This window comes from Paenibacillus sp. ATY16 (assembly GCF_003399985.2).
GTDB classification, from domain to species: Bacteria; Bacillota; Bacilli; order Paenibacillales; family Paenibacillaceae; genus Pristimantibacillus; species Pristimantibacillus glycanilyticus.
The window spans coordinates 230,687-288,357 of the sequence record NZ_NMOK02000023.1; the positions used below are offsets into that span (position 1 = coordinate 230,687).

At 51.9% G+C, this 57,671-nt stretch carries 53 protein-coding genes (2 of these 53 running past the window's edge); 13 read left to right on the plus strand and 40 right to left on the minus strand.

Going from position 1 to position 57,671, the window contains the following annotated elements:
• Both priA and coaBC read right to left on the minus strand, forming a co-directional pair.
• Nucleotides 1–1,637, minus strand: the 5' portion of a protein-coding gene (priA, locus tag CFI03_RS13920; RefSeq protein ID WP_248757686.1) for a primosomal protein N'. 865 nt of this gene lie to the left of the window's left edge; 1,637 of the gene's 2,502 nt are visible here — the first part of the coding sequence; its start codon is at nucleotides 1,635–1,637; its stop codon lies beyond the left edge, outside the window.
• Entirely contained in the window at nucleotides 1,634–2,869 is a 1,236-nt protein-coding gene (gene coaBC / locus CFI03_RS13925) for a bifunctional phosphopantothenoylcysteine decarboxylase/phosphopantothenate--cysteine ligase CoaBC (RefSeq protein ID WP_248757687.1), read from the minus strand. Before coaBC ends, priA begins: the two co-directional genes overlap by 4 nt.
• Nucleotides 2,870–3,075: 206 nt before the next feature.
• Between coaBC and CFI03_RS13930 the strand changes: the two genes are divergently transcribed.
• Nucleotides 3,076–3,984, plus strand: a complete 909-nt coding sequence (locus CFI03_RS13930; RefSeq protein ID WP_248757688.1) for a DnaJ domain-containing protein — start codon at nucleotides 3,076–3,078, stop codon at nucleotides 3,982–3,984.
• Between the two features lie 44 nt (nucleotides 3,985–4,028).
• Here CFI03_RS13930 and CFI03_RS13935 read toward each other — a convergent pair whose 3' ends face one another.
• The 11 genes from CFI03_RS13935 to CFI03_RS13985 form a co-directional block, all read right to left on the minus strand.
• A complete protein-coding gene (locus CFI03_RS13935; RefSeq protein ID WP_248757689.1) occupies nucleotides 4,029–4,613 on the minus strand; it encodes an HAD family hydrolase in 585 nt (194 codons plus the stop codon).
• A gap of 494 nt (nucleotides 4,614–5,107) precedes the next feature.
• A complete protein-coding gene (locus tag CFI03_RS13940) occupies nucleotides 5,108–5,848 on the minus strand; it encodes a LutC/YkgG family protein (RefSeq protein WP_248757690.1) in 741 nt (246 codons plus the stop codon).
• Nucleotides 5,841–7,355 carry a LutB/LldF family L-lactate oxidation iron-sulfur protein gene (locus tag CFI03_RS13945; RefSeq protein ID WP_248757691.1) on the minus strand — a complete coding sequence of 505 codons (1,515 nt, stop codon included), beginning with the start codon at nucleotides 7,353–7,355 and terminating at the stop codon, nucleotides 5,841–5,843. Before CFI03_RS13945 ends, CFI03_RS13940 begins: the two co-directional genes overlap by 8 nt.
• A complete protein-coding gene (locus CFI03_RS13950) occupies nucleotides 7,352–8,080 on the minus strand; it encodes a (Fe-S)-binding protein (protein WP_201001149.1) in 729 nt (242 codons plus the stop codon). The genes CFI03_RS13945 and CFI03_RS13950 overlap by 4 nt, the downstream gene beginning before the upstream one ends.
• A 28-nt stretch (nucleotides 8,081–8,108) precedes the next feature.
• Complete coding sequence (locus CFI03_RS13955) at nucleotides 8,109–8,867, minus strand: DeoR/GlpR family DNA-binding transcription regulator (RefSeq protein WP_127493446.1); 759 nt, start codon at nucleotides 8,865–8,867, stop codon at nucleotides 8,109–8,111.
• Between the two features lie 302 nt (nucleotides 8,868–9,169).
• The gene (rpoZ, locus tag CFI03_RS13960) at nucleotides 9,170–9,382 is read right to left on the minus strand and encodes a DNA-directed RNA polymerase subunit omega (protein ID WP_127493448.1); all 213 of its coding nucleotides are present in this window, start codon (nucleotides 9,380–9,382) and stop codon (nucleotides 9,170–9,172) included.
• A 17-nt stretch (nucleotides 9,383–9,399) separates the two neighbouring features.
• Nucleotides 9,400–10,017: a guanylate kinase gene (gene gmk, locus CFI03_RS13965; protein WP_015845336.1), complete on the minus strand. Its 618-nt coding sequence runs from the start codon at nucleotides 10,015–10,017 to the stop codon at nucleotides 9,400–9,402.
• A 13-nt stretch (nucleotides 10,018–10,030) separates the two neighbouring features.
• The gene (remA, locus tag CFI03_RS13970) at nucleotides 10,031–10,291 is read right to left on the minus strand and encodes an extracellular matrix/biofilm regulator RemA (protein WP_005548256.1); all 261 of its coding nucleotides are present in this window, start codon (nucleotides 10,289–10,291) and stop codon (nucleotides 10,031–10,033) included.
• A gap of 314 nt (nucleotides 10,292–10,605) precedes the next feature.
• The gene (locus CFI03_RS13975; RefSeq protein ID WP_248757692.1) at nucleotides 10,606–12,504 is read right to left on the minus strand and encodes a bifunctional homocysteine S-methyltransferase/methylenetetrahydrofolate reductase; all 1,899 of its coding nucleotides are present in this window, start codon (nucleotides 12,502–12,504) and stop codon (nucleotides 10,606–10,608) included.
• A gap of 12 nt (nucleotides 12,505–12,516) precedes the next feature.
• Complete coding sequence (dapF, locus tag CFI03_RS13980; RefSeq protein ID WP_127493598.1) at nucleotides 12,517–13,350, minus strand: diaminopimelate epimerase; 834 nt, start codon at nucleotides 13,348–13,350, stop codon at nucleotides 12,517–12,519.
• A 115-nt stretch (nucleotides 13,351–13,465) separates the two neighbouring features.
• A complete protein-coding gene (locus tag CFI03_RS13985) occupies nucleotides 13,466–16,240 on the minus strand; it encodes a calcium-translocating P-type ATPase, SERCA-type (protein WP_248757693.1) in 2,775 nt (924 codons plus the stop codon).
• Between the two features lie 158 nt (nucleotides 16,241–16,398).
• Between CFI03_RS13985 and CFI03_RS13990 the strand changes: the two genes are divergently transcribed.
• Together CFI03_RS13990 and CFI03_RS13995 are read left to right on the plus strand one after the other, a co-directional pair.
• Entirely contained in the window at nucleotides 16,399–18,138 is a 1,740-nt protein-coding gene (locus CFI03_RS13990) for an Rqc2 family fibronectin-binding protein (RefSeq protein WP_248757694.1), read from the plus strand.
• Nucleotides 18,139–18,575: 437 nt separating this feature from the next.
• Nucleotides 18,576–19,160 carry a C40 family peptidase gene (locus CFI03_RS13995; protein ID WP_248757695.1) on the plus strand — a complete coding sequence of 195 codons (585 nt, stop codon included), beginning with the start codon at nucleotides 18,576–18,578 and terminating at the stop codon, nucleotides 19,158–19,160.
• A 65-nt stretch (nucleotides 19,161–19,225) separates the two neighbouring features.
• Here the strand turns inward: CFI03_RS13995 and CFI03_RS14000 are convergent, their stop codons facing one another.
• The 9 genes from CFI03_RS14000 to CFI03_RS14040 all read right to left on the minus strand — a co-directional run bounded on the left by CFI03_RS14000 (nucleotide 19,226) and on the right by CFI03_RS14040 (nucleotide 27,876).
• Nucleotides 19,226–20,086, minus strand: coding sequence for a PHP domain-containing protein (locus CFI03_RS14000; protein WP_248757696.1), 861 nt, complete (start codon nucleotides 20,084–20,086; stop codon nucleotides 19,226–19,228).
• Complete coding sequence (locus CFI03_RS14005) at nucleotides 20,077–20,988, minus strand: selenium metabolism-associated LysR family transcriptional regulator (protein ID WP_127493461.1); 912 nt, start codon at nucleotides 20,986–20,988, stop codon at nucleotides 20,077–20,079. Before CFI03_RS14005 ends, CFI03_RS14000 begins: the two co-directional genes overlap by 10 nt.
• 100 nt (nucleotides 20,989–21,088) lie before the next feature.
• Nucleotides 21,089–21,526: a hypothetical protein gene (locus tag CFI03_RS14010; protein WP_127493463.1), complete on the minus strand. Its 438-nt coding sequence runs from the start codon at nucleotides 21,524–21,526 to the stop codon at nucleotides 21,089–21,091.
• Nucleotides 21,527–21,789: 263 nt separating this feature from the next.
• Complete coding sequence (locus CFI03_RS14015) at nucleotides 21,790–22,053, minus strand: YlbG family protein (RefSeq protein WP_201002296.1); 264 nt, start codon at nucleotides 22,051–22,053, stop codon at nucleotides 21,790–21,792.
• A 37-nt stretch (nucleotides 22,054–22,090) separates the two neighbouring features.
• Nucleotides 22,091–22,567, minus strand: a complete 477-nt coding sequence (locus CFI03_RS14020; protein ID WP_248757697.1) for a YlbF/YmcA family competence regulator — start codon at nucleotides 22,565–22,567, stop codon at nucleotides 22,091–22,093.
• A gap of 73 nt (nucleotides 22,568–22,640) precedes the next feature.
• A complete protein-coding gene (locus tag CFI03_RS14025) occupies nucleotides 22,641–24,407 on the minus strand; it encodes a helicase-associated domain-containing protein (protein ID WP_248757698.1) in 1,767 nt (588 codons plus the stop codon).
• Nucleotides 24,408–24,421: 14 nt separating this feature from the next.
• Complete coding sequence (locus CFI03_RS14030; RefSeq protein ID WP_248757699.1) at nucleotides 24,422–26,089, minus strand: DNA repair helicase XPB; 1,668 nt, start codon at nucleotides 26,087–26,089, stop codon at nucleotides 24,422–24,424.
• 124 nt (nucleotides 26,090–26,213) lie between these two features.
• Nucleotides 26,214–26,636, minus strand: a complete 423-nt coding sequence (locus CFI03_RS14035; RefSeq protein ID WP_201001170.1) for a CBS domain-containing protein — start codon at nucleotides 26,634–26,636, stop codon at nucleotides 26,214–26,216.
• A gap of 58 nt (nucleotides 26,637–26,694) precedes the next feature.
• Nucleotides 26,695–27,876, minus strand: a complete 1,182-nt coding sequence (locus tag CFI03_RS14040) for a M20 metallopeptidase family protein (RefSeq protein ID WP_248757700.1) — start codon at nucleotides 27,874–27,876, stop codon at nucleotides 26,695–26,697.
• 267 nt (nucleotides 27,877–28,143) lie between these two features.
• On the opposite strand from CFI03_RS14040, the gene CFI03_RS14045 reads away from it, so the two are divergent.
• Complete coding sequence (locus CFI03_RS14045) at nucleotides 28,144–28,488, plus strand: YugN family protein (protein ID WP_201001172.1); 345 nt, start codon at nucleotides 28,144–28,146, stop codon at nucleotides 28,486–28,488.
• Nucleotides 28,489–28,491: 3 nt separating this feature from the next.
• Entirely contained in the window at nucleotides 28,492–29,667 is a 1,176-nt protein-coding gene (gene ftsW, locus CFI03_RS14050) for a putative lipid II flippase FtsW (RefSeq protein WP_248757701.1), read from the plus strand.
• A gap of 62 nt (nucleotides 29,668–29,729) precedes the next feature.
• Here the strand turns inward: ftsW and CFI03_RS14055 are convergent, their stop codons facing one another.
• Entirely contained in the window at nucleotides 29,730–30,113 is a 384-nt protein-coding gene (locus tag CFI03_RS14055; protein WP_015845353.1) for an Asp23/Gls24 family envelope stress response protein, read from the minus strand.
• Nucleotides 30,114–30,297: 184 nt separating this feature from the next.
• Here CFI03_RS14055 and cax point away from each other — a divergent pair, with 184 nt between their 5' ends.
• The gene (gene cax, locus CFI03_RS14060) at nucleotides 30,298–31,356 is read left to right on the plus strand and encodes a calcium/proton exchanger (protein WP_127493478.1); all 1,059 of its coding nucleotides are present in this window, start codon (nucleotides 30,298–30,300) and stop codon (nucleotides 31,354–31,356) included.
• Nucleotides 31,357–31,389: 33 nt separating this feature from the next.
• On the opposite strand, the gene CFI03_RS14065 is transcribed toward cax, so the two are convergent.
• The 5 genes from CFI03_RS14065 to CFI03_RS14085 form a co-directional block, all read right to left on the minus strand.
• Nucleotides 31,390–31,677 (minus strand): Fpa/YlaN family protein, encoded by a 288-nt coding sequence (locus tag CFI03_RS14065; RefSeq protein ID WP_127493480.1) that lies wholly within the window; start codon nucleotides 31,675–31,677, stop codon nucleotides 31,390–31,392.
• A gap of 139 nt (nucleotides 31,678–31,816) precedes the next feature.
• Nucleotides 31,817–32,059: an HPr family phosphocarrier protein gene (locus tag CFI03_RS14070; RefSeq protein WP_127493482.1), complete on the minus strand. Its 243-nt coding sequence runs from the start codon at nucleotides 32,057–32,059 to the stop codon at nucleotides 31,817–31,819.
• 101 nt (nucleotides 32,060–32,160) lie between these two features.
• On the minus strand, nucleotides 32,161–33,276 hold the full coding sequence (locus CFI03_RS14075) for an aminopeptidase (protein WP_127493484.1): 1,116 nt from the start codon (nucleotides 33,274–33,276) through the stop codon (nucleotides 32,161–32,163).
• Nucleotides 33,277–33,352: 76 nt separating this feature from the next.
• Nucleotides 33,353–34,063 carry a hypothetical protein gene (locus tag CFI03_RS14080; protein WP_248757702.1) on the minus strand — a complete coding sequence of 237 codons (711 nt, stop codon included), beginning with the start codon at nucleotides 34,061–34,063 and terminating at the stop codon, nucleotides 33,353–33,355.
• Nucleotides 34,064–34,184: 121 nt separating this feature from the next.
• Nucleotides 34,185–36,137, minus strand: a complete 1,953-nt coding sequence (locus tag CFI03_RS14085; protein ID WP_248757703.1) for a diguanylate cyclase — start codon at nucleotides 36,135–36,137, stop codon at nucleotides 34,185–34,187.
• Between the two features lie 363 nt (nucleotides 36,138–36,500).
• Between CFI03_RS14085 and rpsD the strand changes: the two genes are divergently transcribed.
• A complete protein-coding gene (gene rpsD / locus CFI03_RS14090; protein WP_127493491.1) occupies nucleotides 36,501–37,100 on the plus strand; it encodes a 30S ribosomal protein S4 in 600 nt (199 codons plus the stop codon).
• Between the two features lie 154 nt (nucleotides 37,101–37,254).
• Nucleotides 37,255–38,028, plus strand: coding sequence for a class I SAM-dependent methyltransferase (locus tag CFI03_RS14095; protein ID WP_248757704.1), 774 nt, complete (start codon nucleotides 37,255–37,257; stop codon nucleotides 38,026–38,028).
• 74 nt (nucleotides 38,029–38,102) lie between these two features.
• Here CFI03_RS14095 and CFI03_RS14100 read toward each other — a convergent pair whose 3' ends face one another.
• Nucleotides 38,103–39,638 (minus strand): flotillin family protein, encoded by a 1,536-nt coding sequence (locus tag CFI03_RS14100; RefSeq protein WP_248757705.1) that lies wholly within the window; start codon nucleotides 39,636–39,638, stop codon nucleotides 38,103–38,105.
• Between the two features lie 28 nt (nucleotides 39,639–39,666).
• The gene (locus tag CFI03_RS14105; protein ID WP_201001195.1) at nucleotides 39,667–40,197 is read right to left on the minus strand and encodes an NfeD family membrane protein; all 531 of its coding nucleotides are present in this window, start codon (nucleotides 40,195–40,197) and stop codon (nucleotides 39,667–39,669) included.
• 427 nt (nucleotides 40,198–40,624) lie between these two features.
• Between CFI03_RS14105 and CFI03_RS14110 the strand changes: the two genes are divergently transcribed.
• Entirely contained in the window at nucleotides 40,625–43,720 is a 3,096-nt protein-coding gene (locus CFI03_RS14110) for a penicillin-binding protein 1A (RefSeq protein WP_248757706.1), read from the plus strand.
• 217 nt (nucleotides 43,721–43,937) lie between these two features.
• Here the strand turns inward: CFI03_RS14110 and acsA are convergent, their stop codons facing one another.
• Nucleotides 43,938–45,662 carry an acetate--CoA ligase gene (acsA, locus tag CFI03_RS14115; protein ID WP_248757707.1) on the minus strand — a complete coding sequence of 575 codons (1,725 nt, stop codon included), beginning with the start codon at nucleotides 45,660–45,662 and terminating at the stop codon, nucleotides 43,938–43,940.
• A 237-nt stretch (nucleotides 45,663–45,899) separates the two neighbouring features.
• Here acsA and CFI03_RS14120 point away from each other — a divergent pair, with 237 nt between their 5' ends.
• Both CFI03_RS14120 and CFI03_RS14125 read left to right on the plus strand, forming a co-directional pair.
• Nucleotides 45,900–46,535: a GNAT family N-acetyltransferase gene (locus CFI03_RS14120; RefSeq protein ID WP_248757708.1), complete on the plus strand. Its 636-nt coding sequence runs from the start codon at nucleotides 45,900–45,902 to the stop codon at nucleotides 46,533–46,535.
• A 26-nt stretch (nucleotides 46,536–46,561) separates the two neighbouring features.
• The gene (locus tag CFI03_RS14125) at nucleotides 46,562–47,737 is read left to right on the plus strand and encodes an acetoin utilization protein AcuC (RefSeq protein ID WP_248757709.1); all 1,176 of its coding nucleotides are present in this window, start codon (nucleotides 46,562–46,564) and stop codon (nucleotides 47,735–47,737) included.
• A 60-nt stretch (nucleotides 47,738–47,797) separates the two neighbouring features.
• Here CFI03_RS14125 and CFI03_RS14130 read toward each other — a convergent pair whose 3' ends face one another.
• The 4 genes from CFI03_RS14130 to CFI03_RS14145 all read right to left on the minus strand — a co-directional run bounded on the left by CFI03_RS14130 (nucleotide 47,798) and on the right by CFI03_RS14145 (nucleotide 50,606).
• Nucleotides 47,798–48,496 carry a 5'-methylthioadenosine/adenosylhomocysteine nucleosidase gene (locus tag CFI03_RS14130; RefSeq protein ID WP_248757710.1) on the minus strand — a complete coding sequence of 233 codons (699 nt, stop codon included), beginning with the start codon at nucleotides 48,494–48,496 and terminating at the stop codon, nucleotides 47,798–47,800.
• Nucleotides 48,496–49,506: a catabolite control protein A gene (ccpA, locus tag CFI03_RS14135; protein ID WP_127493511.1), complete on the minus strand. Its 1,011-nt coding sequence runs from the start codon at nucleotides 49,504–49,506 to the stop codon at nucleotides 48,496–48,498. The genes CFI03_RS14130 and ccpA overlap by 1 nt, the downstream gene beginning before the upstream one ends.
• 153 nt (nucleotides 49,507–49,659) lie before the next feature.
• A complete protein-coding gene (locus CFI03_RS14140) occupies nucleotides 49,660–50,073 on the minus strand; it encodes a hypothetical protein (RefSeq protein WP_015845371.1) in 414 nt (137 codons plus the stop codon).
• Between the two features lie 116 nt (nucleotides 50,074–50,189).
• The gene (locus CFI03_RS14145) at nucleotides 50,190–50,606 is read right to left on the minus strand and encodes a VanZ family protein (protein WP_248757711.1); all 417 of its coding nucleotides are present in this window, start codon (nucleotides 50,604–50,606) and stop codon (nucleotides 50,190–50,192) included.
• 55 nt (nucleotides 50,607–50,661) lie between these two features.
• Here CFI03_RS14145 and CFI03_RS14150 point away from each other — a divergent pair, with 55 nt between their 5' ends.
• On the plus strand, nucleotides 50,662–51,189 hold the full coding sequence (locus CFI03_RS14150) for a type 1 glutamine amidotransferase domain-containing protein (RefSeq protein ID WP_127493515.1): 528 nt from the start codon (nucleotides 50,662–50,664) through the stop codon (nucleotides 51,187–51,189).
• A 34-nt stretch (nucleotides 51,190–51,223) separates the two neighbouring features.
• Here CFI03_RS14150 and ptsP read toward each other — a convergent pair whose 3' ends face one another.
• The 5 genes from ptsP to CFI03_RS14175 all read right to left on the minus strand — a co-directional run bounded on the left by ptsP (nucleotide 51,224) and on the right by CFI03_RS14175 (nucleotide 57,322).
• Entirely contained in the window at nucleotides 51,224–52,972 is a 1,749-nt protein-coding gene (gene ptsP / locus CFI03_RS14155) for a phosphoenolpyruvate--protein phosphotransferase (RefSeq protein ID WP_248757712.1), read from the minus strand.
• Complete coding sequence (locus CFI03_RS14160) at nucleotides 52,969–54,855, minus strand: glucose PTS transporter subunit IIA (protein ID WP_127493519.1); 1,887 nt, start codon at nucleotides 54,853–54,855, stop codon at nucleotides 52,969–52,971. The genes ptsP and CFI03_RS14160 overlap by 4 nt, the downstream gene beginning before the upstream one ends.
• 158 nt (nucleotides 54,856–55,013) lie before the next feature.
• Nucleotides 55,014–55,448: a CoA-binding protein gene (locus CFI03_RS14165; protein ID WP_248757713.1), complete on the minus strand. Its 435-nt coding sequence runs from the start codon at nucleotides 55,446–55,448 to the stop codon at nucleotides 55,014–55,016.
• A gap of 30 nt (nucleotides 55,449–55,478) precedes the next feature.
• The gene (gene aroA / locus CFI03_RS14170) at nucleotides 55,479–56,771 is read right to left on the minus strand and encodes a 3-phosphoshikimate 1-carboxyvinyltransferase (RefSeq protein WP_248757714.1); all 1,293 of its coding nucleotides are present in this window, start codon (nucleotides 56,769–56,771) and stop codon (nucleotides 55,479–55,481) included.
• Between the two features lie 35 nt (nucleotides 56,772–56,806).
• Nucleotides 56,807–57,322: a shikimate kinase gene (locus tag CFI03_RS14175; protein ID WP_248757715.1), complete on the minus strand. Its 516-nt coding sequence runs from the start codon at nucleotides 57,320–57,322 to the stop codon at nucleotides 56,807–56,809.
• A gap of 146 nt (nucleotides 57,323–57,468) precedes the next feature.
• On the opposite strand from CFI03_RS14175, the gene CFI03_RS14180 reads away from it, so the two are divergent.
• Nucleotides 57,469–57,671, plus strand: the 5' portion of a protein-coding gene (locus CFI03_RS14180) for a hypothetical protein (RefSeq protein WP_248757716.1). Its footprint extends 94 nt past the window's final position; 203 of the gene's 297 nt are visible here — the first part of the coding sequence; it begins with the start codon at nucleotides 57,469–57,471; its stop codon lies beyond the right edge, outside the window.

Genomic DNA, 57,671 nt, shown 5'->3' on the forward strand with positions numbered 1-57,671 from the left:
TTCTGATGATAAGTGAGCGATATGTCGCAATGCGGGCAAGCAGCCGTATACCCGCAGGAGCGGCACATCACAAATGTGGAGTAGCCCCGCCGGTTAAGCAAAAGCACCGACTGCTCGCCGCGTTCAAGTCTGTCGGCAAGCGCGGCATGCAGCTTCCGGCTGAACATCGACCGGTTGCCGTCCTGCAGCTCGCCGCGCATGTCAATGACTTGCACAGGCGGCATCGGACGGCTGCCGACCCGCTCCGGCATCGGCAGCAGCGCCGATTCCTTGCCGGGCGCAGGCTGCCGACTGGCGGCCGCGAACGATTCCAGCGACGGCGTCGCGGAGCCAAGCACAACCGCTGCACCATGCTGCCGAGCCCGCCTTACCGCGACATCCCGCGCATGGTATTTCGGGCTCTCCTCCTGCTTGTAAGAGGATTCATGCTCTTCATCAATAATAATAAGCCCAATCCGTTCAAAAGGTGCAAAGATCGCCGAGCGCGCCCCGATAGCGACCTGGACGCGGCGGCTCCGGATTTTGCGCCATTCGTCATAACGCTCGCCGTTGGACAGCCGGCTGTGCAGCACGGCTACGGCTTCGCCGAAGCGTCCCTTGAACCGCTCCACCATCTGCGGCGTAAGCGAAATCTCCGGCACCAGCACGATCGCTTGCTTCCCTAACTCCAGACAATGCTGGATCGACTGCATATAGACCTCGGTCTTGCCGCTTCCCGTGACGCCGTGAAGCAGCAACACCTGCGGTTCGCCGCGGCTTACCGTGCCGGCAATCCGCTCATACACGTCCTGCTGGCCCGGCATAAGCGGCAGCGGCTGCGTCCGCTGGAAATCCCGTCCGGCGTACGGATCCCGTTCCTGCTCGACCTCATGAAGGCCAAGCAGGCCTTTATCCGCAAGCGCCCGGACGCTGGCGGGCGAACCGCCTGCTTCCGCCAGCAGCGCCTGCAGCGTCATTGCCTCCCCTCGCTCCAGCATAAAAGCGAGCAGCTCCCGCTGCTTCCCGGCCCGGGCCGGGAAGCTCTCCAGCGCTTCGCGCGCCGCAGCTTCATCATCCGGCGGGAATACGGTCAGTACCTTGCGGATCGCCAGACGGTCGCGAATCGAAGTCTGCTCCTGCAGCAGCCCATCGCGGAGCGCTTCCTTTATCGCCGCCGAGTGCTCCGGATACCGCTGCTGCAGCGTCTCCAGCTTAAGCTGCTTCTGCCTGCCGATCCACGTCAGCATCTCCTCCGGCAGCAGCGCCGTCAGGCCATAGTCGTCCGCCGTATAATCCGGATCATCGTTCAGGCTGATATAGCGTTCCGCTTTCCCTTTCAGCGCGGCCGGAATCATAGCCTGCAGCGCTGTCGTCCAAGAGCAGCAATATTTGTCGCTCATCCATTTGGCCAACTCGATCAGATCGGGCAGCAGCGGCGGAACCGGATCAAGCAGCTCGGATACGGCCTTAAGCTTCATGGGATCCACATCCGCCGTCTCCGCGAGCTCAATGACAAAACCTTGGAGCACCCTGGGGCCAAAAGGAACGCCTACCCGGCTGCCGACCTCAATCCAGTTCTCCATGCCGGGCGGTACTTTATAATCAAACGGCCGGTTCGTCTGGCGGCTCGGCACGTCCACGATCACTTTGGCAATCATTCTTCGCCCCGACCTCCGCCTTGGGCCGCTACCTCCGTAAGGCGCTGTGCCGCAATCGTCAGAATGCGTTGAGCCGTCTCGCGCTTGGACAGCAGCGGCATCGCCTCGATTAATCCGCTTGGACCGTACAGCTGTACGATGTTCGTGTCCCCATTGAAGCCTGCGCCTTCCTGGCTGACGTCGTTGCCCACGATCAGATCGGCATTTTTGCGTTTCAGCTTGTCCATGGCGTATTTCTCCAGATGCTCCGTCTCCGCCGCGAATCCGATCAAAAGCTGATGCGTCTTCCGCTCGCCAAGCGTCTGCAAAATATCCGTCGTTTTCTCCAGCTCAAGCGTTAAGGTTTCCCCGGACTTCTTAATCTTCTGGCCGTGTCTGGTCACCGGACGGTAATCCGCCACGGCTGCGGATTTAACCACGATATCCGATTCTTCGAACCGTTCCAGCACGGTATCAAGCATCTGCTGCGCCGATTCTACCCGAATCACTTTCACGCCAGCCGGCGGATCAACGGATGTTCTGCCCGCGATAACCGTAACCTCGGCCCCCATCACCTTGGCGGCCTCCGCGATGGCAAAGCCCATTTTGCCGGAAGAATCGTTCGTTAAATAACGGACCGGATCAAGGCGCTCCATCGTGCCTCCCGCCGTTACCAGCACGCGCTTGCCCGCAAGCGTTCCGTGCTCCTTCGCTTTCAGCAGGGAATGAACCGCTATGACGATATCCTCCGGCTCCGCAAGACGGCCTTTGGCTACGTAGCCGCAAGCAAGCTGCCCCGTTCCCGGCTCCACAAACATCACGCCGCGGGATGCCAGCAGCTCCAGATTGCGGATAACCGCCGGATGCTCATACATATGCACGTTCATGGCCGGAGCGATCAAAACCGGACTTGTCGCGGCGAGCAGCGTAGTGCTCAGCATATCGTCGGCTAGACCGTTAGCCGCTTTTCCTATAATATTCGCGGTTGCCGGCGCAATTACGACCAGATCGGCACGGTCCGCCAAGTCAATGTGCGTAACGACCGAAGGGTCCTTCTCGTCGAACGTATCGATGTGCACAGGATGGCGGGACAAGGTCTGCAGCGTCAGCGGCGTAATAAACTTGGTAGCCGACTCCGTCATAATGATATGAACCTCGGCCCCCGCCTGCACAAGCTTGCTGCAAAGAGCCGCGCCTTTATAGGCTGCAATGCCGCCAGAAATGCCTAGTATTATCGTTTTCCCTCTCAACATACTGTTTCCCCCGATTTATGCTGTTAATCTATGTATTGACCGTTTAGGTGAGACCCATTCGCGCTTTTTCCTATCATACCATAGGTCATCCCAATTTGTAGCCTGCACCGTTCCCAGATGGAGGAATGGAAATCTTCTATTCAAATCCGTATACTAGAGAGTAGCTATTATTTTTTTCTAATCCTAACAGAGGTGAGAGCAACTCCATGGACGAACTGAAACGAGCTTACGAAACGATGGGTCTTCCTGAAAACGCTTCGAAAGAAGAGGTCGATAAGCGTTACACCACCTTAATGCGACAAGCTCGGGCGAGACAAAGAGAGAACCCGGAAGGAACCGACCAGGCTGACTTTGAAGAAGTCACGCGCGCTTACCGGTATATTCTGGACGAGGACAACCGAAAAGCCAATGAAGCATTCAACCGGCAAGAATACGGCAAGTACAAGAAAATGGCCGGCTCCGCGGAGAAAGTAGACCATTTCTGGCGCTACTACAAGTTCCACGTGTTTGGCGGCATCATTGCCCTCATTCTTGTTATCGTCGGCATTAACAGCTATCTGGATCATCGGGCTGAGCAGGAACGTCTTGCCAAGCTTCCGCCGGTGGACCTGTCCATCATGTTCCTTGGCGAGTATTACATGAGCGACAGCACGGGCAAGCAGACCGAAGAAGCCGATATCGAAGAAGCGCTCATTAAGCAGTTCCCGGAATTCAAGCGTTTTAAAGTCAACTTCACGTATGTACCGCTGGATGCGAAGGATCAAATGGACATTGCCTCCCAGCAAAAAGCCATGGTCGTACTCGCGACGGAACGCCCGGACATCTATATTACGGATACGGCTGCGTTTAACTGGGTTGGCCCGCAAGGCGCGTTTATGAATCTCGATTCGCAGACGGCTATCACCAAGCTGCTTAAGCCGGAGGACAGCTTTAAGCAAAAAACGGAAGAAGATCCAACCGAGCATACGTATGGCGTAAAAATTTCAGGCAGCCCGATCATCGGAAATATTCCGATGCAAGCCAAGGACAATTATATCGCCAGCGTTCGCGAAGGCTCCAAAAATACCGAAAAAGCGCTTCAGTTCATCGAGAAATTCCTCGAGACCAAACAATAGGATATGTAAAAGCAGCAGGTTCCCGGAGTGGGAGCCTGCTGCTTTTATATGGCAAGAAACCGGTTGACCCGATTTACCCAATCCCCTTGCTCGTCGGCGAGAAGAGTCGTCCAGCCGCGCAGCTCGGGTTCCTTGAAGTTTTTCGCTTGATCGTCAACAAACAAGATGGGCGCCTTTGATTCGAAATGCTGCTCAACCCGTTCGTAAATTGGTGCATCCGGCTTACAACAGCCGGCTGCACTGGAGATCGTGATGCTGCGCAAATATGGACGCAGCGGGTCAACGATCGGCTCCAGCCATTCCAAGCGGTGGTTGCTGAGCAGATGGATATTGGCATGCTCGCTCCAGCGCGGAATTTGGTCCGCGGCAGGCAGCGGCGTAATCTGGGACAACAGCTGTATTCTGGCTTCATCCCTGTCGATTGCCGGAAACCGGCTGCAAATCTCGTACCAGAATTGATCTTCGGATATAACGCCCGTCCACAAACTCACGCGAATCTCTTGTTTGAATTGGGCCAGCTTGTCGTAAGGCAGCCCATACTGCCGTACAAGCTCCTGCCAAAACCGCGGTGAAAAATTCGCCGCAATCACGCCTGCCGCGTCTAGTACGAGCTCCGGTTTCAATTTCACAGGCAGCGCCTCCTCCTCACGGATAATCTCATTGCTTTCTCCTACTAATTCAAGCCAGTTCAGTCTTTTCCTGCTCTATAGCCATACTTGAAACGCTTTTCGAGGAACATCGTAAAGCGTTCGCTGCATGAGCCTAATCCGTTGGCCAGGCTTAACGATGTGTCACATCTCCAAGGAGTCTCTAAGGAGGGAAAAAGAGAGACTTAACGATGCGCCGCATCGTTAAGCAATGTAAAAATTAGCCGGAAACGAAAAAAATGGCTGATTGGGCGCTCCTTAACGATAAGGCACATCGCTAAGGACTCTCCAAAGTGTGAAAAGAAGAGGCTTAACGATGCCCCGCATCGTTAAGCCTTGTAAAAATCGCCGGGATCGCCGGGATCGTAGTAATGATTGATTTGGTGTCCCTAAACGAGGTGACTACCGTTGCAAAAAAACCTCAAGCTCTAATCCGGCGCAGAAACGCCAGCCCATGCTTGAGGGCATGCACAAATTCAACCGATCAGCAAAGCATGGACTACGCCGGGTCCGTGCACGCCGATCGTCAGATCATTCTCGATATCGGCCGAACGGCTTGGTCCGGAAATAAAATGAATCCCGGCCGGCAGTTGCTCTCGACCCGCTTCATCGAAACGGATCAGGATCTCGCCTAGCCGCGTCTTCAAACGCTCCAGCGGGATCAGAACAAACAATACGGTCGGCAGCAAGCTCACCGAGCGGCCTTTATCCTTCGAGGATAACACGGTTACGGAGCCGGTATAAGCGGCTGCATAGTCGGCGATTACAATACCGAAGTCCGATTCCGCCGCGCGCGCTCTCCAGTTCTCCTCCACCTCGCTGTTCCATACGCGGACTTCCGCCCCGGACGCGGCAAGCGTCTCCTCGAGGCCAAGCCCGTTTAACTCCGGCTGATTTTGCCGGATGACGTATTTGGCGCTAAGCGCTTCCGCTTTCTCCGCGATAAACCGCTTAGCCGCCTCCATGTCGGCAAGCCGCTCTACATGCCCGCCGGCTGCCTTGAAGTTCGCCTCGAACCGGTCCATGCGTTCCTCAAGCGGCCATTCGAAAGCTTGCCAGAAATCCGGCGCCCCGCGGAACGGATGCTCCGGCGCCGAAGTCACCCGGGGACGTCTCAGCTTCTGGGCGATCCCGTTCATGAACGCCTCCTGCTTCCGCTTCGACTCTTCCGCCAGCTGCTTCAGCCATTCCTCATGGGAATCCGCCTGCTTAGCCATGACCGTTGCCTCCCTTGCTGTCTCTGCCTTTCACAATGGCTTCCATCCGGCTGCGCACGTCGGGAGCAACTTCCTTCAACCCATGTCGCAGCTCCTGCTCAAGCGTCCCCCACTGGTCGCGGAACGATTTCTTCGGCAGGCTTGGCGTTACCCGGTACGTATTCCAGCCTTTAAGCGGGCCTAGCTTCAGACGAATTCCTCCGTCCCTTTCGACAAGCTTTTGCCCCAGCTTGCCCAGCTTCACAAGTCCGGCATAACGCTTCGAGCTGCCCATGACGGCGGCAAAGCCCTTCATCCCGACTGATTCCGCCGCATTGCCATGCCCTTGCTCCTGCTTGCGCCGGCGCAAATAAATCAGCATCTCGTGAAGCGGAATTTTGACCGGACAGGCCTCGTAGCAGGCCCCGCACAAGCTTGAAGCGTTGGCGATATCATCCCACTCCGCTACGTTTTTCTGCAAAGCAGGCGTCAGCACGGCACCGATAGGACCGCTGTAAGTACCGCCGTATGCGTGTCCGCCGATGTGACGGTATACCGGACAAGCGTTTAGACAAGCGCCGCAGCGGATACAGTTCAGGAGCTCCTGGAACTCCGGGTCGCCCAGCTGCAGGGATCGTCCGTTATCGACGATAATAATATGCATTTCATCCGGTCCGTCCGCGTCAACTTCGCGTCTTGGACCGGTAATGCCGGACATGTAAACCGTCAGCTTCTGTCCTGTCGCCGACCGCGGCAGCAGAGTAGCCATAACCTCCAGATCCGCCCAGGACGGAATAATCCGTTCCATCCCCATCAGCGTAATCTGCGTCTTCGGAACGGTTGTGACCATCCGCGCGTTTCCTTCGTTCTCGAAAAGCACCATCGAGCCGGTCTCGGCAATCGCGAAATTGCAGCCGGTCATCCCGATATCCGCCTCCAGAAACTTCTCCCGAAGCTTTTTGCGCACGAAGCCTGCAAGAATGGACGTATCCGGAGCTAGCGTCTCCCCCGCTTCCCGGGACAAAAGATCAGCCACCTGATAACGGTTCTTGTGAATAGCCGGGATAATGATATGGGAAGGTGTCTCGCCGGCCAGCTGAATGATATATTCGCCAAGATCCGTTTCAATGGCCTCAACGCCAATGGACTCAAGCTCATGATTCAAATGCAGCTCTTCCGTAACCATCGATTTCGATTTTACAACCGACTTCGCCTGCTTGCGCTGCGCAATCTCGAGAGACAGCTTTACCGCTTCCGCAGACGTTTCGGCAAAATGCACGTGTACGCCGTTAGCGCGCGCCTGATTCGCAAACATATTCAAGTAGTAATCCAAATGAGCGATCGTATGAAGCCGGATTTGCCGTCCGCGCTCCCGCCAGTCATCCCAATTGCCATGCTCTGCGGAAGCTTGTTTCTTGCCGTTCCGAAGCCGTTCCGTCGTGAACTTGACCGCTTTGCGCAGAAACTCGTCGTTCAGCGCCAGCTCCGCGCGTTCTTTTACCGTTGATGCATTTCCAGCCGTACTCATGCCTGCTTCACCCCTTCATACAAGAGCTCTGCCAAATGCATCACCTTTACCGGCTGATTGCGGTACCGCAGGTTGCCGGCAATATTCATCAGGCAAGCCAGATCGAGTCCTACCAGTACTTCAGCTTCCGTCTCCAGCACATGATCCACCTTTTCTGTTACCATCGCGCCGGAAATATCGGCCATCTTTACCGCAAACGTGCCGCCAAAGCCGCAGCAGTCCTCCGCAAAAGGAAGCGGAACGAGCTCAAGCCCCTGCACATGGCGCATAAGCTCCATCGGCTCCTCTTTAATGCCAAGCAGCCTGCTGCCGTGACAGGAAGGATGGTACGTCACTTTGTGCGGGAACACCGCGCCAACGTCTTTTACGCCAAGCACTTGAACAAGAAATTGCGTGAATTCGTAGGATTTGCGTTGAAGCTTTACTGCCCGCTCATGCATAACCGGATCCGCTTCAAACAGCTTGGGATAGTGATGAACCATGCCCGTGCACGAGCCGGAAGGCGAAATCACGAAGTCCGAATCCTCGAACGCATCCAGAATCGTCTTTGCGCTCTCCCGCGCTTCTTTCCAATAACCGCTGTTGAAGGCGGGTTGGCCGCAGCAGGTTTGCACCGTTGGAAAATGCAGCTGAATTCCGTACTTGGCCAGCAGTCTGACCATCGCCTCGCCCACTCGGGGATATATCGTGTCGCTAAGACAGGTGATAAATAATGAGACCTTCACCTCGTCACCTCACAAACGTATCGATTCGTTAAACCATCGTAACCGGTATTGAACGCTCGGATAGTCCGGCTGCGGCTTCCTGGGAAAGCCGGCGGTCCGTAATAATGGCGTCAACCTCCGCCAGATCGCCTACATGAGTAAACGCCTGAACGCCGAACTTGCTGGAATCCGCAAGCAGGATGACCTGCTCCGCAATGCCGAGCATTTTATGCTTAATGCGTGCCTGGAGCTCATTCGATTCGCTGATGCCGCGCTCCAGATGCACGCCCTTGCAGGATAAAAACAGCTTGTTTACATGATAGGATTCGAGTGAGCGTTCCGCGAGCGGCCCTACATAAGATAAAGAACGCGAAGCCAAAATGCCGCCGGTCGAGATCACTTCAATCTTCTCCTTATTGCTTAGGGCGACGGCAACTTTAATCGAATTGGTCAAAACCGTGAGCGGAATATCCGGCAGGATCGATGCCATATACCATGCCGTGGAACTGGCGTCCAGCAAAATCCGGTCGTTCGGCTTGATCAGCTTGACCGCTTCTTCCGCAATACGTCGTTTCTCGTCTGCATGCATAATTTCCCGTTCCGCTACCGGAGTTTCCGGCTGCGTATCCTTCACGCTGACCGCGCCGCCATGCGAGCGGCGAAGCCGTCCCGCCTGTTCCAGGCGGTCCAGATCGCGGCGGATCGTCTCCTCCGTGACCTGACAAAGCTCGCTCAGCTCCGATACCCGGATGCTGCCCCGCTCATTCACCAATCGAACTATCGTTTCGTACCTTTCCGCAACCAGCATAGCCTGCCTACCTCTTTCTCTTTCTTCTCAATTTTTCCATACCTATCGATATTTTAAGGCCAAGCTATTTATTATACAACGAAGGATCGGAACCAGAAGGACAATATGCCGGGTTAACAGGAATCCCATAACTTGCGAGCCATTTTGTTTTCCCTCCGATTAGATTTGTTTTTGTTTGTTTATATGTTATCATGTTTGTTTATTTTTGAAAACTGTTACTTCAAACAAAAACGGGCATGGCCGGAAACGAAAAAACAAAAAAAGGATGGAGCTGATCAGCTCCATCCTTTTTTCAATCAATCTTATTGTTGTTGTTTGTCCGCTGTTTGTTCGACTTGCACGATGTCGTGGAAAATTTCTTCCAGTGCAACGCCAACAAATTTGCGGGATTTCGGGTTGCGAAGCTCGGATTTTTCACCGTTGCGCAGCATGCGTGCGCGTCTGGAAGCCGCAACTACAAGCGAATATTTGCTGTCTACTTTTTTCACCATTTCATCAATCGATGGATACAACATTGTTCTTCACCTCTCGCTCAGACTTTCTCGATAGCAGCTGACAGCTCTCCCAGATGGGAATAATACCGGTCTCTCCGGCAATGCTCAGCCGTAATAATACTTTGAATACGATGGCACGCGGCGTCGATCTCATCGTTAACAACCGCATAATCATAATGACGGATCAGATTCATTTCTTCTACCGCTACCGTCATCCGGTTATTGATTGTATCCTGGGTTTCCGTTCCCCTGCCCGTAATACGGGACTTCAGCTCATCAAGCGAAGGAGGCAACAGGAAGACAAATACGCCTTCCGGGAACTTCTCTTTCACTTTTAATGCGCCTTGTACTTCAATCTCCAGAATAACATCTTTGCCGCTTGCAAGCGTACTCTCCACGAAATCGCGAGGAGTACCATAGCAATTACCAACATATTCGGCATGCTCGAGGAGTGCGTCTTTTGCAATCATCTCCTTGAACTGCTCTTTCGTCTTGAAGAAATAATTAATGCCATCGATTTCGCCTTGTCTCGGCTTCCGCGTCGTGGCCGATACGGAATAAACAAGCTCAGGCACCTTTTGGCGAAGGACGGAACACACGGTTCCTTTACCTACGCCTGAAGGTCCGGACAATACAATCAACAATCCCTTATCCATATTACTCCCCGTATTATTCGTCGTTATCGTCATCCTTGGTCGACAAGCGATGAGCAACCGTCTCCGGCTGCACCGCCGATAAAATGACATGGTCGCTGTCCGTAATGATAACAGCGCGCGTGCGTCTTCCGTAAGTCGCGTCAATCAGCATGTGTCTGTCGCGTGCTTCTTGAATAATCCGTTTAATTGGTGCCGACTCCGGACTAACAATTGAAATAATGCGATTGGCCGAAACAATATTGCCGAAGCCGATATTAATAAGTTTAATAGCCAAGTCAGGTTCCCCCTCCGGTCTTCCTCGTGCAACTCCCGTATAAATCATATATTAGTATAAATGTATTGGACCCTGATGAATTGCTCCACCCTGCCAAATAACGACAGAACCATTGCACTATTGTTGACGAAAAAAGTCCGGAGCATACGTTCCGCGCCGCGCCTCCATGCCTGTTCCCGCTATTCCGGGGACACTGCCTGTCCCGGGAAAGATGCAGCCGGTCAAAAAGGCAGCCCGATCCATTATTATATAGTTTAAAGGATTTTGGAGAAACGAACAAGAGAAAACAAGAGAAATTGCGAAAACGGACTATTTTATCGTTTTTTCATCCCTGTCTTCGTCCATACATAGTCCGTCAGTTCCACCGCCATCTCGTAGAACATAAACGGCGTCATGAAGTAAATGCCCTTGAAATGACGGATTGCGGTATCCAGCAGCTCTTGGGAGATTCGAACGCCTTCCGCGCGCCCCACCGCACCTTCGAGTCCCGCCATCCGTTTCCGCACTTCATCGGATAATTGGATGCCCGGAACCTCGTTATGCAGGTATTCGGCATTGCGCCCGCTCGCAAGCGGCATAATGCCGAGAAACAACGGAACGGATAAATGCTTTGTCGCATCCGCGATTTTCTCGATCAGAGACGGATCGTAGACCGGCTGGGTCATAATATAATCCGCTCCGGAAGCGATCTTTTTCTCCAGCCGCTGCACCGCCTTGTCCAGATGCTTGACGTTTGGATTAAACGCCGCGCCAACGACAAAGTTGGCCTTCTGCTTCAGCGGCTTGCCGGAGAAGGCGATGCCGTCGTTAAGCTGCTTGGTCATCCGGATCATTTCGAAGGAGGTCAGGTCGTACACCGAACTGGAATCCGGCAAATCGCCGAAACGCGCCGGATCGCCGGTAACCGCCAGCACATGGTCGATTCCGAGTGCGTCCAGCCCCATCAGATGCGACTGCGTTCCGATCAGATTGCGGTCCCTGCAGGCGATATGAACGAGCGGACGCAAGCCGATCCGGTCCTTCACCAGCGCGGCAAGCGCCAGGTTGCTCATACGGGTCACCGCCAGCGAGTTGTCCGCCATCGTAATGGCATCCGCTCCGCAGGCTTTGATGGCAGCTGCGCCGGCCATAAATTTCGTGATATCCAGATCGCGCGGAGGATCCAGCTCAACGATAACCGTATGCCTTACTTTTACGGTGTCCACCAGCGATGGTTCCGAAATAATCGGCGTGTCCGCCCGCTCCCCGGAAGCATTTTTCACCACTTCGGCAGGTTCCGCCCCGATTACGATAACCTCCGCCTCCGGGGAGTCGGCAATCGCAACGGCTGTTGCACCGCTTAGCGGAACATAATCCTTCAATGCTTTCGCCATGGCCGCAATATGCTCCGGCGTTGTTCCGCAGCATCCGCCGATAATCCGCGCGCCGCGGTCCGCGAATTGCAGAGCGGTCTCGGCAAAATACTCCGGTCCGGCCGAATACTTGTATTTACCGTCAACGTAATCTGGAATACCCGCGTTGGGGAAGATGGACAGCGGCAGCTCTACCGGTCCGCTTATCGACTCGACTGCCCGCATGATTCCGTTCGGGCCGCTCCGGCAGTTGAAACCGACGACATCCGCTCCCTCATCCTTCAATAAAGTAAAAGCATCCAGCAAGCCGGTACCGTCCTGCGTGCGTCCGACATCCTGAACGGCAAACTGGCAAATGACAGGCAGCTGGGTTAGCTTGCGGGCAAGTCCCAGTGCCAGGCGCATTTCGTCAAAATCATAAAACGTTTCAAACAGAATTCCGTCCACGCCTTCGGCAAGCAAAGCGTCGAGCTGACGCTCAAACGCTAGGCTGACTTCGAATGTCCGCACATCCTTCAGCTTGCCCGCGCGGATCGAGCCAACAGCGCCAACCACGTAGGCATCCTCGCCTGCTGCTGCTTTAGCAATCCGCACCCCGGCGCGGTTAATCGCTTCCATATCCGGCTCCAGGCCGTATTTGGACAGCTTGACCAGATTGGCCGAGAAGGTATTGGTCTCGATTACGCGCGCCCCTGCCTCATAGTACCGGCGGTGGACGCCTTCAATGACATCCGGGCGGGTCATATTCAATTCTTCGTAAGAAACGCCGACAGGGAACCCCATCTGATACAGATAGGTTCCCATCGCGCCGTCCCCGGTCAAGATACGCTGCTTAAGCTTCGTTCTTAAATCGGGCTTCATATTCATTTCTCCCTATTCCCATTCGCCGCGGTAGACTTCGGCTGCAGGTCCAGTCATATAAACATGGTTATCCGCTTCGTTCCATTCAATCGTCAGGTCGCCGCCTTTGAGCGTTACGACCGCCGTACGGTCCGTTAAGCCGTTCAACACGGAGGAAACGACCGTTGCGCATGCGCCGGTGCCGCAGGCCAGCGTTGGTCCAGCGCCGCGCTCCCAGACGCGCATTTCCGCGTGTTCGCGGGAAGTTACTGTAACGAACTCCACATTGATCTTGCGCGGGAACATCGGATGCGTCTCGAGCTTGGGTCCCCAAGTCGCAAGATCAAAGTTGGCGGCATCGTCCACGTAGATCACGCAATGCGGATTGCCCATCGATACGGCCGTGAACCGGAATTCGCGGCCGTCCACTTCAATCGGATGCTCGATTACGCGTTCTTCGTCAACCGTAGTAGGCACCTGCAGGCCGTTTAGAATCGGCTCTCCCATATCGACGCGAACCTGCTGCACTTTGCCGTCCGCTACTTCCAGCTGAACCGTCTGCGCGCCGGCGCCAAGCGTTTCGATCGTCAATTCCTCTTTATCCGTAAGGCCGTTATCGTAAATGTATTTCGCCGCGCAGCGAATCGCGTTGCCGCATTGCTCGGCCTCCGAGCCGTCGGAGTTGATGATGCGCATGCGGAAATCCGCCACTTCCGAAGGAAGGATGTACACCAGCCCATCAGCGCCGATACCGAAAAACCGGTTGCAGCGGTCTATAGCCAGCTCCGCTACATTGCCCGGCAGCTGCCGCTCGCCGGCGATAACAATAAAATCATTCCCTAAACCATGCATTTTTGTAAACTTCATCATGGTGTTCCCCCTTTACTGCAGCCAATGGATAAAATAAGCTATCATTTTTCCTTAGCATACCGCAAAGCAAAGGGAAACGCTATTCATAATTCCGATCATCATTTGTACTTCGTTACACATTTTTGAATGCCATTTTTGCCGGCTTGCTTTTAGGCTTGCTTGTTCCAAGCACGCTGCCGATACCCATCAGGAAGGTAGGAATGCCGGCGGCTACGAATACCAGGCACCATTCGCGGAAGTTGAGCGGGACCGTCTTGAAAATAGGCTGAAGCATCGGAATGTAGAGCACCCCGATCATCAGGACCAAGGACGATAGAACGGCAAGCACCAGGTAACGGTTCTGGAACAAGTTGCGATGGAAGATGGAACGCGAGCTGCGGCAGTCAAAGACGTGAATGAGCTGAGCTAATACCAACGTGGCAAAAGCGACCGTCTGCGCCTTGGTAAGCTGCTCTGCGGCCGTACCCGGAGCAAGCTTAAGCGTAATCCAGAAGGCGCCTAGCGTACATACCCCGATCAATACGCCGCGGCTGATGATTTTCCAGCCAAGCCGTCTCGCAAATACGCTTTCCTTGGCCGAGCGCGGCTTCTGCTGCATGAGATCCTTCTCCGCCTGGTCAACCCCAAGCGCCATCGCCGGCAGACCGTCCGTCACAAGGTTCACCCACAAAATCTGAATCGGCACGAGCGGAAGCGGAAGACCCGCCATCATCGCCAGGAACATCGTCAGAATCTCGCCGACGTTGGACGCCAGCAGGTAACGGATGAATTTGCGGATATTCTCATAGATGCTCCGGCCTTCTTCGATGGCCGACACGATCGTCGCAAAGTTGTCGTCGCTTAATACAAGCGCGGAAGCTTCCTTCGACACATCCGTACCGGTAATGCCCATGGCAATGCCGATATCGGCTGCTTTGATAGCCGGGGCGTCATTTACGCCGTCGCCGGTCATGGCAACCACATGCCCTTTTCTCTGCAGGGATTTGACGATCCGGAGCTTATGCTCCGGCGATACGCGGGCGTAGACATAGATATTGTCGACATGCTTGTCGAGCTGATCATCCGTCATATTTTCCAGCTGGCTGCCGCTCAGCGCTACGCCGCCGCGCGGCATGATGCCAAGCTGGTGAGCGATCGCTTCCGCGGTCAACTGATGATCGCCCGTAATCATTACCGTCTTGATGCCCGCTCTGCGGCAGGTCGCGATCGCATCGCGCACCTCGCGGCGCGGCGGGTCGATCATGCCGGTCAGGCCGACAAATACAAGCTGGCATTCCACATCGCTTTCCGTCTCCGTCGCTTCGCCGCTGCGGATATCCCGGTAAGCAAGGCCAAGCACGCGCAGCGCGTTTTGCGCCATTTCTTCCGCGGCATCCGCGCATTTTTTCTTGAGCGTGGCGGTAAACGGCACTACCTTGCCGTCCCATAACACGTAGCTGCAATGGTCCATTAGCATGTCGGAAGCGCCTTTCGTATACACAACCTTGCCACCCTGATGCGAGACGAGAACGCTCATCCGCTTCCGTTCGGAATCAAACGGAAATTCCTTTTCCCTCTTATATAAGCCTTCCAGCGATTTGGCGGACATCCCCAGCTTGGCAGCGAGAACGGTAAGGGCTCCTTCCGTCGGATCGCCCTTCAGCACCCATTCCTCTTGCGGCTCCTTGCTTTTCCTTTTCTTCGAATCCTGCTGTTCCGCCTGCGTAACGGTCGCGTTATTGCAAAGCGCCGAAATCTGCAGGAGACGCTTGAGGGCAATATCATGCTTCGCATCCACCATGGAGCCATCCTCGAAAGCAGCTCCAACCGGCTCATAACCTTCGCCCGTCACCTGAAGATGCCGTCCGCCCAGCCAAACGTTCGTAACGGTCATTTTATTTTGCGTAAGCGTGCCGGTCTTGTCGGAGCATATAACCGAAGCGCAGCCTAACGTTTCCACGGAAGGCAGCTTTCGGACAATCGCCTTCCGTTTGATCATCCGCTGTACGCCAAGCGCAAGCGCAATCGTAACGATGGCCGGGAGTCCTTCCGGAATAGCCGCTACCGCAAGGCTGACGCCGGCCAGGAACATGCCGTAGGCAGGCTGTCCATGCAGAATGCCGGCAACAACGACCATAATCGTAAGCCCGATCGCAACGGCGATTAATATTTTGCCTAGCTGCTCCAGTCTGTGCTGAAGCGGCGTTTCCATCGATTCGGTCTGTTGAATGAGTCCCGCGATTTTACCCATTTCCGTTTCCATGCCCGTCCGGACAACAACCCCTTTGGCTGTTCCGCGCGTAAGCATGGTCCCCATAAAGCCCAAATTCCGTTGGTCACCCAGCGGCAGGTCCTCTTCATGAATAGCGGCGGCATGCTTGCCGACCGGCACCGATTCGCCCGTCAGGGCAGATTCCTCGGCATAGCAGCTGTTCGCTTCAATCAGCCGGATATCGGCCGGAATGCGGTCGCCGCTTTCGAGCAGAATAACATCCCCGTTAACCAGCTCTTTGGCTGCAATCATCAACTGTTGTCCGCCCCGAATCACTTTTGCCGTAGGCGCGGACAATTCCTTGAGGGCACTAAGCGACTTCTCCGCACGGAATTCCTGAATGAAGCCGAGTACCGCGTTAATCGCGATAATGGCCACAATCGTCACGGCATCCAGATATTCGCCCAAGAGCCCCGATATGAGAGTAGCGCCCATTAGCACAAGCACCATGAAATCTTTGAATTGATTCAGGAAAAGCACAACCGGGGAAATACGCTCGCCCTCCGCCAGCTCGTTTCGCCCGTTCTTCGACAGCCTGTCTTCTGCTTCCGATGCAGACAGCCCTTGCGCAAGCGAGCTGCCCAGCTTATTCGCCAGTTCGCCCGCTTCCATTTGGTGCCATTTCAATTGTTCCATTGTACGACTCCCTCCCGTATATGCCGAGCGCTCTCGGACAGCCTCTCAAGCCTAAATGTATTCGGACAAACTGCAAAATATCCCACTTAAAGACTTAAGTTTTTGGTTTAACTATGGCATGATAGAGAAAGACATTGATAAAGGAGACTTAAACCCTCATGGCCTTAGACGGCATTGTTATTCACGCAGTAGTTGAAGAGCTTCAGCGCTGCATAGGCGCCCGCATTCATAAAATTCACCAGCCGACGGACAATGATCTCGTATTCAGCATCCGCGGCGCAGGTGCGCAGGGCAAGCTGCTCTTGTCCGCCAATCCGACGTATCCGCGCGTTCACTGGACGAATGCTTCGCACATTAACCCGCTGGAAGCACCGATGTTCTGCATGCTGATGCGCAAATATTGCGAAGGCGCAACGATTGAAGCAGTCAAACAAATCGGACGCGAACGGATTATCCATATCGACGTTCGGCACCGCGATGAGCTTGGCGATGTTTCGCTCAAGACAATCGTTATCGAAATAATGGGACGGCACAGCAACATTATTTTGCTGGATCCCGCAACCGGGACGATTCATGACGGCATCCATCACGTGACGCCTGCCATCAGTACATTCCGGATTGTTATGCCCGGCAGCAAATATACCGCCCCGCCCGATCAAGGAAAGACCGACCCCCTTGCGATTGCAAGCGAACAGGATTTTCTGGCCGCGCTCGGGCAGCATGCGGATGACGGCAATGAAAGCCTGCCGCCCCAGCGGCAGCTTGTTCAGGCGTTTAGCGGACTAAGCCCTCTGCTCGCCAAAGAGATCGTATTCCGCGCGGAGAACGGAAGCAGCAGTCTATGGAACAGCTTCCAGGCGCTTATGAGCGATGTCCAGGCGCATGTCTACGCGCCAACCATAGCGGTGGATGCCAATGGCAAATCTTACTTTTCCATAACTCCGCTGACCCATGTGCAGGGCTCTTCCGAGCTTTTTGCTTCAATCAGCGAATGCCTCGAAGCCTTCTATGGCGATAAAGCGGAACGGGATACGGTCAAGCAGCGGGCTTTGGACCTCATCCGGTTCGTCCAGAACGAGAAGGTCAAGAACGAGAAGAAGATAGAAAAGCTGAAGGAAACGGTCGAGGAAGCACAGGATGCCGATAAATACCGCGTGCTAGGCGAGCTGCTCACTGCCTACATGCATCAGATCAACCGCGGAGACACATCCGTCGAGCTCATCAACTTCTATGACGAAGAGCAGGCAACGGTCACGATTGAGCTGGATCCGCAGCTTACGCCTTCGGACAACGCGCAGCGGTATTTCCGCAAATATACGAAGCAGAAGAACAGCATTGCCGTCGTTGAAGAGCAAATGGCGCTCGCCCAAGGCGAAATATCCTATATGGAAACGCTGCTGCAGCAATTGGATAATGCTTCGCTCGCCGATATCGAAGAGATCAGGGATGAGCTCGTCGAACAAGGTTATCTTCGCAGCAGAGTGAAGCGCGGACCGAAACGGAAAAAGCCGGCGCGTCCGACCTTGATTTGCTATACTTCCTCCGAAGGCGTAAGCATCTATGTCGGCAAGAACAATACGCAGAACGAATACTTAACGAATCGGCTCGCTTCCCCTTCGGATGTATGGCTGCATACGAAGGATATTCCGGGGTCCCATGTGGTCATCCGCGGAGGCGACTTTGGGGATGCCACCCTGGAGGAAGCAGCTATGCTATCCGGGTATTACAGTCAAGCGAGGGAATCCAGCCTGATCCCCGTGGATTATACGTTTATCCGCCATGTCCGCAAGCCAAGCGGCTCGAAACCGGGTTTTGTCATCTATGACCATCAGAAGACCCTGTTTATTACTCCCGATGAGCAGCGGATCAAAGCCATGCCATCGCGCAGCGTGAATTAAGCAAAAAGCGGTCCGTCCTCCATCCGAGGCGGGCTGCTTTTTCGTTTTTTGCTCGATCTATCCTAAATTAGAAAACTTTAACGAGCCTTAAACCCTTCGCTAACCTTCTCTGGAATAATGGCCCAATCCGCTGAATCGGGAAACCTTAAATTACCTAATCACACTTAAATATATAAATACAGATGAATTATGAATGTTTATTAGTGTCTTTCTTTCTATTGTTGCAATTATTATCATACATATTAGAAATTTTTGTATTAAAGGTGAAATAAGGGTTTATAAAAGAATATTTATTTTAGTCCTTTTCAATGGAATTGGTAACTTTTATTAGCTGACTACCCCCTCAAAAAGTCATTAGTATAAAAAGTGCCAAACAAAACTTGTGCTGGCAGACTACACGCTTTCTTGCACAAAAAAACCATTAGGAGGATACATACATGACTAAAAAAACGATTTTCAAAAAAGGGATTATCACTTTGGCGGGCGTTATCGCTTTAACCGGTGCCGTACAAGCCCCCGCGCTTGGAGTAACCACTCCTAAAGCGGCAGCAGCAACCTCTACCCAAAGCACGCAGCTTAGCAAACTAATTACGAAAGGCAAAACCCAGCTTGGCGTGAAATGGCGCAGCGGCGTGCAGAAACCCGGTTACGGTTTTGACTGCTCCAACTTTACTTCCTGGGTATACAGCAGCACGCTCGGAATCAAGTTTTCCAGCTCTTCTCGCTCGCAGCGTTACAGCAACAGCATCGGCAAGCAAGTTATCATTGATTCCAAAAATAAATACAAGAACCTGAAGGTCGGAGACCTGCTGTTCTTTAAAAACTCGGCTGACCGTGGCGACGGATCTTTAAACCGCTCTACAAGCGGCGGCGGCGGCCATGTCGGCATTTATGCGGGAGTGGTTAACGGCAAGCATTACATTCTTCAAGCCGGCGGCGGACGCGCCAAAGTCACTTACGAGCCAATGGAAGGCACATGGTTTGCGTCTTCGCTCGTCTATGCTAAGAGAATCGTTAACTAACGGCAAAAATATAAAAAATAGCGGTGCAGGGATCTCTCCCTTGCACCGCTATTTTTCTTGAAAAGCTATCTATTCTTGCGAAGCTGTTCCAGCACCGCGGCGTCAACGGTTCTGCTGCCGATCTCGCCATGGAACACCTCGCCCTGACGCTCCCCGTGGAAATCCGAGCCGCCGGTTATAATAAGCCCGTGTTTCTTTGCCAGCTCCGCGTAACGCCGTTCTTCCTCCGGTCCATGGTCGGAATGGTACACTTCGATTCCTTGAACGCCCTTCCCGATCAGTTGCTCGACCAGATCATCCCTGCCATACAAGCCAGGATGCGCGATTACGCTTGTCCCTCCCGCTTCGCGTATCCATTCGATTGCTTCAAACGGATGAATACGCGGAGGATTCACGTATGCGGCGCCGTCTTCCCCAAGATACCGGTCAAATGCCTCCGCCATCGTGGCAACCGCACCTTTTCGGATCAAAAGCTCCGCAATATGCGGACGGCCAATCGTTTTCCCTTTGCCTTTATCGCTTCCGGCCAACGCCTGCTCGGCAGCAATTTGCTCGACTTCTCTCATCGTAACCGGAATCCCGAGCTGGACTAACCTCTCTATAATCATCTCGTTCCGCGTGCCGCGCGTTGCCCGAAGCCCGGCAAGCCGCTCCTGCCAGAGAGCATTATGCCAGTCCGGATAATAAGCGAGCATATGAATATCGCGACCGTCGGCAACCGTGCTCAGCTCGACGCCGGGAACGACGGTAATCCCGAGCTTCCGCCCTTCCTCGAGCGCTTCCTCAACTCCTGCCATCGTATCGTGATCGGTGACCGCAACAGCCGCCAGCCCCGCCGCCTTCGCGCGGGCAACAACGGCCGCAGGGGCCATTGTCCCGTCCGAGGCGGTCGTGTGATTGTGCAAGTCCGCTTTTCCTACAACCATTGCTGCAAATCCTTCTCTCTTAAAAAAGTGAGGAACGTAACTGCCGATATCGGCAGAAGAGTCGACTTCAAATATATCGAGTAGAACTGCCGTTTGAACCGGGTGTCCTCAATCGGAACCACATGCAAAAGCCCAAGCGCCACCTCGTGCTTTACCGAAGATTCAGAGACAAAAGAGACGCCGAGACCGGCTTCTACCGCCGACTTCACTGCTCCCGTACTTCCCAGTTCCATCACAATCTTCAGATCGGCCGGATCGATTTTTTTCCGTTTAAGCTGGTCCTCCATGACTAACCGTGTACCGGAGCCTTGCTCACGCACCACAAACGGATAATCGGCCACTTCGTCAAGCAGAACCGTCTGCCGCTTAGACAGCGGATGATCTTTCGGAACGATCAGCTTGAGCTCGTCGCTCATGACGGCCTCCATCTGCATATCCGGGTGATTGACCGGGGCTTCGATCAATCCAAAGGTCAATTGATGATGGATAATCTCTTCAATGATTTGAGCGGTATTCATTACCTTCATGCTGATCGATATTTCCGGGAACGTCTGCCCGAACGGACCAAGCAGGCGCGGCAAAATGTATTCTCCAATCGTCAGGCTGGCGCCAAGCTGAAGCCGTCCCTTGAGCTGCTTGGTAAACGCCGACATCGCTTGATCCGTATCGCGGATCAGCTCGATGCTTCTCCGGGCGTAAGGCATCAGCGCTTTTCCCGCTTCCGTCAAGTCGATTCGCTTGGTAGACCGCTGCAGCAGCTTTGTCCCGAAATAGTCCTCCAGCGACTGCACCTGCATCGTCACGGCCGGCTGAGTCATATGCAGCGACTGGGCGGCAGCAGAGAAGCTGCCCCGTTCCGCTACCGTATAAAAAATGTGCAATTGATGAAAATTAAGCGCCATCTGTCCGACCATCCTCTCTTCTTAGCGGTTATTATACTACAAATGCGCGCAAAAAAGCGCAGCACCCTTCGTTTGGATGCTGCGCCCGGCGTTTCTTCGATTATTTCCTTTTTCGGCTGTTTTTCACCAAGGTCATTCTTCTGGAGTGACGAAGCCATGAATAGTATGATTTCAAATCCCGCAATTCGATCGTCTCCGACATGCGTCCCAAAAAGGTGACTACAATCATCTTGTGAAGCGGGTTGCCAAGCAGATCAATGTCCGTTTCCGATGGGGCAAATTCAGCAACAAACACCAGATCGTCGTCAATCAGGTAAACATCCTCTTCATTCCGGTAATAAGGCTCAACCCGTCCTTGCTTCAGGCATTCCCATAAGAATTCGGCAATATCCTCGTAGCCCGTCTTCTCACTTTCAACCCGATCCACCCACCGGCTCCTGGCATGGTTAGTAATAACGATGTCCGCCACTTTCTTATCGCCCAATTCGATATAAAAAGTCTCATAAGTGCTCCATCTTCTAGTCGTTTTGTCCTTCATCGTTCACCACACCTCCGTCTTAGGAACCAGGTCTTTTTTACCACTTTTATGTATAAGGATATTTTAACCATGATTGTCCGAGATTTCAACAATAAAATAAACTCAGCCCATAAATGTAATTATTTGTAAAACTTAATAAAAGAAAGAAGATCGCCGTACATTGGTCTCTCTGTGTACCAGCGATCTTCCCGCAATTTTATTTAATTATTATTTACTTCCATGCTTGAATTCCATAAATGTTCATAGCTTATGAAATTCTAGTTCTACATGCTGTAGAATCTGGTCTTATCCTCGGCATCTTTTGTATATTCTGTCTTTAATTCGTTGCGGTAAGATCGTTCAACCTTGCGCACGAACGGCAGACGGCTTATTGTTTTTGCCGCTTCCTCCGCGCGCTCTGCGTTCATATAGATCACGACATAATGCATCTTGCGCGACATATAATGAACGGTTCCGTACTTTTCAAGCGTTCTGGCCGCTTTCAGATCGCTCACCCATATGATATAACCTGTCCGTTCCGGTAACAACATCCATTCCCTCCGTCGAGTCGAATCAAGCAAAGGCTTATCCGCAGCCGCCGCTTCCGCAGCTGCAGGATCCGCCGCCACCGCAGCCGCCCGTTTTCCCTTCATTGCTCGGCACCTTAATCGTATCGGATACCGATTCGGCGATCATGCGGGATACGTCATACAGCATCGTATCTACGAGCTGCTCAGCCGTCTTGAACCGTTTCACCGCTTCAATCTGGTCCAGCTCCCGCTCGATTTGCTTCACTTTATCCTTGGCTGCATGATAATCCGGATGGAATCTGCCGAACCGCTCGCATTCCGAGAACAGCTCTTTCGCTTTGGCGAATTGCTTGGTCAGCACCTTCACCTGCTCATCCTTCTGTACAGCTTCTTTCCAATATAGATAATCGGCTACCTCGGCCGATTGGTTAATAAAGTCGCCCAGCTCGTAAGCGCACATCAACAGCGACGCCATATCCAGCGAAGAAACGCCGCTTGCACCATCGTAGGGCAGAACTGTGGTTGTTGGCATTTGTTCACCCTCTTTTCTTTTACACTTGCTTGAAATCTATCATATCATAATCATTCAATGAATAGATACAATTTTACACAAATCCACTCACTCCCGGCGCAACCAGCTTCATCCCTTCCCACATTTCCGGAGACAAGCATACTTCGCGGTGCGTCTCGGCTTCGCGCAGCAAGCCGGTGACGGTCCAATTGCTTCCGCTTCTCTCCAGTCTGGCTGGCACAAAAGCCACAACGCTTTCGTTCATCCTTAATTGGACCGGAGCCTGCCAGCTCAAAGCCCTCTCCAGAATTTCCAGGCGCGTGGAGTGATGATAAGATCTCAACTGCTGCATCCAGTTTATAGGTACCCGTTCAAGCTCGGGAAGAAACCGTTCTATTCTGAAATCCTCATGATTCATAAGCTCGCATCCCGCAAATGCCCGTCCGGAAGAACGGAGCTCAAACCCGCTTTCTTCCGATCGGGGTTCAAGCGGCAATTCGGGATACGCGTCTGACGGCTGCTTAACAACCGCTGCCGTTTGTTTTCCCCAATCCGCCAAGCTGGCTTCGAGCAATGGCGGGATAGGGACTCCGCCTGATGCCGATTGCAAAAAGTTTATAACCGAAGCAAAACTCCGTCCGTGAGTCATTGCCCGTTCTATTGAGCTTCGAGTTAATTGCCATACGGACAGCAGTTCGTCGCTCTTCCTGTCCGCCACAAGCTCCAGCTCCCACCGGACCCTGTAAGAACAGCCCGGAGGAACAAGCAAATCGCCGTTAGGTTCTATCATAATGGGCTCATACTTTGCCTGCGGACGCTGCCCGTAATCGAGGGAGGACGGCATCATCGTCCACCGGAGCATTCTCTGGTCTCCGGCACGCGCGAATTCCATCCATCCGAAGCCGCGCAGCAGATTCAAACAGGCACTTCGGCTCTCTTCCCACTCCATGCCTTTCATATCAAGCAGCGGGAGCTGGGCTGCAATAGCCGCTTCAGAATACCAGGCCCCCGGTTCAAGCCGGGTCAACAACGCCATGATATGCCACATCGCAGGCTTTTTCTTCAGAAGCTCATCCAGGCACCAGTGAAATAATAAAGCCTCCCGCTTAAGCTCCTCCTCCGAGAACCAAGCAGCTAGCGTGTCTTCCTGCCACTTTAGCTGCTTTTCTTCAGCTGCCAACAGGCCTAATTGCCCGGTAAGCTTCAGCACAAAATTTACGGCAGGATTATAAGGATCCGTATCCTCCTGCTGCCAGCCGGCCTGAAGAAGATCCTCATCCGTAATGGAAACGGCCAGCGTAAGTCTCGCTGTTGTTTTCTTCGGCAAAATTCCCTTTGACGTCAAACCTAAACCGCTTCGGGCCAGCTCCGCCCAAACCGCCAGAAGCTGTCTCCCCAGCGGCTTAAGGGCTATTTCCTCCTGCCGCTGCTCCCAGATTTCGCTTGATCTATTCGCTGCGAGCAGTGGAGCAAGCGGAAACAAATAGGGATGCCACTGCATAAAACAGTCGCTTGGCATTGCATACAGCCGCTCCCCCCAGCCTTGACGGAGCGCGAAAATAATTCCCGCATTTTGCAGCTGGATCATTCCGTAACGGAACTCCGCACCCGAGAACCGCTGCCGCAACGAAAAAAGCCGCTCCTCCGAAACGGGACCGGCGCCAAAGCAATTATAAAATGCCCTCAGGACGGTGGCGGTTGCTTCGTCCATCCGGTCCACCGCTTCCTCGATGGAAAGCCGGTCGATTACGGCTTCCTCCCAATGCAACCCGCGCTCCGATGCACCAATCCATAAGGGAGACATCATGAATTGCTGCTTCACGCGGCTTGTCAGTTTCTCCGACCACTGTTGTACAAACATGAAGAATAACCTCCCTACTGGCGTTTTTCAAGCTCGTATTGGTAGCCTTGCTCAAGCAGGAACATCTGACGCCTTGCGGCGTATTCCGTTTCGCTGGTGTCATCGGTCACAATGGTATAGAACCAGGCTTCATTCCGGCCTTCCTTCGGACGCAAAATACGGCCGATCCGCTGCGCCTCCTCCTGCCTTGAGCCGTAGCTCCCCGAAATTTGAATGGCGACGGCCGCATCGGGAAGGTCAACCGCAAAATTCGCAACCTTGGATACCGCTAGAACGGGCACATCTCCCGACTTAAACTGTTCGTACAGCCTGTGGCGTTCATTTTGCGGCAATTCTCCCGTAATGACCGGCACCTCTAACGAATCCGCAATAGAATGAAGCTGATCGAGATACTGCCCGATGATGAGAGTTGGCGTTCCCTCGTGACGCTCCAGGAGCTGACGGACAACCGGTACCTTGCCGGGATTCTCCGCTGCGAGACGCAGCCGCGAGCGCTTCTCGGCCGAATGGTACAGCTCGGATATGCCTTGATCCATCGGCACGCGGATTTCCGTGCATTTAACCGATGCGATATGCCCCTCCGCTTCGACCGTTTTCCATTGCAGCTCGAACTGCTTTGGCCCAATCAGAGAAAATACATCCTCTTCGCAGCCGTCTTCCCGGACCAACGTTGCCGTCAATCCTAGCCTTCTTGTCGCCTGGATATCGGCCGTCATGCGAAATACCGGGGCAGGCAATAAATGCACCTCGTCGTATATAATGAGGCCCCAGTCGCGCTCGGAGAACAGCTTCATGTGACGGAACGAATCTCTCTTCGACTTCCGGTGGGTCAGAATTTGATACGTTGCAATCGTTACGGGACGGACCTCCTTCGAGGCGCCCGTATATTCTCCGACTTCCGCCGGTTGAAGGGTTGTCTTGTCCAGCAGCTCTTCCTTCCATTGCTGTACGCTGGTTGCGTTGGAAGTAAGAATAAGCGTAGCGCTGTTCAACCTTGCCAATGCCGCGATCCCGACGATCGTTTTGCCCGCTCCGCACGGCAGAACGATAACGCCGCTTCCCCCTTGAATCGTCCCTTCTTTATAAAAAAGATCAACCGCCTGCCGCTGATAGTCCCTAAGCTCGAAGGATCTGCCCCTCAGCGTTAACGGTCTAAGCGATACGGATAAAGCTTCACCCGTATGGTAGCCGGCCAAATCGATTACGGGGAACCCAAGCCGGATTAATTCCTGTTTAAGCTGGCCCCTGTACTCCGGATTTACTTCCCAGGAACCGCCGGTCCCGCGTTCCATCAAGCATTCCAGAATGATCGGATGCCCCGCGATCTCATCCAGCAAAGAATCGTCCCCGTATAACACGAGACAGTGCCCGCTTAATTCCAGCCGAAGCTTGCCGTACCGCTCCATTAGTGTGCGGATATTCGTCTCCAATACTCCGGGTAGGCCGTATCTGGCATATTTTCTTAGCGATTCGATAACCGTTGCCGCTTCCATGCCGGTAGAAGCCGCATTCCACAAGGATAAAGAGGACATTTTATACGTATGCCAATTTCCCGGACGTTTAACGAGCTCCGCGAACAAGATCAGCATCCTGCGCGCTTCCTCCGATAAAGGATGCTCGTAATCGAGCAGCACCGTCATATCCGACTGAATAATTAACGGTCCATCCTGACGTTCCAACATAAGATCTCCCCCATTGTTCATAGCGGTAAGCATTCACCTCACAGTATGCAAAATTATCCAGAATTTTATACGAAAAACGGGATTCCTCAAAGGCGTTCGCCCCGGAAGAATCCCGTTATTTCATCTAATGCACATGCTCCGATATTTCGTTAAGGGCCGCGCCTGCCTCGTGAATGAAGGCATCCCGGACAGCCAGATCGCCAATTGCGACAACTCCAACCAATTCACCGTTTTCTACGACGGGAAGACGGCGTATTTTATGCTTGGCCATCAGATCTGCCGCTTCATCCATGGTTGTGTCCGGCGCAATGGTCAGCAAATCGGTTGTCATTACTTTCTCGACGGCTGTGGAGCCGGAATGCTTATCCGCATAACCGCGTACGACAAGATCCCGGTCCGTTACGGCGCCAATCAGCTTTGAGCCTTCTACTATAGGTATAAATCCGATATCATGCTTCTTCATTAAGACGGCAAGCTCATATACGTTATCCTGTAATGTTGCTGTAATACACGGCGACGACATAACCTCTTTGATCGTTTTATGCAAGGCGGACAAACCTCCTGTTCGGAATATCTTCCTTTAGGGTATCCAGCCAAAAGCGTTGTCATTCCGCCGCAAAATCTTCCGCCATTTGAATAAGCAGCTGGGCGGAATGCACCATGGCACGCTCATCGATATCAAAACGCGGATGGTGATGGGCGTATACGACTCCCGTCTCCTCGTTCCCCGCCCCGACAAACATAAAGCATCCCGGTACCTTCTCCAGATAATACGAGAAATCCTCCGCGACCATCATCGCTTCCGAACGAAGGGTATTCTCGGCGCCAAACAGTTCGCCTGACACCCGGAAGAAACGTCCCGCTTCCTCCTCGTCGTTGACGACGGGCGGATACCCGATACGCATATGATAGTCGTATTTCGCTCCGTACATGCTGCAGGTATGGTTAATCAATTGCTCAAGCCTTTCATGCGTAAGCTTTCGGGATTCCTCGTCGAATGTGCGGACCGTCCCTTTCATCGCGCAGCGCTCGGCAATGACGTTATTGGTTGTTCCGGCCTGGAAGGAGCCGATTGTGACGACCGCAGGCTTCAAAGGATCAACGTTGCGGCCAACTATGGATTGAACCGCCTGCACGAGAGCCGAACCGATTACGATGGTATCGATCGTCTTGTGAGGCATGCCGCCATGTCCGCCTAGGCCTACAATCTCTAAAGTGAACTCGTCTGCCGCTGCCATAAAAGGACCCGGCTTGGTTGCGGTCTGTCCATACGGAATCGGCGACCACAAGTGCACCCCGTATATGGCGTCTACGCCGTCCAAGGCCCCGTCTTCAATCATGCGGATCGCGCCGCCCGGCGTCTGCTCCTCGGCAGGCTGGAAAATCAACCGGCGCTCGCCGGCCAGCTCCGCCTTATGCTGCTGGTAGTAATTCGCTACGGCAAGCAATGCCGACGTATGCCCATCATGCCCGCAGGCATGCATCACGCCGGGAACCTTGGACCGGTATTCGCATTCCTTCTCATCCTGAATCGGAAGCGCGTCAATATCGGCGCGCAGCGCGATAACCGGACCGGGCAGCTCCCCTTTTATCGTAACCAGCAGGCCGTGCCCGCCAACGCCTTCGCGCACCTCGCAGCCAAAGGCTTTTAATTGCTCTGCAATCCACCGGGATGTATGTACCTCTTGAAAAGACAGCTCCGGATTCTGATGGAGATGTCTGCGCCACCGGACCATTTCCGGATAAAGACGCTGCAGCTGCTCTTTTATATAGCTACTAGTCTTCATTGGATACACCTCCTAAACGTTTGTTGAATGTAAACGCAATAGCCGTTCACACGCGTTATGAAGCAAAACTTATTTCCATCTATTCTAACAGAACGGCGCGATGCGGCAAAGAGAAAGCATGGCTATAGCGGAGAGTAAGTCTTGCGCTGACTGGGGAAACATACTATCATGGGAAAAGATGTACAAATAAAGTTTTGCGCATTGTGCAAAATGGGCTTTGCCAGCATAAACCTTACATTCCACAAGCAACTATAGGAGGAAATAACGATGATAATTGAAAACTCGGGTCTTAACGGCCTTCAAAGCGATCTGGCTCATCTGGACGAGTCTGCAGAGCAGCTTGGCTTTGTACGTTGGCAGTGGGAATACTATCGCGCTACATACGATCTGAAGCTTGAAGATCAAGCGACAAATTCGGAATACTTCCTGCGCGTCAACACTCGCGCCGTTGAAGGCAAGCTCGAAAATCCTAATGCCGTGCTTGCAATTGAACATGTATATATCGGAAAAGCTACATTCCCTCATGGTCTTGAATACGAATCTCCGGTTCCGCAGCCGATCATGACGATTGCGAATCAACGCCTCGAAAAGCTGAAGCAGCTGCTTGCCTAATCTATGAAGAAGACACAGCAGAATGGCAGTCGTGGCAGACCGGACTTTCTGCTCCTTATTTTAACGCTGCTGCTGGTTGGATTCGGCCTTGTCATGGTGTTCAGCGCAAGCTCGAACATTGCACTTACAAATCCGAAATTCCACAATGATGCGTTATATTTTACTAAGCGGCAGCTCATTTGGGCGGTTCTAGGCATCTTTTCCATGCTTTTCCTGATGAATCTCCCTTACCAGATTTTTAAAAAGGGATTTATCTTCCTATTCATTCCGGTCATAGTCATGCTGATGATTGTACCAACCATTGGCTCGCTGAACGGTGCGAGCAGCTGGTTCCGAATCGGAACTATGGGAATCCAGCCGACGGAAATAGCCAAGCTTGCCATGATCCTCTATATAGGGGCTCTGATTACCAAGAAGGGCGAAAAGTTCCGGGACTTTAAAAAAGGCCTGCTTCCGGTACTAATCATCGTAGGATTTATTTGCTTCCTTATTATGATGCAGCCGGATTTGGGTTCCTGTCTCGTTCTTGCTTCGTGTGCGGGGATTATGATCATTGCAGGAGGCGCCAATCTCAAGCAGGTTGCCGTTTCAGGCGGCGTAATCGGTATCTTCGCCATCCTTTTAGCGGCAATCGGCATGGCTACCAATCCAGATGGTTGGGCTTACCGGGTTGCCCGGTTTACGGCCTATTCCGATCCGCTGGCGGATCAGCAGGGCTCGGGGTTCCAACTGGTATCCTCCTTGCAGGCGCTTGGACACGGCGGCTTTACAGGTGCGGGATTCGGGGAAAGCGTGCAGAAGCTGCATTACTTGGACTACCCTTATAATGACTTTATCTTTTCCGTCATTGCCGAGGAGCTGGGATTTATCGGTGCAAGCCTGTTCCTCTTGTTTTACTTGCTCTTTCTCTGGCGGGCGCTTATCGTTGCTCTTCGCTGCCCCGATCATTACGGAACTATTGTTGGAGTAGGAGTCGTTGGCTTGTTCGGCATTCAGGCCTTCGTTAATGTAGGCGGCGTAACCGGCGCAATTCCGCTGACCGGCGTCACGCTCCCCTTCGTCAGCTACGGGGGTTCCTCCCTGTTAGTCTGTCTGATGTGTATCGGAGTGCTTCTCAGCATCTCGCGGGAGGCCAACAAGCAGGAAAAGCCGGAGCGAGCGAAACGTCATCATCACTAAACTAAAAAAAGGCTGATCCCGTTAAAATAACGGTTCAGCCTTTTTTATGTAAGCTCCGCATACTATTTCAAGCGTTGCTGCGGTTCTTCCGACGTTTCTTCTTCTTTGAAGGCAACGCCTTCTACTTTTACATTAACTTCAACCACATTAAGACCGGTCATATTCTCAACCGATTCTCTTACATTCAGCTGCAGCTGTCTGCAGACTTCCTGAATCGGAATGCCGTAATGAACGATAACGCGAAGATCGATTGCCGCTTCCAGCTGACCTACTTCGACGGATACACCTTTTTGCACGTTTTTACCGCTAAGGCGCTTCGCCAGTCCTTCGGAGATCCCGCCCGACATTCCGGCAATGCCTGGAGTCTCAAGCGCAGCGAGTCCTGCAATCGTTGCCACTACATCGTCTGAAATACGGATAATGCCTGTTTGAAGGTCCTCGTTCATGTTATTCCACTCCTCAATTTGCCATATACCATCATTGTAATGGATGGCTCAATTTGAAGCAAGGAAGGAAGTAGATCTATATTAGGCCCTATAGCATATTTTTTTGGAAAAGTTTACATGGTTGCCTTTTTTCGTTATGATTAATAATGTTTTTTAGACCTACATAATTGAAGAGGTGGATTTGGTGAGACAGAAACTGTTTTTCGGCGGATTAATTGTCATGTTCCTCCTGAGCGCAATCGGGCATTTCGCCCATTGGGACATGACGCTTCAATTTATCATTTCCGCTATCGCCGTCGTGTTTGTGGCGGGCTTTCTCGGCAAAGCGACGGAAAGTGTTGCGCATTACGCCGGACAAAGGCTTGGCGGGTTTCTAAATGCCACGTTTGGTAACGCGGCAGAGCTGATCATTGCGATCTTCCTCGTTAAAGAAGGCTTGTTCGATACCGTTAAAGCGAGTATTACGGGTTCCATCATCGGCAACCTGCTGCTCGTCCTTGGACTTAGTCTCCTTGCCGGCGGTATTAAATTCAAACAGCAATTTTTCAATAATCAATTGGCCGAGCATAACGCAACGCTGATGATTATGGCTGTTATCGGTTTGTTTGTACCGGCTGTCTTTGTTGGCGCCGAGCATTTCACGCTTAATAAGGACCATTTCCTCAGCATCACGGTTGCCTGCATTCTGATCGTTTCTTACCTGCTGTGGCTTGTGTTCTCGATGATTACCCATAAAGACGTTCTCGCGGATAACGTGATGAATGCCGATCATGGCGAGGAGCCGATGTGGTCGAAAGGCGTATCCGTTATTATGCTGGTTGTAGCGACGGTTATGGTCGCTTTCGTCAGCGAATGGCTCGTGCACACACTCGACAGCTTTACCGAGAAATTTGGCCTGTCCCAGCTGTTTGTCGGTGCGTTCGTTATCGCAATCATCGGTAATGCAGCCGAACATAGCGCAGCGGTTATGCTGGCACTTAAGAACAAAATCGGCGCAGCAGTCGAAATCGCCATCGGCAGCAGCTTGCAGATCGCGTTGTTTGTAGCCCCGGTGCTGATTCTGGTTAGTGCGTTTATGGGCAATACTATGGATATTATCTTCACGCCAATCGAATTAACCGCCATCGGCGTTTCCGTCTTTATAGCGAAGTCCGTTTCCCGAGACGGTACGACCAACTGGTATGAAGGGTTCCTGCTGCTTATGGTTTATGTCATATTGGGCGTTGCCTTCTATCTAGTTTAAGAACACAAAAAAAGAGTAGGCTCCAAATGGAGTCTACTCTTTATTATTTAACGCTTCATACAACTGGGCCAAGTTGCGCTCCAATCGGCTTAACATTTCTTTTCCGCTCTGCTCGGCTATCAATCCCGCGCGCACAGCAAAGTCAATCTCCCGCGAGAATCCATACATTTGCGTGTCCAAAACTTCCTCGTACAGCGGACATTGACGGGTCGTCAAGTTCTCCATCTGAACTTCGATAAGTTTTTCTATTTTACTCGCATCTTCCGTTAGGAGACGAAGCGCTTTCTCATGCAATTGAACCGTGACTTCCGGTGAAGACATCGTTTTCCCCCCTGTGCGTGTACCCGCCGTCGTCTATATCTTTTATATTAGACGAAAAAGAGCCAATACACAAGGACAAAACAAAAAAGCGCTTCTTCTTTTCAGAAGAAGAAACGCTTTGTTTGCGACCATTCCGGTCCTATTCGCTAATTACCGTTACATTCAAGTTATGTTTTGCGAAAATTTCTGCCATTTTTGCTTTCGCTTCTTCCGCATCAGGACCATGAACATGAAGTTCGTAAGCGTGGCCGCCTACCAACGTCGTAAACAGTCCAAGAATGCTCTTAACATCGATATATTTGTTGTCGGCTTGCAGAACGATTGAAGAGCGGAATTGGCTAGCCGCTTGAGAAATTTCTACGATAGCTGCATTGTTGGACATGGGGAATCCCTCCAGTTAATTAGTAAAGCTTTCCTTGACATCATGATAACCCGAAATATAACATCCATCAAGAGAAAAGTTCAAAAACGCTTCATTTTCATTTATTTCAAATTTTCGGAATTTAGTCCTTCCAGCTCCGGCAGTACGAAAACGCCGTCTTTTCGGATTAATACATCATCGAAATAAATTTCTCCACCACCGTATTCCGGACGTTGAATCAATACTAAATCCCAATGAATGGAAGAACGGTTACCATTATCGGTCTCCTCATACGCTTGACCCGGCGTAAAGTGAAGGCTTCCCGCAATCTTTTCGTCGAACAAAATATCGTTCATCGGATGCAAAATATACGGATTAAAGCCGATTGCGAATTCACCGATGTAACGCGCGCCTTCGTCGCTGTCCAGAATCTCGTTCAACTTCTTCGTATCATTGCTGGTTGCGTTAACGATCTTGCCATTCTCGAACGTAAACGAGATATTCTGGAACGTTGTTCCGGAATAGACGCTTGGCGAATTGTACGTAATTACGCCGTTAACTGAATCCCGGACAGGCGCGGAGAATACTTCGCCGTCAGGAATATTCCGCTGGCCGGAGCATTTTTTCGCGCCGATATCTTTGATGGAGAACGTTAAGTCCGTACCCGGCGAAACGATCCGTACTTTGTCCGTACGGGACATCAATGCCTGAAGCGGATCCTGCGCGCGGTCCATTTTCGCGTAATCCAGGTTGCATACATCAAAATAGAAATCCTCAAACGCTTCCGTGCTCATGTTAGCCAGCTGCGCCATCGATGGAGTCGGGTAACGGAGAACAACCCACTTCGTCCGCTTAACGCGCTCCTCCATATGTACGGGATGTGTGTATAATTGCTCGTATAGACGCATTTTTTCCTTCGGCACATCAGACAATTCGTTTACGTTCGAGCCCGACCGCACGCCGATATAGCCTTGCATTTGCTCCATGCGCTCAAGGTCATGCTTCGCCCAAAGCTCGATTTGCTCCTTGGTTGCATGCGTCAGCATCGTCCGCAGGACAGAGCGGTCACTCAGCTCCACAAACGGTCTTCCGCCACGTTTTGTTACTTCTTCGATAAGGCATTTGCCCAGCTCCAGCTCAAGGCCAATCAAATCGATCAGTACGTTGTCGCCGGGCTGTACATCAATCGAGTAGCCGGCAAGGTTGGCCGCCAGCTTTTGTAATCTTGCATCACGCATCTTTATTCAAACCTCCATTACTTATGAGCACTGTTTTGTGAAAAACAGCCTTCGAACATATTAGCATGTTGCTTGCTTATTGAACAGTTCCTGTTCCTGTTCCTGTTCCGTTAAAGGGACTAAAGGTAACGCTGGTATCGCGCTTTTCCTGTTTGTCTTGTCCGGAGAGCGAATAATGAAGAACGGAATGCTCCTCCAGCTTAGTCGGAACAAGACTATTTCTGTCGATCAACACCGTATATTGTGCTTTTACCTGCAGGGATTTCAGCATTTTGTCCATCTGCTTTCGGGATTCGTTAAATTCTTTCAGCCAGGCTTGTTTATACGGCCCTTCTTCCAGCGGTTCCTTGGCAGCCAGCGCGTTCATCTCATCCTGAAGCTGCTCTTTCCAGAGCTTGTTGGCATCCTGATCGTTCAGCTCGATATGCAAGGCAACTTGGTTGGCTGTTGTGGCCGCGTCGACAAAGTCTACTTTCTTATGCGCGTTTTTCACTTTGTTCAGAACCTCAATCGGGCTCCACTCCAGATCCTCGCCGTCATCGCCTTGAGCATGCAGCTTGGTATGCTCTTCGATATGTCCTTGAAAGGTCCGGGGCGCGTAAGCCCATCCTTCCGCCGAGTAGATGGTTGTCTGGCCGGAGAAGGCATACTGATCCTTGCCCGCAAGACCGGCAATCGACATGTTTAACCATTCCTCGGGCGGACGGCTGGAGGTTGAGCATCCGGTCAAGGCTAATACAAGCGCTGCAAGCAGCGTGCTAATAAGCGTATGTTTTAGGAGCTTCAATTAACACAACACCTTTCATTCAATCGTTCCATTTAACCTTATCGTCCCCTGAACGGACAGCGCCTTATTCGGATCGTTTCCAAAAAGAAAAGGACACCTCTGGAGGTGTCCTTCATAACAATCAGTTGGCTTGTCCGATATAAATCCGGTTTCTGCCGTTGTTTTTTGCTTCATACAGCGCCATATCCGCTCTGTAGAATAGGGATTCCACGCTGATTTTCTCGTTCTCGAACGTCCATTCGGAGACACCGCAGGATACCGTTACAACCGGCTGAGTTTCTGCTTCCACATGGGTTCGGATCCGTTCCGCAATTCTGTAAGCCTGTTCCGAACGGATACCCGGCAAATAAACGGCCAATTCCTCCCCGCCCCATCTTGCGGCAATGTCGCCCTGCCGGATCGAGCTGCGGATGATGCTGCTGACCTGCACCAGAATCTGATCGCCAACCTGATGTCCGAACGTGTCGTTGATTTGCTTGAAATGGTCGATATCGACGAGGATCAATGCACCGAGCGGATCCTTCCTCTGACGGCTTTGAATCTGCTCATTGAGATAATGGCGGGCGTGCAGGCCCGTCAAATTATCCGTAATCACCATTCTCCGGACTTCGGCATGAAGCGATGCATTCGTAATCGCCAGCCCTATATGAGTCGACATGACCTGCAGAAGCTTGTAATTGTCATAGGAAAAGAAATTCGCGCTTTTATGGGCAACCATTATAACGCCGACAACTTCCGAATCGACAAGAATCGGCGTAGCAATAAGCGAGCGTGCTCCCGTATTGTCCATAAGCTTGGAATTGACGACTCTGGTGTGCCAATAATCCGAAATGATAAGCGGCTCTTTCGTCCGATGCACGATGCCGCAGAACCCGTATTCGGGCGAGAAATGCTCGCTAGACATGGCAGGGATATTGCTCGCCATAACGACAAACTGATTTTTCTCTTTGTTAAGCTGAAGAACGCAGCAATAATCGGCGTCAAAGACGCTTAGAAGCTCTGATGAAGCAAATTTGAAAATTTCCTTCAGCTTCAGCGATTGGTTCAGCCTCTTCGTAAGCTCGTTAATCAATCTTAATTCATTAATAAGAAGGTTCGACTGCTCGTATAGCTTCGCGTTCTCAAACGCTGTGCCGGCCGTATCGGCCAGCAAAACAAAAGCCGGCAGGTCCGCATCATCCCAGCTGCTCGCGTTAACCGTCAAGCATAAAACGCCGTAAGCAGCCTGCTTGCCCGTCATGGGTACCGCAAGACGTTTAGTCCCATCCCGGTCCTGCTCGGTCACAAGCTTGCCTTCCAGAAAAGACTTGGCTACCAGGTCATGCGCCGCATTTTTAAATACAAGGGGTTTGACTCGGGAATCCCCGTTGACATGATCCTGCGATAAATACAATTGCGCAATCGAATTCGGATATAACTGCTCCAAACTGCTTAGCATTTCGGACAATACCGAAGTGACGTCGAATTGGTCATACAACCTTTTGGCCGCCAAAAACAAGGCATCGCGCCTGCTCGCTTCCTTGTCCGTCCGCTTTTGCTGCAATAGCAGATCTTTGATGTAGAGCTGCTCAAACCTGCGGTAAAAGCATGTCCGGAAATGAAGCGCGCTAAGCTGCGCGATGGACTTGGCCTGAGCTCCGTCAAGAAAATCTGTTACATAAACCAAGACGCAAAAAGGACGACGATCCGATCGAGTGAGTACGGGAACGGCCACGGTCTCCAACTTCCGCTCATCTTCTGTCGCAGATTCTGATGATGTCATGGAATCGGCAGCAGCCTGCCGCGCGGCGGCAATTGCCTCCGCCTGACGATATATCTCCATGGTTCCCGCGGAACCAATCACATTGCTGTTCAAATCTAACAATACGAACTGCCCGCCTACCGGCATCGCTTGCTCGTCGGAATCCTTGCGCCAGCAAGCAAAGCTCTCCTCCAGCAACGGCAGCAAGTACGGTTCATCCGCAGCTTGAATATCTTCATTCTCAAACCATATTGTTCGCATATCCTCTTCAATCCGATGAGCTGCCGCGGCAGTTTCATCTAACGCCTGTGGATTATTGTATAAATCCGCCATCGGCAACACCCAGCCCTTCCCTCTATATAAAGGAGACGAGTCTATCAAGCTATTATTTCAATTTATAATATACTTTATTTTTGAGAATTTTGCACTACTCAAAATTCCAGCTTTTAGGTCTTTTGAACCTCGTCCGCTGTCGTTGATGGGAAGTGCTGGCGCCTTGACAAAGGCAAGCAATTTCATATATTATCTATAAATGAATGCATGGGCGTACGGTTTTGTGTCACCCTCAGAAATACGTTCGCTGATATACCAGCGGCTGAACTGTTTATCAGGCTTCGAAGATTTCGAGCATAGAGCGTATTCGGCGAAACACAACCCCATCCTCAAAAATACAATTTTGAAGGAGTTACACAACTCATGTCCCGTTATACAGGTCCTAAATTTAAATTAAGCCGCCGTCTTGGTATTTCCTTGAGCGGTACTGGCAAAGAATTGAAACGTCCATTCCCTCCAGGCCAACACGGTCCTAACCAACGCAAAAAGCTTAGCGGTTATGGCGTTCAATTGCAAGAAAAACAAAAACTGCGTCACATGTACGGCTTGAACGAGAAGCAATTCCGCAACTTGTTCGACAAAGCGGCTAAACTGAAAGGTATCTCCGGTGAAAACTTCATGGTCCTTCTCGAAAGCCGCCTGGACAACCTCGTGTTCCGTCTTGGTTTCGCTAACTCCCGTGCAGGCGCACGTCAGTTGGTATCCCACGGTCACGTAACGGTTAACGGCAAAAAAGTCGACATCGCTTCCTTCACAGTATCGACTGGCGACGTAATCGGTCTGCGCGAGCGCAGCCGTGGTCTGAAATCGATCAAAGAAGCGATCGAAGGCCGTCATCACCTGCCGAACTACCTGGAATTCAACGATACAGCTGTTGAAGGCAAATACGTTCGTCTTCCAGAACGCGCTGAGCTTTCCCAAGAGATCGACGAGAAACAAATCGTCGAGTTCTACAGCCGTTAATCGCTTGACTCGGAAACCCCGGGAGCTTATGCTCTCCGGGGTTTTTACCATTTATTTCATAGGTTAAAGCTATAAAGAAGATAGATATTATATATTTCACTTATATGGTTAAAAGAGGTAAAACTAAGGTATAACCGATCGGAGGCGATGAAACATGATCAATCAAGGCACGCAGGCATGGAATCCCGGGACGTACGATTCGCAGCTCGGGTTTGTATCAAAGCTCGGCAAAGGCATTCTGGATTGGCTGGATCCGCAGCCAGGAGAACATATTCTGGATCTGGGCTGCGGTACAGGCGATCTCGCCGTTGAAATCGCCGGATCGGGCGCGAAGGTAACCGGAATGGATCAGTCGGAAGCCATGATTGCATCCGCAAGAAGCAAATATCCGGATATTACCTTCATCGTTGGGGACGGTGAGCAATTCCGCTTCGAGGCTCCGTTTGATGCCGTTTTCTCGAACGCGGCCCTGCACTGGATGACAAATGCCCGCGGTGTTATCGAATCCGTTCGGGATTCCTTAAAGGGCGGAGGAAGGTTTGTTGCCGAATTTGGCGGCAAGGGCAATGTGGATGTTTTTGTCCAGGCCTTTTACGAAGTGATGCCGCGATACGGCATAGATCCGGCTGAACGGAACCCTTGGTATTTCCCTTCGATTGGCGAATATGCAAGTCTGCTCGAACAAAATGGGTTCGAGGTCACAATTGCCGAGCATTTCGACCGCATTACTCCTTTGCCTGAAGGAGAAAAAGGGGTAATGCATTGGCTGGACGGATTCGGAGATGCTTTCTTCAAAGGCCTCGATAACGCCGATAGAGAGTCTGCCAAGCAAGAGGTATACCAGGCAGCCAAACAGAAGCTGCAGGTCGTCAGTGGGGTTTATCAAGCTGATTACAGACGTATCCGTATATCTGCCGTGAAATTATAGGAAAACCTATTCTATAACGGCAAAAGAAATCCCGGAGAGACTCCAATTGTCCTCTCCGGGATTTTTAGGTTTCGTTATTCTTTTTTCTCCACAGGCTCGGCAGGTTGCGGGATTTGCACAGGCGCCTCGGCGGCAGCTGCCACAGGCTGAGTTAGAGTACCGGATACCCGGGACGTTAAGTTTTTCATCAGGGTGTTGACATCAATTCCGGATACATTTTTCAGCATCTCCGGTGCTGTCGCCATTAAGCCGGTTACGTAATTGCTTAAGCGGGCAGCCCCTTCGCCATGACCGGTATCTACAACCGTCAGCTTGTCGATGCCTTTAATCGGCTCTGCCACTTTGCCCGCAAGCTCAGGCAGCATTTTCACGATGATATCGAGAACCGCAGCTTCGCCAAAGCTTTCGAACGCTTGAGCAAGCTTTTCCTTCGCTTCCGCCTCGGCAAGACCGCGCAGACGGATAACCTCGGCTTCGGCCGTACCTTTCGCGCGTTCCGCGTCGGCGATCGCAAGACCGTCCAGACGCTTCTGCTCGGCAAGCGCCTTCGCTTCCGATTCGATGCGGTATTGCACCGCATCCGCTTCGCGAAGCTTTTTGGTTTTATCCGCTTCGGCCGCCTGTTCGACCGCATAACGGTCGGCTTCGGCTTTTTTCTTCACTTCCGCATCATACTGCTTCTCGCGGCGCAAAATTTCTTTCGCTTCCAGATCAATCTCGCGCTCCTTCCGGACGAGCTCAACCTTCATCTGCTCTTCTACCACGCTCTGCTTCGCGCGCGCTTCCTGAATCGAATAAGCTTGATCCGCTTCCGCTTTCGCCATATCCTGCTCGCGTTTGAATGAAGCCACCTTCAGTTCTTTCTCTTTGGCAGCTTCGGCGATATTAGTATCGCGCAGAAGCTCGGCCTTTTGTCCTTCTTCCTCGGCAATCGCCTTCTTAATCCTGGAATCTCTCACCGCCTCCGCTTCCGCGATATCCGCATCCCGTTTTACGGCAGCGATACGCGGTTTACCAAGGGCATCGAGATATCCATGCTTATCCCGCAAATCCTTGATCGTGAAGGAAACGATCTGCAGGCCCATCTTTTTCAAATCCTTGGCTGCGACGCCCTGCACCTCTTGCGCGAATTTATCGCGGTTCCGGTAAACCTCTTCTACCGTCATCGTACCGAGAATAGCCCGGAGATGACCTTCCAGTACCTCTTGCGCTTCGCTCTTCAAAGCTTCGGTTGGCTTGCCCATGAACTGCTCGGCTGCCGTCGCCACATCCTCAACGATACCGCCGATTTTGATAATCGCGACACCATCCGCCATTACAGGTACGCCTTGTTCCGTGTATACTTCCGGAGTAGAGACGTCCAGCTTGTGGGAGAGCAGCGACAGAAACTCTGCCTTTTGGAATATCGGAAGGATAAAGGCGCCTCCGCCGCGGACGATTTTAATTTTACGGCCGGTTTCATCCGCGCTTACGTTGCGGCTTCCCAAGAAGGAACCCGTTACGATCATCGCTTCGTCTGGGCTTACGGTACGGTAGCGCGCCCAAAAGGCAATACCGAGAATAACGAATACGGCAACTACAATAGAAGGAATAATAAGATACTCTGGCATGAACTTTCTCCTCTCAGTCTAGCACTTTTTAGTAAGGGTCAAGCTTGGAGACGTACAACGTATTATCTTTTACTTCCACAACAACAACCCGGGAACCGCCTGGTATGTCGTCACCGTCGAAGCTGGCGGCAATCTGGTTGGTATATCCCGCGCCAGCTTTGACAAGCACTTCGCCGTAGCCCTTGGATGGGATGGCCGTAATCACTTCGGCGATCTTGCCGCTTAGGTCCTTTTCCGAGAGCGCAACCGAATTTTCGCTTTCGCTCATCGGCTTTACATACAGGAAATAGCCGCTGCCGCCAATAACCACGCCTCCCGCAAGAGCTAGAATAAATACGGCTGCGAGCCCAAGCGCCGTGTAATGCGCAAGCAGCAGCCCTGCACCGCCAAATGCGGTAATTCCGCCAACCAAGGTTGTCGGATTAAGCCATGGATGACCGTCCAGCGACAAAAAATCAAGAATGCCGCCCAGCGCGTGACCGATCAAATCCCCAAGCAGTGCGCTAATGATGGCATATAAAGCTCCGCCAATGAGACATCCCCAAAATACCGCCTCCAACTTCCTCCTCCTCTCACAGCAACCATATGCTGTTAATTCATACGCGTAATCCCCCGCTTTTGTTTCGGAAAAATGGGAGATTTCTAATCGCAGGCTTCATTATTTTAATTTTTTCAAGCATTTGCAGTAAAACTATTCTAATTACGCATACAACTTTTCCTGGCTTTTAACGTCTATATAGACGGCAAATGCTACTTAAGGCATTCGTCGGCGAAAGCACACTGCCGAAATTAAACATTTGGGCAATATAACAATACGTGAAGCATACTTCGTTACGATTTGACATCATTCGCCGGCATCTCCATGTCATCCAACGCATTTCAGCTTTACTACCACAGGGCTACAGGGAAGTCAATCATGCTAGTGCTCCAAATAAACGTTCTGTGTTATAATAGGTTCTGGTCATTTAGAGGGGGAATTTGTACATATGCAAGAAGAAGATCGCAAATCGCCGCCCCGCAGGAGCGGATGGCGTACTTTCGGAATCATATCATTGATGACTGTCAAATGGCTCATTTATTTCGGCATTTTTATCGGTTTATTAACCGGCGGGGCTTTAACCGGCTATGTCGCCTCGCTTGTCAAGGACGAAGCAGTGCGTCCTCGCACATTAATCGAGGAGAAAGTAAACGAAAATTCGATTACGGGATATGTGTATTTCAATGACGACACGCTGGTCGGACAGCTCCGGACCGAGGAGGACCGGACGCCAATCGAATACGATGATCTGCCTCAGCAGGTTATCGATGCCGTGCTTGCCATTGAGGATAACAACTTCATGCATCACAAAGGCGTCGATATCAACGGTCTTGGACGGGCAGTGAAACAGAAGCTATTAAATGAAGAAACGCAAACCGGCGGCAGTACGCTGACGCAGCAGCTGGCTAGGCGCGTATTCCTCAGCTTGGACAAGACGGACAGCCGTAAAGTAAAAGAGATGTTTCTTGCACTCCGGATGGAGCGTTATCTGACCAAAGGCGAGATTCTCGCCGCTTATTTGAACAAGGTCCCGTTCGGCAACGGTTCCAGCGGTTATAATCTATACGGTATTAAATCGGCAGCCCGGGGGCTGTTCAATATCACCGACCTTAATCAATTAAATATTGCTCAGGCTGCTTATCTGGCCGGCCTGCCGCAGCGCCCTTCGGCCTATACCGCGTTCACGAGCAAAGGACAATTCGATGAGGAAGGCTTCCAGCTTGCTATTGAACGCCAAGGCACCGTACTCTCGCAGATGCTGAAATTCGGACGGATTACGAAGCAGCAATACGATGAAGCAAAAGCTTTTGATATCCGCTCCTCCCTCGCACCTCCATCGGAAAAGGCATATACGACTTATCCTTACCTGATGCTGGAAGCGGAACGCCAGGCTGCTGAAATCCTGGTTCTTCAGGAGAATCCGAAGCTTACCCAGTCGGACCTGAAGAAGAAAGAAAACTCCGCGCTTGTAGAAGATGCCCGCCAGCGTCTGCTCAACGGCGGTTATCATGTCTATACTACGATTGACAAAGAGATCTACAAGATCATGCACGATATCGCGGCAAATCCTAAGAATTTCTCCGCCTTCAGCAAGGAGAAGGGTCTCGAGCAGACAGCTGCCGTCATGATCGATCACAAGACCGGCGCGATTCTGAGCATGCTGGAAGGCCGCGACTTCTACGAGGAGCAAATGAACTTTGCCACTCAGATGACGCGTCAGCCAGGTTCGGCGATGAAGACGATCGCCGCCTATCTGCCAGCTATTGATAAAGGACTCATTCAACCTGCAAGCATTGTTGATGATGCTCCCGTGGTACTGAAGGATGGACAAAAAGGCTTCCATATCCCGAAAAACTCGACGAACAGATACCTAGGGCTTGTGACGGCGCGCGAAGCGCTTAATCGCTCTCTCAACTTGCCGGCTATCAAGATCTTCCTTGACGATGTTACGATCAAAGGCGCATGGAGCTTCGCGCGCGATCTTGGCATTACGACCTTGCAGCCGCAGGACGACAATGCGCAGACCGGCGTAATTGGCGGTCTCAGCATCGGGGTTTCGGTTGAAGAGCTGACGAATGCGTATGGCGCGATTCCGAATAAAGGCGTCTTTAACGATGCTTACATGATTTCGAAAATTACCGATTCGCAAGGAAAAGCGGTTTACGAGCATAAAGCTGCTCCAAAGCAGGTATTCTCGCCGCAAACGGCATTCCTGGTTACCGACATGCTGAAGACGGTCGTATCTAGCGGCCAAGGTACCGCCCATTCGTTGACTTCCGACTTCAAGCAATACGGTAAAATTCCGATCGCAGGAAAAACCGGTACGACGCAAAGCTACGGCGACGTATGGTTTATGGGCTTCACCCCGGATGTTACCCTTGGCGTTTGGGCAGGTTACGAAGAGCAAATTCATACCTTGTCGGACCCTGGCAAGAAGCGGGCTCGCTCGATCTGGGCGCTTATGATGAATGAGATTACGAAAGCTAAGCCGGAGCTCTTCCCGACGAAGGAATTCGAACGTCCTTCCGGCCTTGTGAAAGCTACGGTATCCAGCGCAAGCGGCAAGCTTCCAAGCCAGCTGACGAAGGAATCCGGCATGCTTGTCACGGACTGGTTCAATCAGAAGTATTTGCCGAAGGAAACCGATGACGCTTTGGTGAAAATGGCATATATTCCGTTCAACGGCGTCAACTATGTTCCTAATCCGGCTACGCCAAAAGACATGGTGCGCGAACGAATCGTAATTAAGCGGAAGAAACCGCTGGATGAATTAATGGATGAAATCAGGGCGGCGCAAGAGAAGCTTCCGGCAAGCAGCAGAAAATCGCTTGAATCCTATTTGCCTGCCGATGCGGATACCAATGCGCCATCCAAAGTGGATCCGCGGGTAGATGACGGCAATGCGCCAAATGCGCCAAGCAATGTGAAGCTGCAATCTATTGGATCCGGAGTCGTTATGCTGACCTTTACAGGCGGCACCGAGAAGGATATTGTAGGCTACCGGGTTTATCAATCCGTTAACGGACAGCCTGCCCAAAAGGTTGGAGATTCCATTCTCGTTGGCGATGAACTGAAAGCAAAAATGACGGTATCCGGCAATCAAGGCTACAGCTTCTATGTCACTGCGGTCGACGTAGCCGGCAAAGAATCTGCGGCAAGTCAAGTCGTTACATTCGGAAAAGGAGCTGTAGAGCTTCCTGGCCTTCCTGGTTTGCCTGGCGATAACACCAACACCGACAACGGCAGCAACACGGGTACCGAGCATCCGGATCTGGCTCCGCCTTCCTCACCAAGCGGCTTGGCTGCAGCACCAACTGATTTGAGCGTGCTGCTGACTTGGAACGCAAATGCGGATGCCGAATACGTTACGACTTATCATGTATACTTCAGCGCAAATAACGACGATAAATACGTTGAGGTCGGAAAGACTCAAAAACCAAGCTTTGAATATGCTTCACCGCTTGCGACCGGTACCTTCTACGTCATTGCGGAGAACGATACCGGCAAATCCCCTCCTTCGCAGCAAGTAAAGGTTGGGAAATAACGAAGCAGATTGAATAAAACATTTAAATGGCTGACTGCGCATTTGAATGTTCTTCCGATCGCTGTTGTACCCGGATTCCTTGAACAAGTTTATCAGGGTGGGAATCCGGAGTACAAAGGCGAACGCTACGCTTCTCCAGAATCATTCAAACTGCTCCATTAAGAAAATGAACAGAAAAAAGCGCCACGGATAAATTCCGTGGCGCTTTTTTAATATATTAGTCCTCGATAGTCGACAGGTCGCCTGTTGGGAGATTAAGTTCCCAAGCTTTGAGGACGCGGCGCATGATTTTGCCGCTGCGCGTCTTCGGCAGCTTGTCTTTGAACTCGATTTCGCGTGGCGCGGCATGAGCGGACAATCCGACTTTTACGAATTGCGCAATCTCGGCCTTCAGCTCATCCGAAGCCGTATAGCCCTCACGAAGGGCGATAAACGCTTTAATAATCTCGCCGCGCATAGGGTCCGGCTTGCCGATTACCCCCGCTTCTGCGACCGCTGGATGCTCTACAAGCTTGCTCTCTACTTCAAACGGGCCTACCCGCTCACCGGCTGTGTTGATGACATCATCAATACGGCCTTGGAACCAGAAGTAGCCGTCCTCATCCATATAAGCAGAGTCTCCGGAAATGTACCAGCCTTGAATACGGAAATATTCCTCGTATTTCGAAGGATTGTTCCAAATTTTCCGCATCATTGATGGCCATGGCGTCTGTACAGCCAGGTTACCCATGCGATATGGCGGAAGCTCGTTGCCCTGATCGTCGATAATCGCCGCTTTGACGCCTGGCAGCGGTTTACCCATCGAACCCGGCTTGATATCCATGGACGGATAGTTACAGATCAGCTGAGCGCCGGTTTCCGTCATCCACCATGTATCATGGATGCGTTGATTGTAAACCTTCATTCCCCAGCGCACGACCTCCGGGTTAAGCGGCTCGCCAACGCTGAGCACGTGACGCAGGCTCGACAGATCGAAGGAGCTTGACAGGTCGTCCCCTGCTCCCATCAGCATACGGAATGCGGTTGGGGCACTATACCATACCGTTACGCCGTACTTCTGGATCGTGCCATACCAGTCGCTTGGACTAAAGCGTCCGCCGCGAATCACGTTTGTCGCTCCGTTCAGCCATGGCGCAAAGACGCCGTAAGAAGTTCCCGTAACCCAGCCTGGGTCAGCCGTACACCAATAAATATCGCCTTCTTTCAGATCCAGTACGATTTTACCCGTGTAGTAATGCTGAATCATGGCGTTCTGTACGTGGAAGACCCCTTTAGGCTTCCCGGTAGAACCGGATGTGTAGTGGAGAATAAGGCCATCTTCGCGATCAAGCCATTCGATCTCGGCTTCTTCCGAAGCTTGGGCCATCTCCGCGCTGAAGTCGACGATAACATCGTCAGCCGCTACATTGTCGCCAAAGACAAAAATATGTTTCAGGTTAGGCAGCTCGTCGCGTTTAATTCGCGGAAGAAGAGCAGGCGTCGTAATAATCGCCGTTGCTTCGCTGTCCTGCAAGCGGTCTTTGACTGCCGTCTCCATAAAAGCTTCGAATAGCGGGCCTACAACGGCACCTACCTTCAGGACGCCTAATAGGCCAAAATACAATTCCGGCGTGCGCGGCATAAAGATAAATACCCGTTGTCCCTTGCCGATGCCGTATTTCCGCAATACATTCGCGAACCGGTTCGACTGCTTGCTCATTTGTTCATACGTATAAGATTCATCGCGCGCGCTGTCGCTGTAGTAAAGAGCGATATTCGCGCCTTTACCGGATTCCACATGACGGTCAATGGCTTCGTACGCCATGTTTACTTTCCCTGTCTCATGCCAGCTGAATTGGCTTTCAATCTCTTCCCATTTGAAATCATTCGATGCTTGCTCGTAATTCTTAAGATTCGGATTTGTTGCCACTGCTGGAATTCGTTCTTGATGCAAGTTGATCATTCTATCACTCTCCCATCAAATCTGTTAAACATTAACCGCAAAGAATACGCTTTCAATTGCTAGCCGGATCTTGCAGGCAAACAAGCCGTCCATCAATCGCATCTTTCCCGGTTACTCAACCGCCACAACAATTATAGCATAATGACTTTCCATTCGACTATGCTTTTCATTTTCCCCGATGTTTGCTATAACCTTAAATATAAGGGAGCTCACGGCCTCGGAAAGGAGATACCGTTATTGGAGCATCGCAAAATATATCAACGGCAGCAGATAGAATTGCAGGACGGCCGAATCTGCATCATTGAAGGTCCCGTCCCTCCGGAGTCCTTGCAGACACTCGCCATGCATGCCGATCTGGACGCGTTCAGGCGGCCCAAGGATCAGCATGAAGCACTGGTGGAGATTGCAGGCCTTGAAGAAGGACGCATTATTTTAGCCCGCGTAGACGAACTGATTGTCGGCTATGTCACCTTTCATTACCCGGACGAGCTGGAACGCTGGTACGAAGCCGGCATGCCGGATTTAGTTGAACTCGGAGCCATTGAAGTAGCGGATCAATACCGATCCTACGGGCTCGGCAAAAAAATGATTCAATTGGCTTTCGCAGACGGACAGCTTGAAAATATGATCGTCTTTACCACCGAGTATTACTGGCATTGGGATTTGGAAGGGACAAAGCTGAGCGTATGGGAGTACAGGGGCATTATGGAGAAACTGATGAAATCCGTCGGCATGGTCTGGTACGCAACCGATGATCCGGAGATTTGCTCGCATCCCGCAAACTGCTTGATGGTACGCATCGGCAAAGAAGTACCACAGGAATCCGAAGAGCAGTTCGACCGAATCCGTTTCAGGCAGCGTTTCATGTATTAGCGTGTTTTTATTTGGGAGGTTAAGAAGTGACTAACGCAATATTCGTTCATCATTCTGACAGTACCCGTTATCAATTTGGAGAGCAGCATCCGTTTAGCCCTTTTCGCATTGCTCTAACGCTTGATTTGCTGCATGCCGCGGGAGCACTCCAACAGGATCAAATAAACTCCCCTTCCGCGACGGCAGACGAGGAGCTGCTTGCGCTCGTTCACCGGGCGGATTACATCAATACCGTTCAGCAGCTAAGCTTGGAGAGCCCTGCTCAAGAAGCTGCCGCGGCTGCCGGCAAATACGGACTTGATACGGAGGACACACCCTTTTTTCCCGGAATGCACAACGCGGCGGCGACTATAACTGCCGGCTCCGTTCACGCTGCTGAACTCGTCATGAGCGGCCAAGCTGTTCATGCTTATCATATGGCCGGCGGCCTGCATCACGCCTTTCCTGACCGCGGTGCGGGCTTCTGTGTCTATAACGACGCTGCCGTTGCTATTCAGTACATACGCCAAACCTATGGCGCGCGCGTCTTGTATATCGATACGGATGTCCATCACGGGGACGGCGTGCAATGGAGCTTTTACCATGATCCCGATGTCTGCACCTACTCCATTCATGAAACCGGCAAATTCCTTTTCCCCGGAACCGGATTTGTCCATGAGAAAGGAGCAGACACCGGTTACGGAGCCTGCTACAATATACCGATGGAGCCTTATACGGAGGATGACTCCTGGCTGGAATGCTTTCGCAGCTCGGTAACAAAAATCGCCGAAGCCTTCAAGCCCGATATTATCGTAAGCCAACATGGCTGTGACGCGCATGCGTATGACCCTTTATCACATATTCATTGCAGCATGCGGATCTATCAGGAAATGCCCATGATCATCCACGAGCTTGCCCACAAGCTTACGGAGGGTCGCTGGGTTGCTCTAGGCGGCGGCGGTTACGACTGGTGGAGGGTTGTCCCCAGAGCCTGGTCGCTTGTCTGGCTGACGATGACGGATCATCCGATCGTAGACCGGCTAATCCGTCATGAAGACGTTCCGCTGCCACAAGCCTGGCTGGATAAATGGTCCTCCTCAAGCCCTGATCCCCTTCCCGCAAGTTGGCTGGATGATAGGAATCAGCTCCTCCCTATTCCGCGGAGAGCAGAAATTGAGAGCAAGAACCGCCAGACCGTTGCCATCGCCATTCAAGATCTATGAGAAACCAACGTATCTGAAAATAAAAAACGCCCGTACCTTTCGGTACGGACGTTTTTTGCGTTAAATATGCTGAATCATGTCATCTATAATCGCATAAGAATTGTTGGCTGCCGTTACCGTAAACTCCGCGTAGTTCACATGCGCTGAACCGTCAGCTTTATCCGACATCGAGCGGATAACAACAAACGGTACTTCATTCAAATCGCACACATGCGCGACCGAAGCGCCTTCCATCTCCGCACATGCGCCCTGCATGTTCTCATACAGCTCGCGAACCGTATCCCGGCTTGCGATGAACTGATCGCCGGACAATACTTTACCGATCAAGCTACGTCCTTCGAACAGACGCTCGCTTGCTTCCGATGCAAGCTTCACGAGCCGTTCATCGGCCGTGAACTCCGAACGCTCCTGATAAGGAATAACCCCTTTGGCGAATCCAAGAGGCGTTACGTCCATATCATGCTGCACGCAGCTGGATGAAACGACGATATCGCCGATATTGAGACGCGGATCAAGCGCCCCTGCTACGCCGGTGAACAAGACGCTGTCAACACCCAGATCAATCAGAATCTGCGTGCAGACAGCCGCGTTAACTTTACCTACACCGGATTTGCAGAACACAACCGTCTTCCCATGAAGCTGGCCTTCGTAATAGGTAATGCCAGCTTTCGTTACGCTGTTTGTTACATGAACATTTTGATGCAACAGCTCGATCTCTTCGACCATTGCGCCAATAATACCGATTTTATTAAAAGCCATTATGCTTGCAAACCTCCAACGGATTGCCGAACAACGATTTCATGCGGCAAAACCACTTTCGCGTGCTCAACAACTTCCTTCTTCATCAGCTTCGTGAGCAGACGCATCGATACCGCGCCGATATCATACATCGGCTGGGCAACGGCGGTCAGCTGCGGACGAACCATCGAAGCCATACGCGTATTGTCAACACTGATTACCGAGACATCGTCAGGCACTTTCAGACCGGAGTCTTGAATGCAGTGAATGGCGCCAATAGCCATTTCATCCGTAGCTGCAAAAACGGCGGTAGGACGCACCGACAGATCAATGAAATATTTCATGGCTTCAACACCCGATTCGTAACGGTAATTACCCGTGCGAACCAGCGTTTCATCGTATGGAATTCCGGAGTCTTCAAGCGCACGCTTGTACCCTTGGAAACGGGCATAACCATTGGCCGGATCCTGCAGCGTACCGCTGATCATCGCAATACGTTTGTGACCTTCCTGAACCAGCTTGCGCACGGCGTCGTAAGCCGCTTCTTCATGGTTAATGTCAACAGACGGAATTTGACCGTTCTCATCCGTGGTTGCGCAAAGGACGATTGGCACATTCGCCGTCTTGAACGCCTGCATATGCTCTTCCGTCACAGCGCCGCCCATAAAGAGCAGCCCGTCCACTTGCTTTTCCAAAAGCGTGTTGATTACACGGATCTCTTTATCCTTCTTCTTGTCCGCGTTGCACAAAATAATATTATAATGGTACATATTCGCAATATCTTCAATACCACGCGCAACCTCGGCGAAGTTCGCATTCGAAATATCCGGAATGACAACGCCGACCGTCGTCGTTTTCTTGCTGGCCAAGCCCCGAGCAACCGCATTTGGACGATACCCGAGTCGTTCAATAGCCTCGTACACCTTTTTGCGCGTTGCCGGCTTCACGTTCGGATTGTTGTTCACAACCCGAGAAACCGTAGCCATCGATACTCCTGCTTCTCTTGCTACATCATAAATGGTAACCGTCACGGTACTTCTCTCCAATATCTCAAATTTTATTTACGTTCGCTGCATATTAACGTAATCATACGACAAAATATTACTTTTCGCAATGTTAGCGCATGTCTGGCGTCAATCTGTGCTTCATCATGCAGCGAATGGAGAGTGATATTCCCGTATGGCTTATGTATGCATGGACCGTCTGCTAAGTTGAGATAGCCTTTTGTTAATATCAGCAATCCATTCCTCATCATGAAGCGATTGCGCAATCAGATGCAGGTCGAGCAGATTGTTGATGCGCTCTTGCGTCAGCCGTTCGATATGATACGGGTCCGGCTGGTTTTTGTCTTCACTCGCTTCTACGAGCAGGTCTGCCCATTCGTTGCATTCATTAAACAAAAATGTTTGCTTCGGCGGCTCCTGACCCAGCTTTGCGATGAGTCCGGTCAGATCCGGCTTCACATCGGGAAGTACTTCGCTGCGGCTGCATACCGAGCATGAATAGATCGGAACATTGTCGATTTCGACTTTCCCCGAATAAATCACTGTACGCAGTTTCATCTTCATGATGTCACCGCAATGACACCTTTTCTGCACTTTAGTCCACTCCCTTTACGCGCTTCTCTTCCGTTCCTCTTTTTCTATTTCGAGATGCGTAAAGGATTCGACCTTTTCTGCATAAAATCCTGCTTATCCGCACTATGTAATTTTTACTATGGAGCGACTTTCCGCCAGCGCTTCTTCAAGAATGGAATCGATACCAGAATGACCCAAATGGCCGCCCCGATCATATCGTTCCGGATATCCATCACATCGGGCATCCTGCCGCCAACAAAGGATTGATGGTATTCATCCGTCACTCCGTAAAGACCGCACCCGATAATTATCGACAGCTTGAAGAGGAGACGGTCGCCCTTGTGTCCAAGGCCGTAATCGAAAGAGGCAGCCAATATAAAGTAAGCGATGAAATGCCCCCAGTCGAAGCTTGCCATATGCGGAAAAAACTTGCGGAAGAACGGCAGCATCGTATTCATCTCATCGCCCGTACGGGAGGAAAATGCGAATATAACCGCCATCCAAATCACGGCCGGCACAAAACGGAGGATTCGGCGTCTGTTCGTTTGATTCATGTGTTCTCCTTCGTTACAATGAATATGAAATAATAAATACGGGAGGAAATCAATCATGTCGTTACATAATAAAACGGTTATTTGTCTGCTTGACGACGAGTTCGAGGATCTCGAGCTTTGGTATCCGGTATACCGAGTCCGCGAAGCCGGAGCCACCGTCCTGTACGCCGGCCCTGAAAAGGGCAAGAAGCATATCGGTAAATACGGCGTCCCCGCTGTCGCCGATCTCTCCTTCGACGAAGTAAACAGCGCCGATATTGCCGGCCTGCTCGTTCCCGGCGGCTGGGCGCCGGACAAGCTGCGCCGTTATCCAAAGGTGCTCAAGCTTGTTCAGGAGCTTGATGCGGCCGGCAAGCCGATTGGCCAAATCTGTCATGCCGGCTGGGTTCTCATCTCCGCCAAAATCCTGCAAGGACGCAAAGTCACTTCCACGCCGGGCATTCGCGACGATATGGAAAACGCCGGCGCCGAATGGTTCGACGAAGCGGTTGTGGTTGACGGAAATCTAATCTCCGCACGCCGTCCGCCGGATTTGCCTCCTTATGCAAAGGCTTTTGTTGACGCCTTGGAGCAGCAGGCCTAGCCGGAAGCGGCACTAAGACAAAAGGAGCCCCCCGCTAAATCGCGGAGGCTGCCCCTTTCCCGTCAACGGAATCCATAAATTGCTTCAGCTTCTGATGAATGTCCGCGCTTATGCGGCATTCCAGCAGCTGCGGCAGCAGCAAGCGGCTGTCTTCCTGCGTTGTGTTGAGCAGCCGCTCTTTCACTTGCAGAATGGAATGGGAGGACATGCTGATTTCATCCACGTCAAGCCCCAGCCAGATCGGCAGCGCACGCAGGTCGCCTGCAAGCTCGCCGCATACCCCAACCTTGATTCCGTTCCGCTTGGCCGCTTCAACCGTCTGCTTCAGCATGCGAAGCACCGCAGGGTGAAACGGTTCGTACAGATAACTGATCTCCTCATTCATCCGGTCAACCGCTAACGTGAATTGAACAAGATCATTTGTTCCGATGCTGAAGAAATCAACCTCCTGCGCAAGCAAATCCGAAAGCATAACGGCAGCCGGCACTTCAACCATAATGCCCACCTGGATGCCCGGATCGTAAGCGATCCCTTCCCTCTCCAGCTCCTGCTTGGCTTCCGTCAGCACCTGGTTAGCCGCTCTTACTTCCTCTACCGACGAAATCAGCGGATACATCACCTTCACTTGCCCATAGCTGCTCGCGCGCAAAATCGCTCTCAGCTGGGTCTTGAACAAGTCCTTGCGATCCAACGAGATTCGGATAGCCCGGTAACCAAGGAACGGATTGTCCTCTTCCGGAATATTGAAGTAATCAAGCTGCTTATCTCCGCCAATATCCAGCGTCCGGATAATAAGCGGTTCGCCGGCCAGCTTTTCGGCGACGCTTTTGTAAACCTCGAACTGCTCCTCTTCCTTAGGGAAACGGTTCCGGTCCATGTACAGAAACTCCGTGCGGAACAATCCAACACCATGCGCGCCGCTCGACAACGCGACTTCCAGCTCCTTCAGGGAACTGATATTGGCCGCCAAACCAAGCACCTTGCCGTCCGGTGTCACCGACTGGTGGCCGGCAATGCTGCTCAGACGATGTCTCGCTTCCGCCTGCCTGTTTTGAAGCTCGGAGTAATGCTGGATTAACGAGTCATCCGGTTCAATGAACAGCAGTCCTTCCGTACCGTCGATAATAAGGGATTGACCGGTCTGGATCGGCTCCTCCAGCTTGGCTTCTACCCCTACGACTAGCGGTACGCCAAGAGCGCGGGCCATAATGGCGGAATGAGAGGTCGAGCTTCCGGCAAGCGTCACAATGCCAAGCACGTTGTTCGGGTTGATATGGGCCAGCTGGGAAGGCGAAAGCTCCCGCGCAATCAGAATAAAAGGCTGGGTATCCGATGGGAGAGTAATCTCCGGAGCGCCAAGCAAATGCTTGAGCAGGCGGTTCCCGACATCCTTGATATCGAGGGCGCGTTCCTTCATGTACTCGTCATCCAGCAGATCAAACATCGTGACGAAATGATCGATGGCTTCCTTCACCGCAACTTCCGCCGCTTTATACTGACGCTGAATGATCCCCTGAATCTCGTTCATAAACACCGGATCGTCCAAAATCGCGAGATGCGCATCGAAAATTTGCGTTTCGTCGGAACCAACCACTTCTCTGAGCTCATCCTTGATCTGTTCGATCTCATGCTTGGATGTACGTATCCCCTCGTAGACTCGCTCGAATTCACGCGCGAAATCCGCTACATCCACTCGCTGCTCGGGAAATTCCCACTCCCAGTTCGGCAGCACAAAAGACTTCCCGATCGCAATGCCGGCCGAAGCTCCTATTCCTTGTATCATGGTTTTTCCCCTCCACCATTTCTCTCTTTAAGGACAACGGATAAAACCGAAGACTGCCCCTTCTTCACTGCTTTAAAAGGCGCGAAGCGCCAGGAATGAACAAGATCCGAATTGGTAATAACCATCGGCGTAGCAAGAGATTTGCTTTCCTTGCGGACGCGCTGCAGATCAAAGCGCACGAGCATGTCGCCCGGCATAACCTCCTGCCCCTCCTCGACAACCGCTTTGAAATACGATTTTCCGGTGAGCTTGGAAGTGTCGATACCGATATGAAGCAGAACCTCAAGCCCTTCCTGCGTGCGAATGCCTACGGCATGCATCGTTGGGTAAACGATCATTACCGTGCCTTTAACAGGCGATACAAGCTCGCCTTTCTCGGGAATAAAGGCAACGCCTTGTCCAACCAGCTTGCCTGCAAATATCGGGTCGGGAACATCCTCGAGCGGAATCATGCGTCCTTGCACAGGCGAACTGAACAGCACCTGCTCCTGGTCGCGCTGAATAGCTTTTAGCATCTCTGCCCGGATTAATTCCGAGTACGTACCGAATACCACCTGGACGTTACCTCCGCCAAGTCTAAGCACCCCTGCCGCCCCCAGATTTCTCAAGGCATTGTTATCGAGCAGCTTCTCGTTGGAAACTTTAAGGCGAAGCCTTGTAATACAGGACTCCATCTGCACAATGTTGTCCTTGCCGCCGATTGCCTGCAGGATAAGAGGAGCTCGGTAAGGAATGTCGCCTGCCCATTCGTCGAGCTGCGAGCCTTCCTCGCGGCCCGGGGTAGGAATCCGGAACCTGTTGATTGCCCAGCGGAACACTACGTAATACACAAGTCCAACTACAATCCCGATCGGGATCAGCAGCCAGCCTCTTGTAGCCAGATGTTCGTTAATAATGTAGTCGATAACGCCGCCGGAGAAAGAGAATCCGTGCCGGATACCCAATTCATAGGTGACCCACATAATAATGCCCGACAAGATCGCATGCACCACAAACAAATAAGGCGCAACAAACAAAAAGGCAAACTCGACAGGCTCCGTGACTCCCGTCAGAAAAGAGGCCAGAGACGCATAAAGGAACGTCTTCCGGATCTTTGGCTTCAAATCTTCCCTAGCCTCGTGAATGATGGCGAACGCGATAGCCGGTAAAGCAAACATGACGATCGGATACATGCCGGCCATAAATGCCCCGGCAGTCGGGTCGCCTGCGAAAAACCGCGGCAAATCGCCGTATACCATCGATCCGTCCGCCGTCTCGTAGCCCCCCACCTGGAACCAGAACACATGGCTGAGCAGGTGATGAAGACCAAACACAACTAGAATCCGGTACAAGAATCCGAACAAAAACACGCCAAACCCGCCGCCGGAAGCGACGATATCGCCGAGCCCCTCCAGCATGCGCTGAATTAACGGCGCAACGCCGATCATGGCCATGGACAAGATAACGGTTACAACACTGACGAATAAAGGTACAAACCGCGGCCCGCCGAAAAACTGTATATACTCCGGTAATCGCAGGTTCTTAAAACGTTCGTAACTGAAGCCGGAAATCATACCGATAATGGAACCTACAAACACGGTTGGTTCGATTTGCGGATCGGCCGTTCCGGTGACGCCAACATAAATGACCATCCCCGCGAGCGCAGCCATACCGGCTGCCAGCGCGTTGCCCGTTAAGCCCAGCGATACGCCTAGGGCAAAAATATAGGGAAGAAACGTGAAAATCGCATGGCCTGCGGCCTGCAAATAGTCCGCGGTATCGGGAATTCCAAGAAGATCCCATGGCAGCTGGCTTAGAAATAAAAAGATTGCCGCAGCGGGAAGTACGATCATAGGCAGCATAAAAGCCCGTCCAAGCTGCTGAAACCTTCCTAGAAAATTCACTATGTCACCTCCTGAAAAGAATTATTGCGTTATTTGCGATAATTCTTCTTGCCTGATCCTTTTCTCTATAACGATGGTAAGGCGTTCAGGCTTTTTTGTCAAAGCAAAGACGGGCCTTGATGGCCCGCCAATGTAAGGTATAACTTAAAAGGCACTGTTTAGGTTGTCTGCTTCCCATGGGGCAGAAGAATCGAATCCTCCACCTTGATGCAGCGGTCCATAATGACCTGAAGTCCGCCTTCGGATGCAATTCTCGCCGTTTCGTCATTCGCGATGCCAAGCTGCAGCCAAAGTGTCTTCGCGCCGATAGCCACGGCTTCTTCCGCAATCGGAGGCGTATGCTCGGGACGGCGGAAGACGTTCACGATATCAACCGGCTCCGGAATATCTTTGAGAGAAGCGTAACTCTTCTCGCCCAGAATGGTCTGGGCAGCGGGATTTACCGGAATGATGCGGTAGCCCTTCTTTTGCATCGCCTGCGATACCATGTAGGATACGCGGTCCGGCTTGTCGGACAATCCCACGACGGCAATGGTGTTGCTCGCTTGCAGAATTTCCTTGATTTCATCTCGGGTCGGATTTTCAAATGCCATAATCAGCGCCTCGCTTTCATCCTTTTTCCTTTATTCTACCCATTCTACGTTTGCGCCTAACGCTTTCAAATGATCGAAATAAATCGGATAAGACTTGGCAACATGATGCGCGTCGCGGATCCTGATTGGATTTTTGGCGCGCAGGCCAACAACGGTGAGCGCCATAATAACGCGGTGGTCATAATGGGCATTAATCTCTACGCCGCCTTCAACGCCTTCCGGACGGCCGTGAACGATAATCTCGGCTTGGCGTTCTTCTAGATGAGCGCCTGCTTTGCGCAGCTCGTTCAAGTAGTCCGTAATCCGGTCGCATTCTTTGTAACGCAGATTCTCAACGTCGTAGAAGCGCGAAGTGCCTTCGGCAAAGACCGCCGCGGCAACCATCGCGAGAACCGCATCCGTTGCTTTATCGCCATCGAACTCAACCGCTTTAAGCTTGCCGTTGCCTTTAACGTGTACGATGCCGTTCTCGTGCGTAAGAGGTACTTCCATCATGCGTAGCACGTCAACAACCGCGCGTTCGCCTTGCTTGCTGTTCTCAGCCAAACGGTGAACGATGACATCCGAATTCGTTACCGCAGCCGCAGCAAGAATCGCCGCCGAGCCCGGGTAGTCGCCTTGAACGACATATTTCTTCGCTTCGTATTTCTGGTTGCCCGGTACGCGATAATGCATGAGATCTTCGCTGGCGTGAATCTCGATGCCTGCCTGCTCAAGCACTTCAAGCGTCTGACCCACGACAACCTTCGATTTCAGGTCATGCAGCACTTCGATCTCGCTGTCTTCCGGGAGAAGCGGAGTAAGGAACAGAAGCGCGCTCAGGAATTGCGAGCTGACGTTGCCGGACACTTGAATTTTGCCGCCTTTTGGCGCTCCGCCCTGGATGCGGATTGGCAGCTTGCCTTCGTTATGTTCAATCTTTACGCCCATTTGGCCAAGCGCATCGATCAGATCGTTATGCGGGCGTTTGCCCAAGGAATCCGGATAACGGTTAATGAAAGTAACATCCGGGCACAGCGAAGCAATGGCCATCAGGAAACGCAGTACCGCGCCGGCATTGCCAACATCCAGTTGATCTACCGCTTTCGGATTTTTGCCAAAGCCCGTGATGACGATTTTCTCGTCGTCCTCTTCCACGATTGCACCCAAATCGCGGATGCAACGGCGCATCGCGTCGCTGTCTTCGCTGTGAGCCGGGTAATAGATGGTGCTAGTACCATCGGCAAGAGCAGCGACTAGCAGGTAGCGAGTCGTATAGTTTTTAGAGGAAAGCGCTTGAATTTCCCCTTGGAGTGTTGGAGTAGGTGTAACAATTACGTCCATTATGCAGCAATTCTCCTTTTTATTAGAGTGGTTCGTTATTTCTCTCGCAATGCCTTCAATATCGCCTCGGCCGCTTCATGCGGCGTTAATGACGTCGTATCCAATCGGAGATGAGCGAAATCGTAAGCATTCTTGCGCTGCTCCATAATCCGGTGAACGTTGGCTGCAATATCGCCCTGCAGCAACGGACGCGACGTATCGGATTTCACCCGATCGATAATATGCTCCGCATTTGCCGTAAGCGCAACTACGAAACCATGCTTCAGCATGGCTTCCCGGTTCTGTTCCATCAGCACGCAGCCGCCGCCTGTCGCAATAACGGAGCTTTCCTCCGCTTCCAATAACGATGTCAGCACTTTGCTCTCGATGTCGCGGAAGCCCGCTTCGCCAAGAGTCTCGAACAGACTCGAGATCGTTCCTTCGCGCTCTACAATCACTTCGTCCGAATCGTAACGGGACCAGCCAAGCTGCTCTGCAAGCAATCGGCTGACGGTGGATTTGCCCGTTCCCATAAAGCCTACCAATACAATTTTGCTTGTGCGTTGCTCCAATGCAAGAACTCCCCTGTCTTCTTTTCCCCTGCATACATGCTTTTCCACAACATCATATCATTTTTTATCAGGTATAGGGTATAAAAATGTTGCATATGCCGTATGGATGATAATGATGCATATTTCATAAATAGGAGTGAAAAGGCATGACCACTGAATCGAATTTGCCTGACAGCCGCCTGACCAACGAAAGAATTGACCGAATCCTGAATCCCGATCATCCGTTATGCCGCGAAGACGTGGTCTGGATGCTTGAATATATTAAAAAAAAGGTGGCTGACGGGGACCCTGCACTCAGGGACCTTTCGCAGCCACGCTTATTGAAAAACTTTCATTATTTCGCCGAAGC

Bases quoted from the DNA above. Each gene is read 5' to 3' on its own strand.
- coaBC (WP_248757687.1), bottom strand. From the start codon at position 2,869: ATGTTGAGAGGGAAAACGATAATACTAGGCATTTCTGGCGGCATTGCA.
- CFI03_RS13930 (WP_248757688.1), top strand. From the start codon at position 3,076: ATGGACGAACTGAAACGAGCTTACGAAACGATGGGTCTTCCTGAAAAC.
- CFI03_RS13940 (WP_248757690.1), bottom strand. From the start codon at position 5,848: ATGGCTAAGCAGGCGGATTCCCATGAGGAATGGCTGAAGCAGCTGGCG.
- CFI03_RS13945 (WP_248757691.1), bottom strand. From the start codon at position 7,355: ATGAGTACGGCTGGAAATGCATCAACGGTAAAAGAACGCGCGGAGCTG.
- CFI03_RS13955 (WP_127493446.1), bottom strand. From the start codon at position 8,867: ATGCTGGTTGCGGAAAGGTACGAAACGATAGTTCGATTGGTGAATGAG.
- rpoZ (WP_127493448.1), bottom strand. From the start codon at position 9,382: ATGTTGTATCCATCGATTGATGAAATGGTGAAAAAAGTAGACAGCAAA.
- gmk (WP_015845336.1), bottom strand. From the start codon at position 10,017: ATGGATAAGGGATTGTTGATTGTATTGTCCGGACCTTCAGGCGTAGGT.
- CFI03_RS13975 (WP_248757692.1), bottom strand. From the start codon at position 12,504: ATGAAGCCCGATTTAAGAACGAAGCTTAAGCAGCGTATCTTGACCGGG.
- dapF (WP_127493598.1), bottom strand. From the start codon at position 13,350: ATGAAGTTTACAAAAATGCATGGTTTAGGGAATGATTTTATTGTTATC.
- CFI03_RS13985 (WP_248757693.1), bottom strand. From the start codon at position 16,240: ATGGAACAATTGAAATGGCACCAAATGGAAGCGGGCGAACTGGCGAAT.
- CFI03_RS13990 (WP_248757694.1), top strand. From the start codon at position 16,399: ATGGCCTTAGACGGCATTGTTATTCACGCAGTAGTTGAAGAGCTTCAG.
- CFI03_RS13995 (WP_248757695.1), top strand. From the start codon at position 18,576: ATGACTAAAAAAACGATTTTCAAAAAAGGGATTATCACTTTGGCGGGC.
- CFI03_RS14000 (WP_248757696.1), bottom strand. From the start codon at position 20,086: ATGGTTGTAGGAAAAGCGGACTTGCACAATCACACGACCGCCTCGGAC.
- CFI03_RS14005 (WP_127493461.1), bottom strand. From the start codon at position 20,988: ATGGCGCTTAATTTTCATCAATTGCACATTTTTTATACGGTAGCGGAA.
- CFI03_RS14010 (WP_127493463.1), bottom strand. From the start codon at position 21,526: ATGAAGGACAAAACGACTAGAAGATGGAGCACTTATGAGACTTTTTAT.
- CFI03_RS14020 (WP_248757697.1), bottom strand. From the start codon at position 22,567: ATGCCAACAACCACAGTTCTGCCCTACGATGGTGCAAGCGGCGTTTCT.
- CFI03_RS14025 (WP_248757698.1), bottom strand. From the start codon at position 24,407: ATGTTTGTACAACAGTGGTCGGAGAAACTGACAAGCCGCGTGAAGCAG.
- CFI03_RS14030 (WP_248757699.1), bottom strand. From the start codon at position 26,089: ATGTTGGAACGTCAGGATGGACCGTTAATTATTCAGTCGGATATGACG.
- CFI03_RS14040 (WP_248757700.1), bottom strand. From the start codon at position 27,876: ATGAAGACTAGTAGCTATATAAAAGAGCAGCTGCAGCGTCTTTATCCG.
- CFI03_RS14045 (WP_201001172.1), top strand. From the start codon at position 28,144: ATGATAATTGAAAACTCGGGTCTTAACGGCCTTCAAAGCGATCTGGCT.
- ftsW (WP_248757701.1), top strand. From the start codon at position 28,492: ATGAAGAAGACACAGCAGAATGGCAGTCGTGGCAGACCGGACTTTCTG.
- CFI03_RS14055 (WP_015845353.1), bottom strand. From the start codon at position 30,113: ATGAACGAGGACCTTCAAACAGGCATTATCCGTATTTCAGACGATGTA.
- CFI03_RS14065 (WP_127493480.1), bottom strand. From the start codon at position 31,677: ATGTCTTCACCGGAAGTCACGGTTCAATTGCATGAGAAAGCGCTTCGT.
- CFI03_RS14070 (WP_127493482.1), bottom strand. From the start codon at position 32,059: ATGTCCAACAATGCAGCTATCGTAGAAATTTCTCAAGCGGCTAGCCAA.
- CFI03_RS14075 (WP_127493484.1), bottom strand. From the start codon at position 33,276: ATGCGTGATGCAAGATTACAAAAGCTGGCGGCCAACCTTGCCGGCTAC.
- CFI03_RS14085 (WP_248757703.1), bottom strand. From the start codon at position 36,137: ATGGCGGATTTATACAATAATCCACAGGCGTTAGATGAAACTGCCGCG.
- rpsD (WP_127493491.1), top strand. From the start codon at position 36,501: ATGTCCCGTTATACAGGTCCTAAATTTAAATTAAGCCGCCGTCTTGGT.
- CFI03_RS14095 (WP_248757704.1), top strand. From the start codon at position 37,255: ATGATCAATCAAGGCACGCAGGCATGGAATCCCGGGACGTACGATTCG.
- CFI03_RS14100 (WP_248757705.1), bottom strand. From the start codon at position 39,638: ATGCCAGAGTATCTTATTATTCCTTCTATTGTAGTTGCCGTATTCGTT.
- CFI03_RS14110 (WP_248757706.1), top strand. From the start codon at position 40,625: ATGCAAGAAGAAGATCGCAAATCGCCGCCCCGCAGGAGCGGATGGCGT.
- acsA (WP_248757707.1), bottom strand. From the start codon at position 45,662: ATGATCAACTTGCATCAAGAACGAATTCCAGCAGTGGCAACAAATCCG.
- CFI03_RS14130 (WP_248757710.1), bottom strand. From the start codon at position 48,496: ATGGCTTTTAATAAAATCGGTATTATTGGCGCAATGGTCGAAGAGATC.
- CFI03_RS14145 (WP_248757711.1), bottom strand. From the start codon at position 50,606: ATGAATCAAACGAACAGACGCCGAATCCTCCGTTTTGTGCCGGCCGTG.
- CFI03_RS14150 (WP_127493515.1), top strand. From the start codon at position 50,662: ATGTCGTTACATAATAAAACGGTTATTTGTCTGCTTGACGACGAGTTC.
- ptsP (WP_248757712.1), bottom strand. From the start codon at position 52,972: ATGATACAAGGAATAGGAGCTTCGGCCGGCATTGCGATCGGGAAGTCT.
- CFI03_RS14165 (WP_248757713.1), bottom strand. From the start codon at position 55,448: ATGGCATTTGAAAATCCGACCCGAGATGAAATCAAGGAAATTCTGCAA.
- aroA (WP_248757714.1), bottom strand. From the start codon at position 56,771: ATGGACGTAATTGTTACACCTACTCCAACACTCCAAGGGGAAATTCAA.